Origin of the sequence: Actinomadura atramentaria DSM 43919, from assembly GCF_000381885.1 — a bacterium.
Classification (GTDB): Bacteria; Actinomycetota; Actinomycetes; order Streptosporangiales; family Streptosporangiaceae; genus Spirillospora; species Spirillospora atramentaria.
Genome location: NZ_KB907221.1, coordinates 114432 through 171210 on the forward strand (window position 1 = coordinate 114432; position 56779 = coordinate 171210).

A 56779-nucleotide genomic window follows, 5' to 3' on the forward strand; every position below is an offset into this window, starting at 1 on the left:
CGGATCGACACCGCGCCGGGCTGGCCGAAGCAGTGCCACGGCGACATCGGCCGCTACACGCCGGGCACCGCCGCGCCGGTGGTGCTCGTCGGCGGCCCGACCTGCGACGTCCTCCCGCAGTGGTCGCCCGACCGCCGCCGGATCGCGTTCACCCGGTCCCTCGGCCGCACGGTGGAGGCGTGGGTGGCGAACGCCGACGGGAGCGGCGCGCGCCTGGTCACCGACGCGCTCCCCGGGCTCGTCCGCGTCGCCTGGTCGCCGGACGGGAAGCGCATCGCCTACCCGGTGCGGACCGGCGGCGTACGGCAGTTCGAGGTCCGCGCGGTGGACGGCGGCGACCCGGCGCGGATCACCTCCGACGACGCCGACAAGGACGACCCGACCTGGTCCCGCCAGGGGCGGCTGGCGTTCTGGAGCAAGACGGGCGACGGCGTCCCGCGCGTCTACACGATGGACCCCGACTCACCCGGGAGCGCGTTCCAGCAGGTCACCCGCGACGACGTCCCGGCGGGCGACCCCGCCTGGTCGCCGGACGGGAAATCCCTCGCCTACACGCGCGGGAAGTCCCCGCACGGCCAGATCTGGGTGACGACCGCGAGCGGCGGGAACCCGCACCGCGTCACGACCGGCGACGTCAACGAGTCCGACCCGTGGTGGTCGCCGGACGGCCGCTGGCTCGTCTACGTGCGCGGCCCGTTCACCGACCCGGTCGTCCACGCCATCCGCCCGGACGGCACCGGCGACCGCGTCCTCACCCCGGCGGGGACGGTGATCGCGCACCCGAACTGGTGACCGTCACCCGGTGAGCGTGTCGAGGCGCCGCAGGATGACGCCCTCGCGCAGCGCCCACGGGCAGATCTCCAGTTCGCGGATCTCCAGCAGGTCCATCGCGGCGTCCGCGACGATCGCCCCGGCGGGGAGCTGCGGGACGCGCCGCTCGGAGACGCCGGGCAGCGCGGCCCGGTCGGCGGGGTCCAGCTCGGCGAGCTTGCCGGCCCACTCCACGAGGTCGTCGTGGCGCAGCACCCGCCGGACGAACGCGCCCTCCGACGACGGCGCGGCCCCGGCGATCCGGGCGAGCTGCTTGAACGTCTTGGACGTCGCGACCGCGTGGTCGGCGGGGCCGTACCGGGCGATCTCCCCGACGTGCCGGGCGATCTCGGCGCGGACGTGCTTGCGCAGCGCGCGGACCTCCTCGGGCGGCGGCGGGTCGGCGGAGAACCGGTCGCGGGTGAGGCGGTTGGCGCCGAGCGGCAGCGAGACGGCGACGTCAGGGTCCTCGTCCAGCCCGGACGCGATCTCCAGCGAGCCGCCGCCGATGTCGACGACGAGCAGCCGCCCCGACGACCAGCCGAACCAGCGGCGCACCGCGAGGAACGTCAGCTTGGCCTCGTCGGGCCCGGACAGGGCGGAGATGTCCACGCCGAACGAGGACCGGACGCGCTCCAGCACGTCCTCCCCGTTCACCGCGTCCCGAACGGCCGAGGTGGCGAACGCGACGAAGTCCTCGACGCCCTTGTCCTCGGCGATCTGCAGCGCCTCCCCGACGAACGACCGCAGCAGCTCCTCGCCCTGCGCCGACAGCCGGTCGCCGTCCTCCAGGTGCGCGGCGAGCCGCAGTTCGGCCTTGTGGGAGAACGCCGGGAGGGGCCGCGCGCCCCGGTGGGCGTCGACCACCAGGAGATGCACCGTGTTCGAGCCCACGTCCAGCACGCCGAGTCGCATGGGAGGACGCTACCGAACCGGTCTCGCCGTACGTTCCACGCCCGGGGTCTGCCCGGAGAACAGGACTGCAAAAGCGACGTTTGACCGAATTTCCAACGAACATCAGGTGACGTGGATCACTTCCCCGTTGGAGGAACGTACCAGCCGCGATCCGGCGATCCCGGCGCTTTGTCCGGACGAACCAACGGTGTGGCGGCCGTAACAAGCGCGAAAAAGACCTGGCATCCGGCGGCAACCTGCCGTCCCTACGTTCTGCGCAAGCCGGTCGCTCCCCTTCGGGATCAAAGCGTCCGCGACCGGCAGCGGAACGGAGATCGGAGACCCATGAGCCACCTCGACCGCCGCACGCTCCTCGTCCGCGGCCTGCAGGCCGGCGGGCTGATGCTGGCCGGGCCGCTGCTGGCGGCCTGCGGCGACGACGACCCGGCGGGCGGGTCGGGCCACGGCTCGCTCGGCCTCCGGCTGGCCTGGATCAGGAACGTCGAGTTCGCCGGGGAGTACCTGGCCGACAGCCGCGGCTACTTCAAGGCCGAGGGATTCGGCAAGGTGGACCTGATCACCGGCGGTCCGAACGCGACCCCGGCGGAGACCGACGTGGTGACGGGCAAGGCGTTCGCGGGGCTCAGCTCCCCCGACCGCGTCGGCGCGGCGATCATGCAGGGCGCGCCCCTCAAGATCGTCGCGACGCAGTACCAGAAGAACCCGTTCGCGATCACGTCGATGGCCGCCAAGCCCATCAGGACGCCGCAGGACCTCGTCGGCAAGAAGATCGGCGTCCAAGCCACCAACGAGGCGGTCTGGGAGGCGTTCCTCAAGGCCGTCAAGATCGACCCGAAGCAGGTCACGAAGGTCCCCGTCCAGTTCGACCCGCTGCCGCTGACGACCGGCACCGTGGACGGCTGGATGAGCTACGTGACCAACGAGCCGAACGTTCTCAAGCTCAAGGGCTTCAAGACGCACGTGATGATGCTGGCCGACCACGACTACCCGCTCGTCGGCGAGTCCTACCTGGTCACGACCGAGTCGATCAAGAAGGAACGGGCCAAGATCAAGGCGATGCTGCGCGCCGAGATCAAGGGCTGGAAGGACAGCATCAAGGACCCGGCGGCGGGCGCGAAACTCGCCGTCGAAACCTATGGCAAGGGGCTCGGGCTGGAGATCAAGGAGCAGACGCTCGAATCCCAGACCCAGAACGGGCTCATCCTCACCGACGAGACCAAGAAGAACGGCATCTTCACGATGTCGCGGCAGCTCGTGGACGCGAACATCGCGACGCTCAAGTACGCCGGGGTCAACGTCACGGCCGACCAGCTCTTCGACCTGTCGATCATCGACGAGATCTACAAGGAGGACCCGTCCCTTGTCTGACGTCACCTCCGTTCCCGCCCCCGCCGAAACCGGGACGGCCGAGCCCGGCGACGGCATCCGCCTCTCCGGACTGCGCAAGGAGTTCCGGCTCGGCCGCCGCACCGTCACCGCCGTGGACGGCGTGGACCTGCGCACGCCGCGCGGCTCGTTCCTGTCGGTGCTCGGACCGTCCGGCTGCGGCAAGTCGACGGTGCTGCGCGTCCTGGCCGGGCTGGAGTCCCCGACCGGCGGCGAGGCGCTGCTGCACGGCGAGTCGCCCGAGGTCGCGCGGCGCGGCCACCACATCGGCATCGCGTTCCAGGACTCGGCGCTGCTGCCGTGGCGGTCGGTGACCGCGAACGTGCGGCTGCCGCTGGAGGTCGCCGGGATCAGGCCGTCCGAAGGGCAGATCCAGGACCTGATCAAGCTGGTCGGGCTGGAGGGGTTCGAGAAGGCGCGGCCCGCGCAGCTCTCCGGCGGCATGCGGCAGCGCGTCGCCATCGCCCGCTCCCTGGTCGTGGAGCCGCGCGTACTGCTGCTGGACGAGCCGTTCGGCGCGCTGGACGACCTCACCCGCCAGCGCCTCAACCTCGAACTCCAGCGCGTCTGGACCGAGCGCGCCACGACGACGCTGATGGTCACGCACGGGATCGCCGAGGCGGTGTTCCTGTCGGACGTCGTCGCGGTGATGAGCGCGCGGCCCGGGCGCGTCCTGGCGATGGTCGAGATCGACCTGCCGCGCCCCCGGACGCCGGAGATGATGCGCACGCCCGAGTTCCACGCGCTGCAGGACCGGCTCTCGGAGATGCTGTTCGGCGACGGCGGGGACCGGTCGTGACCGCCGTCGCCGCCCGGCGCGCCACCGTGCCCGGCTGGGCCGGACCCGCGGCCGGGATCGTCGCCGTCCTCGCGGTCTGGGAGCTGCTGGCCGTCACCGTGTTCTCCGGCGGGCACGCCGTCCCGACACCGCAGGGGGTGGTGCGGACGCTCGCCGCCGACGGCTGGTCGTTCTACGGGCCGCACCTGCGCGGGACGGGGAGCGAGGCGCTGCGCGGGTTCCTGTGGGGCAACGCGCTGGCGATCGGGATGGCGCTGCTGGTCGTGCTCGTCCCGCCGCTGGAGCGGGTCGTCACGCAGCTCGCCGTCGCGAGCTACTGCCTGCCGATCATCGCGGTCGGGCCGATCCTGACGGTGGTGTTCGACGGCGACACCCCGATGGTCGCGCTGTCGGCGCTGTCGGTGGTGTTCACGACGCTGATCGGGGTGCTCGCGGGGCTGCGCGCCGCCGACCGGGCCAGCGTGGACCTCGTCCGCGCGTACGGCGGCGGGCGCTGGGCGGTGCTGCGCCGGGTGCGGCTGGCGGCGGCGCTGCCCGCCGCGTTCACCGCGCTGAAGATCGCCGCCCCGGCGGCGGTGCTCGGCGCGATCATCGGCGAGTTCATGGGCCGCGTCCCGGCGGGGCTCGGGCTGGCGATGATCGTCGCGCAGCAGCAGCTCAACGTGGAGCGGACGTGGGGCGTCGCGCTCGTCGCGGGCGCGCTCGCCGGCCTGTCGTACGCGGCCATCGCGCTCGTCGGGCGGCTCGTCGCGCCGTGGGCGCCGCGCGGGGAGGCGGGCCGATGACCGCCGCCGCGCTCGGCCCGGCCGCGCGGCGGCTCGGCGCGACGCTGCTGTCGCTGGCGCTGTCCCTCGCGCTGATCGCGATCGGGTGGACGGCGTTCCTCAAGGCGCTGGACGTCAACCCGCTCGTCGCCAAGAGCCCGGCGGACGTGTGGCGCTACCTGATGTCGGGCCCCGAGGCGGGCGCGCACCGCGACCTGGTCGGGGACGGCCTGCGCGTCACGCTGCGCGACGCGGGCGCGGGCCTGGTCGCCGGGCTCGCCGCCGCGGCCGTCGTCGCGGTCGCGTTCGTGCTGTGGCGGACGGCCGAGCGGTCGTTCATGCCGATCGCGATGGTCGTCCGGTCGGTGCCGCTGGTCGCGATGACGCCCGTCATCACGCTCATCTTCGGCCGGGACCTGCTCGCCACGACCGTCATCAGCGGGATCGTCGTTTTCTTCCCGGCGCTGGTGAACCTGGTGTTCGGGCTGCGGTCGTCGTCCGCGCAGGCCGCCGACCTGGTCCGCGCCTACGGCGGCGGGCCGTGGACGACGATGCGCAAGGTCATGGTCCCGAGCGCGCTGCCCGCGTTCTTCGCGTCCGCGCGGATCGCCGCGCCCGGCTCGCTGATCGGGGCGCTGCTCGCCGAATGGCTCGCCACCGGCAAGGGCCTCGGCTACGCGATGCTCACCTCCGGCAGCACCTTCAAGTACGACGAACTGTGGGCGAGCGTCGTCGCGGTGACACTGGCCTCACTCGCGGTCTACGCGCTGATCGGCGTACTGGAAGCGGTCGTCCTGGCCCGCTACGCCCCCCGCGACCACTGACCCGGCTACCGTGGTCGGGTGGTCGAGGGGGTCGAGAGTTGGCGGGTGCCGCGTGCGCACGTCGCGGGGAAGGCGGCGGGGGCGCTCGTGCTGGTCGTCGTCGCCGCGTTCGCCCGCGACGCGGCGGGCGTGCTGCTGGCGGGCGTCGCGGCGGCGGCGGTCGCGGGGATCGCGCTGCGGGACGTGCTGGTCCCGGTGCGGCTCGCCGCCGACGACGGCGGCGTGACGGTCGTCGCGGGCCTGGCCGGGCGACGGCGGCTGGCGTGGGGCGAGATCGAGGAGATCCGCGTGGACGAGCGGCGGCGCGGGCTCGTCCGCAGCCGCCTGCTGGAGATCCGCGCCGACGACGACCTGCACCTGCTGAGCGCGTTCGACCTCGGCTCGGACGTCGCGACCGCCGCCGACGCGCTGACGCGCCGGTGGCGGGCTCAGACCGGCAGCTCGTCGGACGCCGCCGGGTAGGACGGCTGCGCGCCGCGCGTCCGCACCGCCGCCGCGCCGACCCGCACCGCGTACCGGGCGGCGTCCGCGACCGTGTCGCCGCGCGCCAGCCGCAGGCACAGCGCGCCGGTGAACGCGTCGCCCGCGCCCGTGGTGTCGACGGCGGGGACGTGCGGCGCGGGCACGTGCGCGGTCGCGCCGCCCGTCGCGGCGTCGGCGACCAGCGCCCCGTCCGCGCCGAGCGTGACGACGGCGGCGCGCGGGCCGAGCGCGAGCAGCGCGGCCGGGTCGCGGGCGGCCTCGGCGGACCGGCCGGGCAGCAGGAACGCCGCCTCGTGCTCGTTGACGACCAGCACGTCGCACAGCCCGAGCAGCGGCGCGGGCGGCTCGGCGGCGGGCGACAGGTTCAGCACGGTCCGCGCCCCGCCCTCGTCGGCGGTGCGGGCGGCGGCCAGGACGACGTCGACCGGGATCTCCATCTGCAGCGACACGACCCGCGCGGCGGCGAGCAGCGCGGGGTCCACGTCTGCGGGGGTGAGCAGGGCGTTGGCGCCGGGCGCGACGACGATGCTGTTCTCCCCGTCCGGGGCGACGGTGATGAGCGCGACGCCGGTCGGCGCGGCCGTGGTCCGCAGCGCGGCGGCGTCGACGCCCGCGGCGGCGAGGGCGTCGCGCAGCAGCGCCGCGTGCCCGTCGTCGCCGACCCGGCCGAGCAGCGCGACGCGCCCGCCGAGCCGGGCCGCCGCGACGGCCTGGTTGGCGCCCTTGCCGCCGGGGTGGGCGGCCAGCTCGGAGCCGAGCACGGTCTCCCCCGGGCCGGGCCGCCGGGCGACCCGCACCACCAGGTCGGCGTTGGCGGAGCCGACCACCACGACGTCGTGCCCGCCCGTACCGTCCGTCACAAGCGCCTCCCTTGGGCCGGTTCCGGGGCGCATCGTCTCACCCGGGCGACAGCTCCGAAAGGTCGACGACGCCGGACAGGTCGGCGGACAGGTCGGCGGCCGACGCGTAGTAGCCGCGGCCGAGCAGCGCGCCGCCCGCCGTGGCCAGCAGCGCGTCGCGGGCGTCGGCCGGGACTCCGGCGAACGACGCCCACACCCGGTGCGCCCCCGTCAGCCGGACCTGGGCGACGGCGACGCCCCGGGGACCGGTCCAGCGCGCGGCGTCCATGATTCCGACCTTACGCTCGGTGACGGGACGGCCGCCGTCCGGGGCCGTCAGGGCGCGAGGCGGCGCGCCGTGGCGGACACGGCGAGGAACAGTTCCGTGCAGTCGTCCAGCAGCCGTTCGCGGGAGGACGAGTCCGGGTCCTGGAGCCACGCGGAGATCGTCTCGGCGACGCCGCCGACGAGGAACCGGGCGACCAGGTCGCGCTGCCGGGCGGTGACGGCCGCGCCGAAGCCGTCGCGGGACCGGTCCGCCACCAGGTCCGCGATGCGCCGCGCGGCGGTGAGGCGGCGGCGGGAGAGCGCCGGGCTGGCGAGCGGGACCGTCAGCACGACGCGGCCCTTGCGCGGGTCGTCCCCGACGAGGTCGATGACGCTGCCGAGGGCGGCGCGGACGCGGCCGCGCGGGTCGGCGGGCGCGGCGGCGAGGGCGGCCTGGCCGCGCTCGATCAGCTCGGCGACGACCGCGTCGAACACCGCGACGGTGAGCGCGTCGAGATCGGGGAAGCTCTCGTAGAAGTACCGGGGCGTGAGCCGGGCGGCCTCGCAGACCTTGCGGACGGACGCCGCCTGCGGCCCGCCGGTGCCGAGCAGGTCGAGCCCGGCCGCCACCAGGCGGGCGCGCCGGTCGGCGGCGCGGGCGGCGGCGTCCTGTCCGGCGTACGTGCGCGACGAGGCGGTGCCCATGACCCCATCTTGACACACGCGTTTCCTGATCCTTTAATTCTGATAACAGACGTTGGCAGATCGGCCGGAGTGAGGCACCCATGACGACGAGCGAGGTCGCGCCGCCCGCGACCGCCGGACCCGCCCCGCGGGCCGTGGCGGACACGCTGAGCTGGTTCGCGCTGAACGCCGCGACGGCGAACGTGATCATGCAGCTCGCCCTGCTGCCCGTCGGCCACGGCGTCGCGGAGAGCAAGGTGGAGAGCGGGCGCGCCGACCTGCATCCGGTCAAACGGCTGCGGACGACGCTGAGCTACGTCGCCGTCGCCTGGTGGGGCACCGAGGACGAGCGCCTGGCGATGCGCGCCGAGGTCAACCGCTCGCACCGGCACGTCCACTCCGCGCCCGGCGACCCGGTGAAGTACAACGCCTTCGACCGCGACCTGCAGCTCTGGGTCGCCGCGTGCCTGTACCGGGGCACCGTGGACGTGCTGACCGTCCTGCACGGCAGGCCCGACGACGCCTACCTCGACACCGTCTACGCGCACGCGTCGCGGCTCGCCACCACGCTCCAGGTGCCGCGGGACCGGTGGCCGCGCGACCGCGCCGCGTTCGCCGAGTACTGGGAGACGGCGGTCCGCCGGACGGAGATGGACGACGTCACCCGCCGCTACCTGCGCGACCTCATCGACCTGCGCGGGCTGCCGCGCCCGGTCCGCCGCACCGCCGCGCCCTTCCACCGGTTCGTGACGACCGGGTTCCTGCCGCCGCTGTTCCGCGAGCAGCTCGGCCTCACCTGGACCCGCCGCGACCAGCGGCGCTTCAACGCGTTCACCCGCGTCGCGGGCCTGGCCGACCGCGCCCTGCCGCGCGCCGCGCGCTGCTTCCCCTGGAACGTCTACCTGTGGGACGCGCGACGGCGCATCCGCGGTGGCCGCCCGATCGTCTGATTCACGCGTCTGATTCACGGGGCTTCCGGCCCGGTGTGACGTTCCGGTGACCGAGGGTAGTGGTCCCGGTTAGGGTGGAACCATGACGATCACGCGGAAGGCGCGCCCGTGGGCGCTCGCCGCGCTCGCGGCCCTCGCGCCCGCCTGCGGGGCGACGCCCGCGCGCGGCGACGGCGTCGTCCGGGCGGGGACGGAGTTCACGCTCGCGCCGGGCGAGAGCGTCCGGGTGCGGGGCGCGCCGCTCACGCTGACGTTCGTGCGCGTCGCGGGCGACAGCCGCTGCCCGCGCGAGGTGCAGTGCGTCTGGCAGGGCGACGCGACGGTCGTCCTGCGCGGCGCGGAGGGGAACCGCGCCACCGACCACGAGCTGCACACCGCCGCCGGACCTGCGGAGGCGGCGGTCGGCGGGCACCGGGTGCGGTTGACCGCGCTCGCGCCGGGCAGAACCACGCGCGGCGTCGCTCCCGGCGACTACCGGGCGCGGCTCCGGCTGGACTGATCGGAGACTGAGCCGACACCGACGGCGCGGCCTTCCGCGAAGCGCGACCGGACCGGCCCGTCCCCTGGAAGGATGCTCGGTGCCGGGGGACGGCGACCGCCGTGGAACGCTCCGGCGGCGCGCAACGGGGAGATGAGCAGCACATGGGCACGATCCTTTTCCTGGTCCGGCACGGCGAGACCGTCTGGCACGCCGAGAACCGCTACGCCGGGGTGAGCGACGTCGCGCTCACCGCCGCCGGGCGCGACCAGGCCGAGCGGCTCGGCGGCTGGGCGGCGGGGGCGAAGCTCGACGCCGTCGTCTGCTCGCCGGTGAGCCGCGCCCGGATCACCGCCGAGCCCGCGGCGCGCGCCGCCGGGCACCCGGCGGAGGCCGACCCCGACCTCGCGGAGATGGACTTCGGCGTCGCCGAGGGCCGGACGCTCGCCGAGCTGCCGCCCGCCGCCGTCGCCGCGTTCCGCGCCGACCCGGTCGCGGGCGCGTTCGAGGGCGCGGAGGACCCGCTGGCCGTCGCGGAGCGCGGGGCCCGCGCGCTGCGGCGCGCCGCCGCCGCGCACGACGGCGGCCGGGTCCTGGTCGTCGCGCACAGCACGATGCTGCGGCTCGCGCTGTGCCGCATGCTCGGCATCCCGGAAGCCCGCTACCGCACGGTGTTCCCGAAGCTGGAGAACTGCGCGCTCACCGAGATCCGCGTCGACGGCCAGGACACCGGGCTGCTGGCCTGCAACGTTCCGGCGTCCTGACCGTCGCCTGAGTCAGCGGCCCGTGCGGACCACCGTCGTCCGGTCCGACCCGACCGGGCCGATGGTGAGCAGCCCGCCGGTGACGTCGCTCCCGGTGGTGCGGCGCGCGTTCGCGTGGGGTCCGGCGACGCGGTAGGCGCGCGGATCGTCGGTTCCGGTCTCCACGACGACGCGGGCGGTCACGCCGGGCGGCACGTCCACGTCGAGGCGGTACGCGCGCGGGTTCCGGCGCTCCAGCGCGACCGACACCGGTCCCCGGATCGTCGGGACGCGGCCCGCCGCCCGCGTGAGGTCCCCGGGGCGCGGCCGGACCTCGATCCCCGCCGCGCCCGGCTCGGTGATCCGCACGCCGAGGACGTGCCGCGCGATCACGTTGGCGGGCGCGGAGCCCCACGCGTGCGAGAACGTCATGTTCGGCTTGAGGGACGGGTCCCACGCCTCCGCGACGATCGTCGCGCCGAGGTCGTCCATCATGTGCAGCCACGACGCCATGCCGCGCACGGTCATCAGGCCGATCGCGTCGGCCGCGCGGCCCGTCGCGAACAGGGCGTCGAGCAGGAACTGCGCGGCGTAGACGCTGACCCGCATGCCGCCCGCGGCGAGGGTCCGGCCGAGCGCGGCGACGACCGCGTCCGGGACCGTGCCCGGCCCGGCGACGCCGAGCGCGACCGGGTACGCGGTGGCGTGCTGCGCGGCGTGGTCGGTGCCCGCGCCGTCCGCGAACCGGCCCGCCGCCGCGTCGAGCAGCGTGGCGCGCATCGCGGCGGCGAGGGTGTCGGCGCGGGTCCGCCACGTCCGGGCGTCGTCGGTGCGGCCGAGGGCGGTCGCGATGTCGGCCATCGCGGCGAACGCGGCGTACTGGCAGGCGTTCACGACCGTGTTGACCTCGGTGAACACGTAGCCGTCGCGGTTGGACGCGGGCCAGTCCACGAGGTCCCCGAGGTCCTGGCTGGACGAGCCGGGCTTCTTGTGGACGAGCCCGTCGTCGCCGAGGTAGCGCGTCAGGTGCTTGCCCGCGAGCAGGTCGTAGTCGGCGGCGAGCCGGTCCGGGTCGCCGGTGTGCAGGTAGTCCCGCCACGCCGACATGACGTTCATCAGCCGGTACTCGGTCGGCCAGGTGTGGTTGCGCGTCAGGTAGGCGCCGGACGCGCGGGCCAGCGCGTACGACCGCTGCACCGCGTACTCCGACGCCTGGTTGACGAGCGCGTCGCCCTCGTACGGCCCGCGCTCGCGCGTCGGGGTGTCGATGTAGAGGTCGCCGCGCGTCGCCTCGATCGAGTAGCGGCTCAGCTCGTAGACGCGGTCGAGGTCGCGGCTGGAGGACGAGAACGACGCGTCGGAGTCGCGCCAGGCCGCGCGCCACGCGCGGCCGGTGGCGGCGCGGCGCAGGTCGAGCGAGTCGTCGCAGGTGAGCTGCGCGTAGCGGAACCCGCGGTAGCCCCAGTGCTCGACGGTCTGGCGGCCGTCGCGCAGCGTCCAGGTCTCGTCGTAGGTGACGCCCGCGCGCAGCGCGTACCGGACGGTGCCGTCCGGGTTCAGCTCCTCGCCGAGCCGGACGCCGACCGTCTGCCCGGCGCGGCCGGTGAGCGTCAGCCGCAGGCCGCCCGCGATCTCGCGGCCGAGGTCGACGATCCACACGCCGGGCGCGGTCCTGCGGACGGACGCGGGCCGGACGTCGTACAGGCCGACCGGTTCGACCAGCGCCGGTTCCAGCCCGGTGAGCGCGGGGCGGACGGCCGCGCGCTCCCAACCGGAGTCGTCGAACCCCGGATCGGTCCATCCGGCGGGCTCGTGCCGCAGGTCCCAGAACTCGCGCGGCCCGACGTAGAAGGAGGACCCGATCGTCCCCGCGCTCGGCAGGAGCCCCGCCTGGCGGCGCGCCCTCCAGTCCGCGCCGCTGCCGAACACGCCGGTCGTGCCGTCCGTGTGGGTGACGACGAGCTGGGCGACGAACCGCTTGTCCTGCGTCGTGTAGGCGAGGGCGGCGAGCGCGTTGCGGCGGCCCGGCCGCAGCAGCGCCGTGACGTCGAACGAGTGGTAGCGCGGCGCGCCCGAGCCGTGCCGCATCGACGCGAACCCGGCGACCTCGCCGTTCACCCAGATCTTCGCCGGGTACTGCCGGGTCGGGGCCGGGGACTGCGCCGCGACGTGCAGGACCGCGGCGGCGATCGGCTTGCGGGCGGGCGTGAACTCGGTGCGCAGCAGCGCCCAGTCGTCGTCGGCCGCGCCCGCCGACGACAGCGTGGACTGGCCCTTGGCGAGCGTCAGCGTCCCGCCGGAGACGGTCCCGGCCGAGAACGTGCCCCGGCCGTCGGTGAAGTCCTCCGCGACCACGGCCGCGCCGTCCGCCGCGACGAACCGCACGCTGTCCCACACGTTGGCCTCGGTGGAGCCGTTGCGCATCCCGACGGTGCCGGTGCGGTACGTGCCGTCCTCGGTGGCGTCCACGACCTCGCCGTCGATGGACGTCGTGAACGTCGAGCCCTTCATCTCGACCGCGACCTCGTACCAGCGGCCCGTCTCGATCGGCGCGGCGAGCCGCTTCTCCTCCAGCACCCGGTAGGAGCCGCCCGCCCCGACGTGCTTCTTCAGCACGCCCGGCGAGCCCGCGCGGAGCTGCCACAGGTAGTTGTCGCCGGTCGAGGCGGCGCGGAACCACAGGCTCGCCGCGACCGCCGTGATCTGCACGCGGACGGTCAGGACGCCGTCGCCGGGGGCCGCCGCGGCCGGGGCCCACACCGGGTCCGCCGTCCACTCCCCCACGCCCGTCGCGACCAGCGCGGGCTCGGACCAGCGGGACGCGCGGCGGCCGTCGAACGTCTGGACGCGCCACCAGTACGCGGTGCCGGGCGCGAGCGGCGGCCCGCCGTACGGCACGGCCGTGGACGCTGCGGACGCGGTGCGCCCGCTGTCCCACACGCGCGGGCCGCGCGCCAGCCGCCGCGGCGTCGTCGCGACCTGCACCCGGTGGTGCGTCTGCCGTGTGCCGGGGCCGAGGTCCGCGACCTGCCAGCTCAGCCGGGGCTTCGCCGCGACGCCGAGGCCGTCCGGCAGCAGCGAGGTCAGCAGCCCGGACGGCGCGCCGGACGCTCCCGGCGAAGCCGAAGCGGGCACGGCCGAGCCGAGGACCACCGCGCCCGCCGCCCCGGCGGCCGACGCGCCGAGGAACCGCCGCCTGCTCAGGTCACCGTCCTGCCGGGTCATCCCGTCACCGCCTCGAACGTCCAGTCGCCGGAGCCGATCTCGAACACGCCGCGCCCGTCCGCGACGCCCAGCCAGCGGGCGTCGCGGGGCGCGGCCGGGCGCGCGCGGCCGCCGAGCAGCGGCACCTCCACGCGCGCCGTCGCGGTGGGCGGCACCGTCACCGCCACCCGCAGCCGTTCGCGGTCGCGCCGCCAGGAGACGGCGGCGCGGCCTCGCGGCGTGGCGTAGTCGGCGCTCGCACCGGTGACGTCCCCGACGACGGCAGGGCGGACGAGCAGCGTCCGGTAGCCGATCGAGTCGTCGGTCTGCCCGAGTCCGGCGAGGCCCGCGTGGAACCACTCGTCGATCGCGCCGAGCATGAAGTGGTTCTGGGAGTTGCCGGAGGTCGGGCCGTCCCAGTTCTCGGTGAGCGACGTCGCGCCGTGCTCGACCTGGTAGCCGTAGCTGGGGTTGCCGGTCTGCGTGGCGACGGCGTGGATGACGTCGTCCCGGCCCGCCGCCGACAGGACGCGGAACACCGACGGCAGCGCGATCTCCCCGACCGTCAGGTGGTAGCCCTTCGCGGCGATGCTCCCGACGAGGTGCGCGAGGACCGCGTCGCGCTTGCCCTCCGGGACGATCCCCATGTCCAGGGCGAGGACGTCGCACGCCTGGCTGCCCGAACCGTAGGTGTCGCCCGTGGCGTACTTCGCGTTGAACGCGTCGCCGATGTCCTCGGCGAGCGCGGCGTAGGTCGCCGCGTCGCCGTCCTTGCCGAGCACCTTCGCGATCGAGGCGAGGGCGGTGACGGCGCGGTGGTAGCCGAACGTCGCGGTGACGCCCTTCGGCGTGCTGTCGTCGAAGGTGATCCAGTCCCCGAGGCCGTAGTCGAGCAGGTGCCCGTCCGCCTTCCCGGACAGGTAGTCCACGTAGCGGACCATGTTCGGGTAGTACGTGCGCAGCGTGGCGGTGTCGCCGTACGCGCGGTACATCTGCCAGGGCGCGAACACGATGACGTTCCCCCAGTTGGGGTCGTCGCGGAACCCGCCGGAGAACACGGTGAACTCCGGCGCGATGTCGGGGACGAGCCCGTTGTCGAGCTGCGCCTCGGCGATGTCGCGGACGATCTCGCCGTAGTACGCGGTGACGTCGTAGTTGCGGGCGACGGCCGGGAACACCAGGTTCGCCTGCTCCAGCCAGCCCAGCTTCTCGCGGTGCGGGCAGTCGGTGAGGACCGAGTACATGTTGCTTTGCACGGCCCGGTCGATGATCCGGTGGATGTCGTTGAGCAGTTTGTTGGAGTTGGTGAACGAGCCCGCCTCGGCGTTGTCGGCGCGCAGCACGATCCCGGTGACGGTGTCGCGGCCGGGCGCGGCGGGCAGGCCCTCGACCTGCACGTAGCGGAAGCCGTGGTAGCAGAACCGGGGGTGCCAGGTCTCGGTGCCCCGGCCCGCGAGGGTGTAGGAGTCCCAGATCGGGGAGCCGGTGGTGCCCTGGCTGACGGTGCCGTCCGCGTTGAGGAGTTCGCCGGGCCGCAGCGTGACGGTCGTCCCCGCCTCGCCGCGCACGCGCAGCCGCGCCCAGCCCGCGAAGTTCACGCCGAGGTCGACGACGTACACGCCCTTCCGCGGCTCGCTGATCTTCACGGCGCGCAGCGTGTCGACGGGGCGGATCGGCGGGGCCATGCGGGCGGTCAGCGCGGCGGTGGGCGGGTCGCGGCGGACGGCGGGCGCCCAGTCCGCCGGGGCGCGGCGCGCGTCGTGGTCCTCGCCGCCGTACCAACTGGAGAACGTCGTCGCGCCGAGCGCGGTCCGCCAGGACTCGTCGGTCGCGACGACCGCGCGCGACCCGTCCGTGTAGGTGATCTCGAGCTGGCCGAGGAACGCGGGCCGGCCGTCCGAGCGGGTGAGCTTCTGGTAGCGGCCCGGGGTGGACGGGACGTTCGCCATCCCGTTGCCGACCTCGGCGCGCAGCGTGTTCGCGCCGCGCCGGAGCAGGCCGGTGACGTCGTACGTCGAGTAGACGATCCGCTTCTTGAAGTTGCTGTAGGGCGGTTCCAGGACGGCGTCGGTGACGGGGCGCCCGTTGAGCGCGAGGTCCAGGACGCCGAGCGCCGTCGCGTACAGCCGCGCGGACCGCACCCGCTTGCCGACCGCGAACTCCTTCTCGAACACCGGCAGCGCCTCGGGCTGGGCGTGCAGCGGCGGGGGCGGCTGCTGGCCCTCGACGGTCGCAGCGGTGTCGAAGTCCGTGCCGTCCGAGGACGTCCGGACGGTGAAGTCCTCCGGGAAGTTCGGCGTCCGCCCGTCGGCGGTCATCGCGTCGGTGCGCGGGTACAGCAGGACGCGGTCGAACCGGCGCTCCTCGCCGAGGTCGATCCGGAGCCGGATCGGAGCGTCCAGATCCTGGTTCCGCCGCTCCATGCTGGTGTAGCCGAACGGCGCCGCGTCGCTGGTGAGGGAGCCGTCCGTCACGGCCTTCGGCTCCCACTGGCCCGCGACGGTGTAGCTCTCCGACGCCGTCACGGCCGCGCGCAGGGCGGCGTTCGTCCCGGACGCGCCGTCGCGGACCTCGACCTCCGCGAGCTGGAGGCGCGAGACGAGGTACGGCCAGCCCTCCTTGATCGGCAGGCCGAGGCGGGTGACGTCCAGCCGGACGTAGCGGGCGGTGCGCGGCGCGAACTCCACGGTGACGGGCGCGGGCACCGGGTCGGACCACGCGCGGTTCCCGATCCAGTGCGCCGTCCAGTCGGCGGCGGCGAGCAGGCCGGTCTCGAAGGACGCTGGAGCGCTCCACGCGGAGGCGCGGCCCCGGCCGTCCCAGACGCGGACCTGCCACGCCGCGCGCTCGCGGGAGCGCAGGGCGCGGCCCGCGTAGGCGACGGCGACGGCGTCGCCCGCGACCTTGCCGGAGTCCCACAGGTCGGGGCGGGACAGGCGGTTCGCGGCGGTCGCGACGCGGATCTGGTAGGCGGTCTGCGTCGCGCCGCGCGGCCCGGCGGCGTAGCGCCAGCTCAGCGTGGGCGTCGCGGCGTCGATGCCGAGCGGGGACGGCAGGTGCGCGGTCTCCAGGCCGGTCGGGCGGAGCGGCGCGGTCGGCGAGGCGGCGGCCGGGGCGGTGAACGCGCCGCCCGCGGTCACCGCCGCGGCGGCGAGGCCGCCCGCCTGGACGAAGCCGCGCCGGGAGAGGTTTCGGGGGGTCGGGGGGAGGATGGACATGGACGTCCTCTCGACGTGCGCCAGTGGGTGGGGGGTGGGGTGGCGTCGTCCGGATGAGGCTGCTTCGTCCCGGGCCGCACGGTTTTCCACGCGGCCCGGGACGGTCACGGCCGCACTTCGACCAGTTCGATCTCCAGGAGTTCGGCGACCGCGCGCAGATCGGCGGTCAGGTGGCCGGTGGCGAGCGCCCAGTGGTGGGAGATGCCGGTGGCGCTCCACGCGTCGACCCACTCGCCGGGGTCGCAGCCGAAGTCGACGCGGGACGTGGTGTTGCCGATCTTCAGCAGCGGCCCGTCCACGGTCTCGCCCTCGGCGGCGACGAACGCGAACCGGCCGTCGCGGCGCTGGATGATCCCGAACGCGGTGACGGGGCCGTGCCGGACGTCGAACTCGACGGACACGCCGTGCCCGCGCTTGCCGTGGTAGACGCCGAGGCCGCGCAGCAGCGGGCGGCGGGCGCTGATCGCCAGGTGCGCGGGCCCGTCGTGGCCCATCTCGACGTGGCCGCGCCGGAAGTCCAGCGCCTGCAGCTCGGTGAACGAGCCGCCCGCGCCGAGCCGGTCGGCGACGAGCATCGCCAGCGACGTGCGCAGCTCGTACTCGCCCGCCGCCGGAATCCCGCGCGCGGTGAGCAGCGAGGCGCCGAGGATCATCCCGGCGCCCAGCCGCTCGTGGACCTCCCCGTCGAGCCCGCGGTGGTAGTAGGCGAGGCTGTCGAGGGAGAAGTCGGCGGCGAGCCGGTCGAGGCCCGCCGCGACCCGGGCGGCCCAGCGCAGGTCGTCGGCCTGCACGGAGCCGTCCAGCTCGAAGGTGTCGCGGGCCGCCTCCTCCACGGCGGCGGCCTCGGCGTCGGTGACCTGCTCGACGCGGACGCGCAGGTCGTCGAACTCCAGCACCTCGACGTGGCCGCCGAAGTTCGCGGAGACCAGCGTGAGGTCGGTGGAGACGTCGAGCATCCCCGGGTAGAGGTGGCCCATCAGGCCGTGGCGGCCGTGCCGGAGCGCGCGGCGGACGCCCGCCGCGCGCACCCAGCGGCCGATCTTCGCCCAGGCCCGCTCGTCCTCCAAGTACCCCGACACCGAACGGAACGGGATGCCGCAGCGCGCGAACGCGTTGGCCATCTCGGGCAGCGGGCACGCGCCGCAGTAGGCGAGCCACTGACCGGTGTCGAAGGTCTCGTGGTCCATCGACTCGGTCGGCTGGAGGTTGATCAGCAGGACGGGCGCGTCGGCCCGCTGCGCGATCGGGACCAGCATCGTCGCGGTCATGTACGTCGTGAGGAACCCGACGATGATGTCGCAGCCCGCCGCGCGCAGCTTCTCGGCGGCGACGGCCCCCTCCTCGGCGTCGGAGACGAACCCGGCGTCGACCACCTCCGCGCCGAGCCCCCGCATCCGCTCCGCCACGCGTTCGGCGGAGCGCTGGAGCTGCGGCAGCAGCCCGGGGAACTGCGGCCAGTACGTGCCGAGCCCGCCGGCCACGAGGCCGACGCGCACCGGGGACGCGGCGGTGCTGGTCATGGTCGCCTCCCTCTCACCGCAGGAACGCGGCGGCGACGCCGGCGTCCACGGGGATGTGCAGTCCTGTCGTGTGGGTCAGGTCCCCGCCGGTGAGGGCGAAGACGGCGGCGGCGACGTGCTCGGGCAGCACCTCGCGCTTGAGCAGCGTCCGCTGGGCGTAGAACTCGCCGAGCTTCTCCTCCTCGACGCCGTAGACGGCGGCGCGCTGCGCGCCCCAGCCGCCCGCGAAGATGCCCGAGCCGCGCACGACCCCGTCCGGGTTGACGCCGTTGACGCGGATGCCGTGCGCGCCCAGCTCGGCGGCCAGCAGCCGGACCTGGTGCGCCTGGTCGGCCTTCGTCGCGCCGTAGGCGACGTTGTTCGGCCCGGCGAACACCGCGTTCTTGGACGAGATGTAGACGATGTCGCCGCCCATCACCTGCTCGACCATGACGCGCGCGGTCTCCCGCGACACCAGGAACGACCCGCGCGCCATGACGTCGTGCTGGAGGTCCCAGTCGGCGGCGGTGGTCTCCAGCAGCGGCCTGGAGATCGACAGCCCGGCGTTGTTGACGACGAGGTCGACCCCGCCGAACGCCAGGACGGCCGCGCGGACGGCGGCGGCGATCTCGTCCTCCGAGGTCACGTCGGCGGCGACGGCGACGGCCGCGTCCGCCGACCGCAGCGCGCCCGCGCCGATCCCGGCGGCGACCTTCTCCGCCGCCCCGAGGTCGCGGTCCGCGACGACGACGCACGCGCCCTCGGCCGCGAGCCGCCGCGCGGTCGCCGCGCCGATGCCCGACCCGCCGCCGGTGACCAGCGCGACCCGCGCCGCGAGCGGCTTGGGCGCGGGCATCCGCCGCAGCTTGGCCTCTTCCAGCTCCCAGTACTCGATGCGGAACTTCTCCGTCTCGGGGATCGGGGCATAGGTCGACAGGGCCTCCGCGCCGCGCATCACGTTGATCGCGTTGAGGTAGAACTCGCCCGCGACGCGCGCGGTCTGCTTGTTCGCGCCGAAGCTGAACATGCCGACGCCGGGGACCAGCACGATCGCGGGGTCCGCGCCGCGCATCGCCGGGGAGTCGGGCGTGGCGTTGCGGGTGTAGTAGGCGGCGTAGTCCGCGCGGTACGCGGCGTGGAGTTCCTTGAGCCGCGCGCGGACGTCGTCGAGCGGCGCGTCCGGCGGCAGGTCCAGGACCATCGGCGCGACCTTGGTGCGCAGGAAGTGGTCCGGGCAGGACGTGCCGAGCGCGGCGAGCCGGGGGTGCTCGGCGCGGGACACGAAGTCCAGGACGGCCGGGTCGTCGGTGTAGTGCCCGACCTGCGGCCGGTCCGTCGAGGCCAGGCCGCGGATCAGCGGGAACAGCGCCGCCGCGCGGGCGCGCCGCTCGTCCTCGGGCAGCGTCTCGTACACGACCGGGCCGAACGGGTCGGGGCGGCCGTGCTCGGCGATGTACGCCTCGGCGGTGCGGATGATCTCCAGGGAGCGGGCCTGGCACTCCTCGCTCGTCGCGCCCCAGGCGGTGATGCCGTGGCCGCCGAGGACGACGCCGATCGCGTCGGGGTCCGCGGCCTTGATCGCGGCGATGTCAAGGCCGAGCTGGAAGCCGGGCCGCCGCCACGGCACCCACGCGACGCGGCCGCCGAAGATCCGGCGGGTCAGCTCCTCGCCGTCGGCGGCGGTCGCGAGGGCGATGCCCGAGTCCGGGTGCAGGTGGTCGACGTGCGCGGCGTCCACGAGACCGTGCATCGCGGTGTCGATGGACGGGGCCGCGCCGCCCCCGCCGTGCAGGCAGTAGTCGAACGCGGCGACCATCTCGTCCTCGCGCTCGACGCCCGGGTACACGTCCACGAGCGCGCGCAGCCGGTCGAGGCGCAGCACGGCCAGGCCGCGCTCGGTGAGCGTCCCGAGGTCGCCGCCGGACCCCTTCACCCACATCAGCTCGACGTCGCGGGCGGTCACGGGGTCGGTGACCGTGCCCTTCGCGGACGCGTTGCCGCCCGCGTAGTTGGTGTTGCGCGGGTCCGCGCCCAGGGTGTGCGCGCGGTCCAGCAGCCGGTCCACCTCCGGTGGGGTGGCGGTCATGGGGTCCTCTCCTTCGGGTGCCGTGCTCGTGGGGCTCATGCGGGGCGGGTCACGCGCCCCAGCCGGCGGCCTGCCCGCCCTGCCGCTCGGCGACGACGCGCTCCAGGTAGCCGGACGCGCGGTACGCCGCGATCGGGTCGGGCGCCAGGCCCATCTCGGCGCGCAGCTCGGCCAGCAGCGGCCGGACGTCGGTGTTGTAGGCGTCCATGAACACCGCGTTCGCGCCGAGCACGTCACCGGACCGCTGGGCCGCGCGCAGCGCGTCCGCGTCCACCAGCAGCGCCTTGGCGGTGGCCTCCTGGACGTTCATCACCGAGCGGATCTGCCCCTGGATCTTCGGCTCGATGTTGTGGCACTGGTCGAGCATGAAAGCGATCCCGGACTCCGGGTCCAGCCCGCCCCCGCGGACGACCTCGTACATGATCCGGAAGAGCTGGAACGGGTCCGCCGCGCCGACCATCAGGTCGTCGTCGGCGTAGAAGCGGGAGTTGAAGTCGAACGCGCCGAGCTTCCCCTCGCGCAGCAGGAACGCCACGATGTACTCGATGTTCGTGCCGGGCGCGTGGTGGCCGGTGTCGACGCAGACCTGCGCCTTCGGGCCGAGCTTGAGGCAGTGCGCGTACGACGCGCCCCAGTCCGGGATGTCGGTCATGTAGAAGGCGGGTTCGAACAGCTTGTACTCCAGCACCATGCGCTGGTCGTCGCCCAGCCGCTCGTAGACGGCGGCGAGCGCCTCGGCGAGGCGGTCCTGGCGTTCGCGGACGTCGTCCTGGCCGGGGTAGTTCGTGCCGTCGGAGAACCACAGCTTCAGGTCGCGGGAGCCCGTCGCGTCCATGATGTCGACGCAGTCCAGCAGGTGCCGGAGCGCCTTCTCGCGGACGGCCGCGTCGGGGTTGGTGACGCTGCCGAGCATGTAGTCGTCGTCCTGGAACACGTTGGTGTTGATCGCGCCGACCGCGACGCCGCGCTCCCGGGCGTACCGGGCGAGGGCGGCGTAGTCGTCGACGGCGTCCCACGGGATGTGCAGCGCGACGGTCGGCGCGACGCCGGTGAACGCGTGGACCTGCGCCGCGTCGTCGATCTTCTCCCGCGGCGTGCGCGGGACGCCCCGCTGGGCGAAGACCTTGAACCGGGTGCCGGAGTTGCCGTACGCCCAGGACGGGGTCTCGATGTGCTGGCGGCGCAGGATGTCCTTCACCGCGCGGATGTCGGTCACGGGGTCTCCGATCCTCTAGTCCAGATGAAAGATCTCGGTGAGCGGGCGCATCCCCTCGTCGGGTCCGCGGCCGTCGAGATCCTCGAAGAACGGCGCCATCTCGGCCTGCCAGCGGGCGTTGACGCCGGTGCGGGCCATCGCCTCGCGCGCCGCGCCCCAGTCCGGGGTCTCCAGGTAGCCGACGAGCAGGCCGTCGTCCCGCAGGAAGATCGAGTAGTTGTGCCAGCCCGTGTCGCGGAGGGCGGCGAGCATGTCCGGCCAGACGGCCGCGTGGCGCTCGCGGTACTCCGCCGCGCGGTCCGGGCGCACCTTGAGCAGGAAACAGACGCGTTGCATGGGAGCCTTCCGGGGCGGCCCGGCGCGCGCGGCGCGCGCCGGGCCGCGGGCGGTCAGAAGTGGTACTGGTCGATGTTCTCGGCGTCGAAGACCGTCGGCGGGCCGAGGATGACCTCGCCGTTCTGGCCGATCTCGCGCTCACCGAGCTTCCCGGCGGTGAACTTCTCCCCCGGCGCGCCGGTGATCTGGCCGGACGCCAGCGACGCGGCCGCGAACGACGCGAGGTAGCCGAGGTTCTTCGGGTCCCACAGCGCGAAGTTCTTCACGGTGCCGTCCTTGACGAACTGGCGCATCTGGTTCGGGGTGCCGAGGCCGGTCAGCGCGACCTTGCCCTTGTACTTGGACCCGGAGATGTACCGGGCGGCGGCCGCGATGCCGACGGTGGTCGGCGAGATGATGCCCTTGAGGTTCGGGTACGCCTGCAGCAGGCCCTGGGTCTGCTGGAACGACTTCTGGTCGTCGTCGTCGCCGTAGGCGATCTTGACGAGCTTCAGGCCGGAGTACTCGGGCTTCTTCAGCTCGTCCTGCATCACCTTGATCCAGGCGTTCTGGTTGGTGGCGTTCGCGGTCGCGGACAGGATCGCGATGTCGCCCTTGCCGCCGAGCTGGTCGGACAGCAGCTTGACCTGGCTCTTGCCGATCTCCTCGGTGCTGGCCTGGTTGATGAACAGGTCGCGGCAGCCGGGCGCGGTGTCGGAGTCGTAGGCGACGATCTTGATGCCCTTGCTGCGGGCCTGCTTGAGCGGGCCGCAGACGGCGTTCTCGTCGTTGGCGGCGATGAGGATCGCGTCGTGCCGCTGCTGGACGAGCGTGTTGATGTAGGAGACCTGCGAGGACGCGGACGCGTCGGACGGGCCGACCTCCTTGGCCGTCCCGGCGAACTCCCCGGCCGCCGCGATGCCCGCGTCGTCCACGATCTTCTCGTAGGGGTTGTTCACCTGCTTGGGCAGGAACGCGATCTTCAGCCCCTTCTTCAGCGGGGCGTTCGGGTTCGCCGACGCGGTGCCGACTGCCTTGCCGCCGTCGTCGGACGCGGAGTCCTTGGTCGTCCCGCCGCACGCGGCGGCGCTGATCAGCAGGGCCCCGGCGGTCGCGAGGGCGGCCAGCCCGCGTGGCGCGGTCAGGCGCGAGCGAACGGTCATCGTGGTTGCCTTTCGGAGGGGTGGGATGGGGGTGGGGAAGAGCGGGGTTCTCACACGGGAGCCGGGCGGCCCCGCCGCCGGTCGCGCGCCGTCCGGGCGACGGCGATGAGCCGGGGCGTCAGCACCGAGACGATCAGCAGGACGCCGGTGACGATCGACTGGACCTCGGTGGAGACGTCGTCGAGCATGAGCAGGTTGCGCAGCAGCCCGATGAGCAGGACGGCCGCGACGACGCCGCCGAGCGTGCCCTTGCCGCCGTCGAAGTCGACGCCGCCGAGCAGCACCGCCGCGATGACCGTCAGCTCCAGGCCGAGCCCGTTGTCGGCGCGGGCGCTGCCGTAGCGCAGCGTGTAGACGATCCCGGCGAACCCGGCGACGAGCCCCGACACCGCGAACAGCACGAGCTTGATCCGCTTGACGCGGACGCCCGCGAAGTACGCGGCCTCCTCCTGCGCGCCGATCGCGAACAGGGACCGTCCGACGCCGGTGGCGTGCAGGACGACCGCCGTGACGACGGCCAGCACCGCGAACAGCGCGATCGGGTACGGGATGAACGTGCCGGGGATCGACGAGGTCGCCAGGTCGGTGTACCGCTCGGGGAACTCCGCGACGGCCTCGGTGCCGAGGACGACGTAGGCGAGCCCCCGGTACAGCGTCATCGTGCCGATCGTGACGGCCAGCGACGGCAGCCCCAGCTTCGTCACCAGCAGCCCGTTGACCAGGCCGCAGACGAGCCCGACGACCAGCACGACCGGGACGATCGACTCGATCGCCCAGCCGTTGTTCCAGAACTCGCCGGTCAGCGCGCTGCACAGGCCGAGGATCGAGGCGACCGACAGGTCCACCTGCCCGCACACGACCAGCAGCGTCATCGGCAGGGCGATCAGCGCGGTCTCGCTGAGGTCGCCGAGCGCGAACGACAGGTTGCCGCTGTCGGCGAAGTCGGGCGACAGGCCCGCGCCGCCCGCGAACACGATCACCAGCAGGGCGGTGACGGCGGTCTCCCAGCGGAGCAGCGCACCCGCGCCCCGGATGTCAACGCGCGCCATCGCGGACCCCTTCCTTTCCGGGCGCGGGCGGGGCGGGCGGCGCGGCGTCCGCGCTCGACCGGTTCCGCATCCGCAGCGCCCGGGTGACGCGGACGGCCAGCAGCCGGTCCACGCTGATCGCCAGCAGCAGGAGCAGGCCGGTGATGGCGTCCTGCCAGAACGAGTTGACCTTGAGGACGACCAGCACGCTGCCGATCGTGGTGAGCAGCAGCGCGCCGAGCGCCGCGCCCCAGACCGTCCCGACGCCGCCGGTGATGGCGACGCCGCCGACGACGACGGCGCTGACGACCTTCAGCTCCCAGCCGTGCGCGGCGTCGGCGACGACCGTCCCGAACCGGGCGAGCCACAGCACCCCGGCGAGCCCGGCGAGCGCGCCGCTGACGAGGTAGGCGGTGAGCACCCGGCGGGCGATCCGCACGCCCGCGAGCCGCGCCGCCTCCGGGTTGGACCCGACCGCGTAGAACTCGCGGCCCGACGAGTAGGACCGCAGGTAGTACCCGATGAGCAGCATCACCACGACGGTGATGATCGGCAGGTACGGGACGCCGAGCACGCTGTCGTTGCCGAGCGCGAGCATCGAGGACGGCAGGTCCGACGCGCTGATCTGGCGGCCGTGGGCGATCGAGTGGTCGAGGCCCTGGATGACGTAGAGCGTCCCGAGCGTGACGACGAGCGCGGGCACTCTGCACAGGCTGACCAGCAGCCCGTTGACGAGTCCGCACGCCGCGCCGATGAGCATCCCGAGCAGCACGACCAGGACGACGTTGTGGTCCCCGCCGGACGCGAAGTCGCCGGTCACGAACGCGACGAGCCCGACGACGGAGCCCACCGACAGGTCGATGTTGCGCGTGACGACGACCATCGCCTGCCCGACGGCGAGCAGCGCGAGGACGGAGGCGTTGAGGAAGATGTCCTTGACGCCCTGCTCGGACAGGAAGCGCGGGTTGGCGATCGTCGTCGCGAGGACGAGCACGACGAGCGCGCCGAAGATGCTCAGCTCGCGGGCGCGCAGGACGAGGTCCACCAGGCGGCGGCCGGAGTCCCCGCCGCGGGCGGGGCCGGACTTCTTGACGGCGACTGCGGTCACGGGGCTCACGCCGCCCTCTCCGCCGGACGGCCCGTCGCGGCGGCCATCACGGTCTCCTCGGTGGCGTCGGCGCGCGCGATGTCGGCGGTCAGCCGGCCCTCGTGCATCACCAGGACGCGGTCGGCCATGCCGAGCACCTCCGGCAGGTCGGAGGAGATCATCAGGACGGCGAGGTCCCGCGCGGCCAGCTCCGACAGGAGCCGGTGGACCTCGGCCTTGGTGCCGACGTCGATGCCGCGCGTGGGCTCGTCCACGATGAGGACGGCCGGCTCGGTGGCGAGCCACTTGGCCAGCACGACCTTCTGCTGGTTGCCGCCGGACAGGACGCCGACCGCGTCGCTGAGGCGGGCGTACTTGAGCTGGAGCCGGACGGCCCAGTCGGCGGCGCGGTCGCGTTCGACGCGCCGCGACAGCAGCGGCCCGCGCCTGGACGCGCGCCGCAGCGACCTGAGCTGGGTCAGCCCCATGTTGCGTTCGATGGACATGTCCATGACGAGCCCCTGCTGGCGGCGGTCCTCGGGGACGAGCGCGATCCCGGCCGCCATCGCGGCGGTCGGGCTGCCGGGCGGGAGCGTCCGCCCGTCGACCTCGACGGTCCCGGCGTCCCAGCGGTCCACGCCGAACACCGCGCGGGCGACCTCGCTGCGGCCCGCGCCGACCAGCCCGGCCAGCGCGACGATCTCGCCGCGCCGCACCTCGAACGACACGTCGGTGAACGCGCCCTCGCGGGTGAGGCGGGAGACCTTCAGCGCGACCTCGCCGGGCGTGACGTCCTGCTTGGGATAGAGCGCGTCCAGGTCGCGGCCGACCATGCGGCGGACGAGGTCGTCGTCGGTGAGCCCGGCGACGTCCTCGGTGGCGACGAGCGCGCCGTCCCGCAGGGTCGTGACCCGCCGGCACAGCGCGAAGATCTCCTCCAGCCGGTGCGAGATGAACAGCACCGCGCGGCCCTGCTCGCACAGGGTGCGGGTCACGGTGAAGAGGCGGGCGACCTCCTGCCCGGTGAGGGCGGCGGTCGGCTCGTCCATGATCAGCACGCGCGCGTCGCGGGAGATGGCCTTGGCGATCTCGACGACCTGCTGGTCGGCGATCGACAGGCCGCGCGCGGGGCGGCGCGGGTCCAGGTCGACGCCGAGCCGGGTGAACAGTTCGGCCGTCGCGGCGTGCATCGCGCGCCGGTCGATGCGGCCGAGGCCGGTGCGCGGCTGGCGGCCCATGAAGATGTTCTCCGCGACCGACAGGTCGGGGAACAGGGTCGGCTCCTGGTAGATGACGGCGACGCCCGCGCGCTGCGCGTCGGCGGGGCCCGCGAAGACGACGGGCTCGCCGTCCACCCGGACCTCGCCGGAGTCGGGCCGGTGGACGCCTGCGAACGTTTTTACGATCGTGGACTTCCCGGCCCCGTTCTCGCCCGCCAGGGCGTGCGCCTCGCCGGGGTGCAGCTCCAGGGTCACGTCCTGGAGCGCCCGCACGGCGCCGAACGCCTTGCTCACGTTGACCAGTGCCAATGTCGGGGGTGCCGACTTCGGCGGCGCGCTCATGGCCACCCTCCTCGCCGGGGTTGTCGGTGTCGGGCAGGTAAAAAACGTTTTAAGTCGATGTTGCGCTGGACGCTAGATGTGACCCGGCCCACTCGTCAACCCCCCATCCGTCGCCGAGTCACCCCAGAACCGCCGATAACTCCCATGCCAGTGGGGTTGCGGGATTTTTCCGGACCGGCCGCCCCGCTCGCGACGGCCGCCCGCGGACGCCGACAGAACCCGTCGAATCCACCCGAACGGGGTTGACACGTTTTAATCGCTCGGTCAGAGTGAGCGCCGCAACACCAGACCGGCACCATCGCGCCGCAAAGCCGCCGCCGAGCGCGCCGGCCCGCCGCGGCCCCGCCCCGACGCGCGGCGGCCGGCACTCGACGAACGACCCCGGGGGGACGACCGTGCGCACCGACGAGACCGGCGGCGATCCGGCGGCACGGCCCCGTGCCGGGACCGGCGCGCGGACGGTCGGCATCAAGCAGGTCGCCGAACGCGCCGGGGTCTCCCCCGGCACGGTCTCCAACGTGCTGAACCGCCCCGAACGGGTCGCCGCCGCCACCCGCGAGCGCGTCGAGCGCGCCATCCGCGACCTCGGCTTCGTCCGCAACGGCTCGGCCTCGACGCTGCGCGCCGGGCACAGCAGCACCCTCGGCCTGCTCGTCCTGGACCTGGCGAACCCGTTCTTCACCGACGTCGCGCGCGGCGTGGAGGAGACGGCGGGCGAGCGCGGCTACGCGGTGATCCTCGCGACGTCCGCCGACTCCGCCGAGCGGCAGGCCCGCAACATCCGCGTCCTGGCCGAGCAGCGGGTGCGCGGCGTGCTGCTGACGCCCGTCGGGGACGAGGCCGAGCGCGCCGACATGCTGCGCGAGCGCGGCGTCCCCGTCGTCCTGCTCGACCACCCGACGCCGCGCGCCAGCCAGTGCTCGGTGTCGGTGGACGACGTCGCGGGCGGCGAGCTGGCGGTGCGGCGGCTCCTCGACGGCGGCGCCCGCGACGTCGCGTACGTGACCGGCCCGGCGAGCCTGCGGCAGTGCGCGGACCGGCGGCGCGGCGCGCTGCGGGCGCTGCGCGCGGCCGGCCTCGGCAGGGACGCGCTGCGCGAGCTGACGATGCCCGCGATGAACCCGCGCGCCGGGCACGAGGCCGGGCAGCGGCTCCTGGCGGACGACCGCCCGCTGCCGGACGCGGTGTTCTGCGCCAACGACCTGCTCGCGCTCGGCGTGATGCGCGCCCTGCTCGCGGCCGGGGTGAAGATCCCGCAGGACGTCGCGCTGATCGGGTACGACGACATCGAGTTCTCGGCGGCGGCGGCCGTGCCGCTGTGCTCGGTGCGCCAGCCGACGTACCAGCTCGGCCGGATCGCGACCGAGCTGCTGCTGGAGGAGTGCGACGACCCGTCCGGCCACGCGCACCAGCAGGTGATGTTCCAGCCGGAGCTGGTCGTCCGGGAGTCGAGCGGGGGGAGCGCATGAGGATCGCGCTGTTCGTCACGTGCGTGAACGACACGCTGTTCCCGGACACCGGGCGCGCGGTCGTGCGGCTGCTGCGCCGCCTCGGGCACGACGTGGAGTTCCCCGAGGCGCAGACGTGTTGCGGGCAGATGCACTTCAACACCGGGTACCGCGACCAGGCGCTGCCGATCGCGGAGGGATTCGCGCGCGCGTTCGCGGGTTACGACGCGGTCGTCGCGCCGTCGGCGTCGTGCGCGGCGATGGTGCGGGACTGGCATCCGAAGCTGGCGGCCGAGCGGGGCGGGCCGCGCCCGGCCGCCGCCGTCGCGGACGTCGCGCCGCGCGTGTTCGAGCTGTCGGAGCTGCTGGTGGACGTCCTCGGCGTCACCGACGTCGGCGCGTACTATCCGCACCGCGTCACCTACCACCCGACGTGCCACTCGCTGCGGATGCTGCGCGTCGGTGACCGGCCGCTGCGGCTGCTGCGGGCGGTGCGCGGCCTGGATCTGGTGGAGCTGCCGGACGCGGCCGAGTGCTGCGGGTTCGGCGGCACGTTCGCGCTGAAGAACGCGGACGTGTCGGCGGCGATGGCCGCCGACAAGGTCGCCAACGTGCGCGGCACCGGCGCGGGGACGCTGTGCGCGGCCGACAACTCGTGCCTGATGCACCTCGGCGGGACGCTCACCCGCACCGGCTCGGACGTGCGGACCGTCCACCTCGCCGAGATCCTCGCCTCGACGGAGGAGGACCCCGCATGACCGTGCCGCCGCCCGCGCCGAGCGCGATGCCGACCTACCTCGGGATGCCGAGGTTCCCCGACGCCGCCGCCCGCGCCGTCGCGGACGAGGGGCTGCGCCGCAACCTCGCGCACGCGACCACGACGATCCGGGGGCGGCGCGCGGGGGCCGTCGCCGAACTGGACGACTGGTCGGCGCTGCGCGAGTCCGGGAAGCAGATCAAGGACCACGTCCTGGCCAACCTCGGGCACTACCTGCGGCTGCTGGAGGAACGCGTCACGGCGGCGGGCGGGACCGTCCACTGGGCGCGCGACGCCGCCGAGGCCAACCGGATCGTCACCGACCTCGTCCGCGCGACCGGCGAGACCGAGGTCGTGAAGGTCAAGTCGATGGCCACGCAGGAGATCGGCCTGAACGAGGCGCTGGCCGAGGCGGACATCACCGCGCACGAGACCGACCTGGCCGAGCTGATCGTGCAGCTCGGCGACGACCGGCCGTCGCACATCCTCGTCCCGGCGATCCACCGCAACCGCGCCGACATCCGCGAGCTGTTCGCGCGGACGATGCCGGACGCGCCGCCCGGCCTGACCGACGACCCCGCCGACCTCGCGGAGGCGGCCCGCCGCCACCTGCGCGCGCGGTTCCTGGCGGCGAAGGTCGCGGTGTCGGGGGCGAACTTCGCCGTCGCGGACACCGGGACGCTCGTCGTGCTGGAGTCCGAGGGCAACGGCCGGATGTGCCTCACCCTCCCCGAGACGCTGATCTCGGTGATGGGGATCGAGAAGGTCGTCCCGTCCTGGCGGGACCTCGAAGTGTTCCTGCAACTGCTCCCCCGGTCCTCGACGGCGGAGCGCATGAACCCCTACACGTCGTCGTGGACGGGGGTGACGCCGGGCGACGGCCCGTCGGCGTTCCACCTCGTCCTGCTCGACAACGGGCGCACCGCCACGCTCGCCGACGACGTCGGCAAGCAGGCGCTGCGCTGCATCCGCTGCTCCGCGTGCCTGAACGTGTGCCCCGTCTACCAGCGGGCGGGCGGGCACGCCTACGGATCGCCCTATCCGGGGCCGATCGGCGCGATCCTCTCCCCGCAGATCCGGGGCGTCGGGTCGCCGGTGGACGCCTCGCTCCCGTTCGCGTCGTCGCTGTGCGGCGCGTGCTACGACGTCTGCCCGGTGGCCATCGACATCCCGGAGGTCCTGGTCCACCTGCGGGCCAGGGCCGTCGAGGAGGGGCCGCGCCACCCGCTGGAGCGGGCCGCGATGGCGGCGGCCGGCTGGACGCTCCGCTCCCCCGCCCGGCTGGCGCTGGCGCAGCGCGCCGCGTCCGCCGGGCGGGGCGCCGCGCGCCGGTTCCGGCGGCTGCCGGGGCCGTTGCACGCCTGGACCGACACCCGTGACCTGCCCGTCCCGCCCCGCGAGTCGTTCCGCGCCTGGTGGCGCCGGACGGGGGGCGGCCGCACCGAGGAGGAAGCGTGACCGCGCGCGACGCCGTGCTCGGCCGCATCGACGCGATCGTGCCGCCGCGCGCGGCCGCCGACATCGCCGCCGACTACGCCCGCATCGACCGCGAGTACCTGCGCCGCCATCATGACGACGGTGTCCTGGACCTGTTCGCCGAGCGCGTCGCGGACTACCGCGCCGACGTCCGCCGGGTAGGCCCGGACGAGCTCGCGGCTGCGGTCGCGGAGATCCTGGCCGCGCGGCCGGGCGTCCACGGCGTGCCGTCCGGGCTGCCCGCCGCGTGGACGGCGCTGGCGCCGGCGGAGTCGCTGGCCGCCGACCCGGCCGTCGCGGACCTCGACGGCCTCGCGGGCGCGGTCACCGGCTGCGCGGTCGGCATCGCCGAGACCGGCACGATCGTCCTGGACCACGGCCCCGACCAAGGACTCCGCGCGCTGTCGCTGGTGCCCGACCACCACCTGATCGTCGTCGCCGCCGACCGGGTCGCCGCCGACGTGCCCGAGGCGCTGGAGCGGCTGGACCCGGCGCGGCCGCTGACGTTCGTGTCGGGCCCGTCCGCGACGAGCGACATCGAGCTGTCCCGCGTCGAGGGCGTCCACGGCCCGCGCACGCTGAAGGTGCTGGTGGTCGCGTGAGCGGGACGCTGTTCGCCGCGGTGGACCTGGGCGCGTCCAGCGGGCGCGTCATGGCGGCCGAGGTCGGCCCGGACGCGCTGGCGCTGACGGAGGTCCGGCGGTTCCCCAACCGGCCGGTCCGTGTCGGGACGACCGCGGATGGAACGCTCCACTGGGACGTCCTCGGCCTCTACGGCAACATCCTCGACGGCCTGCGCGACGCCCCCGCCGGGATCGCCTCCATCGGGATCGACTCCTGGGCCGTGGACTACGGGCTGCTCGACGGGCGCGGCGCGCTGCTCGGCAACCCCGTCCACTACCGCGACGCCCGCACCGACGGGATCATGGACGCCGTCCGCGCCGACCTCGGCGACGACCTGCTGTACGGCGTCTCCGGGCTGCAGTTCCTGCCGTTCAACACGATCTACCAGCTCGTCGCGGACCGCGCCGCGCTCGACCGCGCGGAGACGCTGCTGCTCATCCCCGACCTCGTCGCGTACTGGCTGACGGGCGCGGTCGGCGCGGAGCGCACCAACGCCTCGACCACGGGCCTGCTCGACGTCCGCACCGGCGCGTGGTCGGCGGACCTGCTCGACCGGCTCGGCCTGCCGCCGGCACCGCTGCCGCCGCTGCGCGAACCCGGCGCGCGACTGGGGACGCTGCGGCCCGGCGTCGCCGCCGAGACGGGACTGCCCGAGCGCGTCCCGGTGACGGCCGTCGCGTCGCACGACACCGCGTCCGCCGTCGCGGCCGTCCCGGCGTCCGGCGACGACTTCGCCTACATCTCCTGCGGCACCTGGTCGCTGGTCGGCGTGGAACTGCCCGGGCCGGTGCTGACCGACGCGAGCCGCGCCGCGAACTTCACCAACGAGGGCGGCGTGGACGGGACCGTCCGCTACCTGCGCAACGTCATGGGCCTGTGGGTGCTCCAGGAATGCCTGCGCGCGTGGGGCTCCCCTGATCTGCCCGCGCTGCTCGCCGCCGCCGAGGAAGCGCCGGGCCTGCGGTCGCTGGTCGACGTGGACGACCCCGAGTTCCTGCCGCCGGGCGACATGCCCGCCCGGATCGCCGCGCACTGCCGCCGCCGGGGCGAGCCCGAGCCGCGCGACCGCGCCGAGACCGTCCGCTGCGTGCTGGACAGCCTCGCGCTCGCGCACGCCGCCGCGCTGCGGACCGCCGCCGGGCTGTCGGGGCGGACGGTGCGGACCGTCCACCTGGTCGGCGGCGGCAGCCGCAACGCGCTGCTGTGCGGCCTGACCGCCGACGCGTGCGGGCTGCCGGTCGCCGCCGGACCCGTCGAAACGACGGCGCTCGGGAACGCGCTCGTCCAGGCGCGGGCGCACGGCGTCCTGCCCGGCCTGGCCGAGGCGCGGGACCTCGTCGCGCGGACGCAGCCGCCGCGCCGCCACGAGCCGCGCGGCGACGGCGGCGCGTGGGAGCGCGCGGCGGCGCGGGCGGGGCTGCCCGCCCCGCGCTGACCGCGTCCGCACCCGGACGGGGTACCTGGACGATACGGACATGCCCCCTGTCCCGTCAGCCCGCGGATCGGTAAGGTGATCGGCGGTCCGGGCACTGTCCGGACGCAACCGCAGCACGGCAGCGCCACGGCGTGTCGGTCGCCTGTCACCGTGGGAGAGTGGACGTGAAGGGCCTGACGGACCCCTCTCCGGGGGAGCTGCCCGGTCACCTCCCGCTGGTCGGCCGCGAGGACGCGCTGCGCGACCTGCGCGCCGCGCTGGACGCCGCCGCGGGCGGCGCGTCCCGGTTCGTGGCGCTGGCCGGGGAGCCCGGCGCGGGCAAGACCCGGCTGCTCGGGGAGCTGGCGGAGCTGGGCGCGGCGCGCGGGATGCCGGTGCTGTCGGGCCGGTCCGCCGAGTTCGAGCAGGAGATGCCGTTCGGCGCGGTCGTGGACGCGCTCGACGACCACCTGGAGGAGCACGCCCCGTCGCTGTCGCCCGCCGCGACCGGCCTGCTCGCCGGGGTGTTCCCGGCGCTGGCCGCCGGACCGGGCGGCGCGCCCGGCGAACCGGCCGCGCCCGCGACGCCCGTCGGCCGCTACCACCTGCACCGCGCGGTGCGGCACCTGCTGGAGCAGCTCGCGGCCGGGCCGGGGCTGGTGCTGATCCTGGACGACGTCCACTGGGCGGACGACGCGACCGTCGAACTGCTCGACCACCTCGTCCGGCACCCGCCGCGCGCCCGCGTGCTCGTCGCGCTGGCGTACCGGCCCGCGCAGGCGTCGCCGCGCCTGGCGGGGCTGGTGCAGGCGACGGTCGGCGGCCCGGTCGGGCACCCGATCTCGGTGGGGCCGCTGTCGCAGGACGAGGTCGTGCGGCTGCTGGGCGCGTGGGTGCCCGAGCCGCGCTGCGCCGAGCTGTACCGGCTGAGCGGCGGGAACCCCTTCTACCTGGAGGCGCTGGCGCGCAGCCGCGAGCCGCTGGCGGTCGAGTCGCGCGAGGGCGACCTGCCGCCCGCGGTGGACGCCGCGCTGCGGCTGGAGCTGAGCGGCCTGCCGCCGGACGCGCTGCTGGTCGCGCAGGGCGCGGCGGTGGCGGCCGACGAGTTCTCCGCGCAGCTCGCGGCGGCGGCCGCCGACGTCCCCGAGGACGCGGCGCTGGCCGCGCTGGACGAGCTGGCCGCCCGCGACCTGGTCCGCGCCGGGGCGGGCGGGTTCCGGTTCCGCCACCCGCTGGTGCGGCACGCGGTGTACGCGTCGGCGGCGGCGGGCTGGCGGCTGGGCGCGCACCGCCGGATCGCGGCGCATCTGGCGGCGGTGGGCGCGCCCGCCGCGCAGCGCGCGCGGCACGTGGAGCGCGCGGGCCGGATCGGCGACGCGGACGCGGTCGCGACGCTGGTCGCGGCGTCCCGCGCGTTCACCGCGCAGGCCCCGGCGACGGCGGCGCGGTGGCTGACGGCGGCGCTGCGGCTGATGCCCGAGGACCCCGCCGCCGACGTGCCGGGCCTCCCGTCCCGCCTGGACCTGCTGCTGGAGCTGGCGACGGTCGAGTCGGTCGCCGGGCAGCTCACCGCGGGCCGCGAGACGGCGCGGACGCTGCTGCGGCTGCTGCCGCCCGACGCCCACGACCAGCGCGCCCGCGCGGCGCGGTTCTGCGCGCTGATGGAGCGGCTGCTCGGCCGCCCGCACGAGGCGCGGGCGCTGCTGCTGGACGAGCTGCGGCGGCTGCCCGACCCGCGCTCGCCCGTCGCGGTCCCGCTGCGGCTGCGGCTCGTCGCCGAGAGCCTGTTCCGCGGCGACTTCAAGGCGGGCCTGGCGGTCCTGGACGCGATGGCCGAGACGTCGGCGGACGGCTGGAGCCCCGGCACGAAGCTCGCGATCAGCGTCCTGCGGCCGATGGCGTCGCACATCGCGGGCCGCACCGCCGAGGCGGTCGCCGCCGTGGAGGAAGTGGACGCCCTCGTCGCCGAGGCCCCCGACGACCGGCTCGCCGAATGGCTCGACTCGATCGCCTGGCTGTGCTGGGCCGAGCAGATGATGGGCCGGTTCGAGACGGCCCGGCGGCACTTCGAGCGCGCGGTGGCGGTGGCGCGTTCCACGGGCCAGACCTACATCCTCAGCAGCCTGCTGTCGGGGCTCGCGCAGACCTACACCGTCCTCGGCCTGCTGCCGGACGCGATCGGCGCGGCCGAGGAGGCGGCCGAGAACGCGCGGCTGCTCGGCGCGGCGCAGCAGCTCACGATGGCGCTCGTCCAGCAGTCGCTGACGGCGGGCCTGTCGGGGTCGCCGCGCCACGCGCTGGAGCTGGCGGAGGAGGCCGAGGCGATCTCGGCGCGCAGCGGCGAGTGGCAGGGCGCGAGCGCCCGGCACGCGCGGGCGCGGGCCCTGCTGGAGCTCGGCCGCACCGACGAGGGCACGCGGGCGGCGCTGGAGGCGTGCGGCGGGTTCCGGCCGCCCGCCCTGCTGGACCCGAGCACGATGCTCGGCTGCTGCGAGATGCTCGCGGGCGTCGCCGCGCAGCGCGAGCGGGCCGACGAGGCCGCCGAGTGGGCCGAGCGCGCCGAGCAGTCGGCGCACCCCGATCTGCCGCACCACCAGGCGATGCTCGCGCTCGCGCGGGCGCACGGGCTGCTCGGCCGCGACCCGGCCGGGTCCGCCGACCGGGCGCGCCGCGCGGCGGAGCTGTTCGCGGCGTGCGGCGCGCGGCTGGACGCGGCCCGCGCCCGGCTCGCGGCGGGGACGGCGGCGGCGCGGGCGGGCGACGCGGCGGCGGCCCGCGCGGAGCTGCGGACGGCGGCGGCCGAGTTCGCGGCGTGCGCGGTCCCGGCGCTCGCGGAGCGGGCCGAGCGGGCGCTGCGCGGGCTGGACGGCCGCGAGTCCGGCGGGACGCGGCGCGGCGGGCGCGGCCCGCACGGGCTGTCGCCGCGCGAGTCGGAGGTCGCGGCGCTCGTCGCGGACGGGCACACCAACCAGCAGGTGGCCGAGAAGCTGTTCATCAGCGTGCGGACCGTCGAGACGCACCTGTCCAACATCTTCGGAAAGCTCGGCGTCACGTCGCGCGTGACGCTGGTCCGCGCCCTCACCGAACGCCCCGAAACCGAATAAACCGCAACGAATCGGCCAGCGCGCGCGTCTCACGTGCGGAGCCGGCTACGCGGAACCACGCAACGCGCCCGCACCCGCGCACGGGGCGGACTACGTAGGCCGCCCGTAGCGGCCCGCACGGACAAGTCAGGGTTTCCCACGATGGTGCGCCGATCCGCCCGGACGGCATCGTTGGTCCCGCAATCGCGGAGGTGAGAGATGAGACGTCGGATCGCGCGCTACACCCACGAAGGGGTGCGGGACGCGGAGATCTCCGTCCACCCGTTCTCGACCGAGGACGGGCTCGGCCTGACGCTCACCCGCTTCCGCCGGGGCGACTGCGACGACGTCGTGCTCCTGCTGCACGGGCTGCCCGCCTCCAGCGACATGTTCATCATGCCCGAGCACGAGAACCTGGTGAACTTCCTGCTCGACAACGGCCACACCGACGTGTGGGCGCTGGACTTCCGGATGAGCAACCGGCTCCCGTACAACGGCGAGGCCAACTCCTACAGCCTCGACGACATCGCGCTGTACGACCACCCGGCCGCGCTCGCCGAGCTGCGCCGCCACATCGGGGACCGGCGGCTCCACGTGATCGGCCAGTGCCTCGGCTCGGTGTCGTTCTTCATGAGCATGGCCGCGGGCCTGGTGGACGGGATCACGAGCGTCACGTCCAACAGCGTGTCGCTGGCGACGCGCGTCCCGGCCTGGTCGAAGCTCAAGCTGCGGTTCGGCCCGCCGGTGATCGAGTACGGGTTCGGCACCTCGGTGCTGAACGCCTACGGCGACGCCGCGAAGTTCCTGACCCGCGACTGGGCGATCTCGCGGCTGGTGTCGTTGGCGCACCACGAGTGCGACAGCCGCGACTGCCACATGGTCAGCTTCATGTGGGGCACCGGGCGGCCCGCGATGTTCTACGACCACGACAGCCTCGCCCCCGAGACGCACGAGCGCTGGGCCGACCTGTTCCCGGTGACGAGCCTCGGCTACTACCGGCACATCCGCAGGATGGTCGCGGCGGGCCACGCCGTGAAGAACCGGCCGAGCGACCCGGCGTACGCCAAGCTGCCGCAGGACTACCTGGAAGCGGCGGGCGACCGGCTGCCCCCGTGCCTGTTCCTCACCGGCGACCACAACCGGGTGTTCACCGACTCCAACATCGTCACGCACCGCGTGCTGGACGCGCGCTCGCCGGGGCGGCACACGCTGCGCGTCCTCCCGAACTACTCGCACGTCGACCCGATCGTCGGCCGCCGCGCCGACCGCGACGTGTTCCCGTTCGTCCTGGAGCACCTGCGCGCGCACGGCCGGGAACGGCAGGCCGTCTGATGGAACCGGTCATGGAGCACGTGGACGCCGTGGTGATCGGCTCCGGGTTCGGCGGCTCGGTCGCCGCGTACCGGCTCGCCGAGGCCGGCCGGTCGGTGGTGCTGCTGGAGCGCGGCCGCCCCTACCCGCCCGGCAGCTTCCCCCGCTCCCCCGCCCAGATGGGCCGGGCGTTCTGGGACCCCGACGAGCGCCTGTACGGCATGTACGACGTGTGGCGGTTCAAGGGCTGCGACTCGGTCGTGTCCAGCGGCCTCGGCGGCGGCTCCCTGATCTACGCCAACGTCCTGCTGCGCAAGGACGAGCGGTGGTTCGTCCACGAGCAGCCGCTGCCCGGCGGCGGATACGAGTCGTGGCCGGTGACGCGCGCCGACCTCGACCCGCACTACGACGCCGTCGAGCGGATGATCGCCCCCACGCCCTACCCGTTCGACCGGCCCGGCTACGCCGACACCCCGAAGACGCACGCCATGCAGGACGCGGCGGCCGAACTCGGGCTGGACTTCGCGCTGCCGCCGCTGGCGGTGCGCTTCGCGGACCGGCCGGGCGGCGCGCCGGGGCGCGGCCTGCCGCTGGCCGACGAGCCGTACGCGAACCTGCACGGCGTCCCGCGCCGGAGCTGCACGCTGTGCGGCGAGTGCGACATCGGCTGCAACGAGGGCGCCAAGAACAGCCTCGACCACACCTACCTGTCGGCGGCCCGCCACCACGGCGCGGACCTGCGGACGCTGCACGAGGTCAAGGGCGTGCGCCCGCGGCCGGGCGGCGGCTACGCGGTGGACTACGTCCGCCACGACCCGGCGGACCCGGCGGCGCGGCCGGTGCCCGGCGCGATCTCCTGCGACCGGCTCGTCCTGGCCGCCGGGACGTACGGCACGACGTTCCTGCTGCTGCGCTCGCGGGCGGCGCTGCCCGGCCTCGGCGCGGCGCTCGGCACCCGGTTCAGCGGCAACGGCGACCTGCTGACGTTCCTGCTGCGCGCCACCGACCGCGACCGCGTCCGCCCGCTGGACGCCAGCCACGGCCCGGTGATCACCAGCGCGATCCGGCTGCCCGACGAGCTGGACGAGTCCCCGAGCGGGCCGCCCGGCGCGCGCGGCGCCTACATCCAGGACGGCGGCTACCCCGGCTTCGTCGACTGGATGGTCCAGCCGTTCGACGTGCCGGGCGAGATCGAGCGCGCGGCCCGGTTCCTGTGGGACCGGTTCACCGACTTCTTCTCCAAGGCGCCCGACACGAACCTGTCCGCCGAGCTGGCGGAACTCGTCGGGAACGGCGCGCTGTCGGTCAGCTCGCTGCCGCTGCTCGGCATGGGCCGCGACACCGCGGACGGCGTGCTGCGCCTGTCGGGCGGGCGGCTCGTCGCGGACTGGACGGCCAAGTCCAGCGAGGCGCACTTCGAGCGGCTGCGCCGCACGATGCGCCGCATCTCCGACGTGCTCGGCGCGGACTACGCCGACAATCCGATGTGGTTCCGCAAGCGCGTCATCACCGCGCACCCGCTGGGCGGCGCGCCGATGGGCGCGCACCCGGGCGCGGGCGTGTGCGACGCGCACGGCGAGGTGTTCGGGCATCCGGGCCTCTACATCGCCGACGGGTCGGCGATGCCGGGCCCGGTCGGGCCGAACCCCTCGCTCACCATCGCCGCGTTCGCGGACCGGCTGAGCACGCGGCTGCTGGAGCAGGCGGCCGCGACCACCGGCCCGGTGACGGGCCGCCAGACCAGCGCCGACCGTGGGGACGGGACGACGCGGGGCGCCACGCCGCAGGCCGCGGGGGCCGGGCCGGTCGACACGACCGACCCGCACGGCGGGGCGCCGGGGAACGGGACGGACGCGGTGCCGGCCGGCGCCGCGTCCGGGGCGGCGGCGGGCGGCGGGGGCCGCACGTCGCTGTCGTTCACCGAGGACATGACCGGGCACATCGCGTTCGGGGAGCGCGATCCGGCGGCGGGCCGCAAGTCCGCCGACCGGGTGCCCGCCGCGTTCCGGCTGACGATCACGGCGGCCGACGTCGACCGGTTCGTCGCCGAACCCGGCCACACCGCGCGCGCGGAGGGCTGGGTGAAGATCGGCGAGGGCACCCGCCGCCCGGTGGGCGACGGCGTGTTCAACCTCTTCGTGCCGGGCGACGCGCCGGACCGCCGCGAGATGCGGTACCGGCTGCACTTCACCGGCGACGACGGGCGGCCGCTGACGCTGGTCGGGCGCAAGAACGTCCGCCCCGGGCCGCCGACGCGGATCTGGTCGGACACCTCGACGCTCTACACCCGCGTCCTGGCGGGCCACGTCGAGGACGACGACGCCGACGGCGTGCCCGACGGGACGGCCGCCGACGCGGTGCTCGCCGCCGGGGTCCTGACCATCCGACCGTCCGACTTCGCGCGCCAGCTCACCACGTTCCGGACGGTCGGTCCGGGCGGGGTGCGGGCGCTCGTCGGGTTCGGCCGCTTCTTCGCGGGCGAACTGTGGGAGGTGTACGGCCCCGACCTCGCCTGAACAGGGGCCCCATGAACGCGTGGAGCGAGAGAACTGCGGGGTGCTCTCGCTCCACGCTCCTTCCGGGGGCGGGAGCACGTCCGGGTGCTCCCGCCCCCGCACGCTTTCCCCGCCGCGTAGGCGGCCGGTCAGCGGCCGGTGAGCGCCGCGAGGCCGGGGACGCGCGCGGGCGGGACGGGCGGGCCCGGCGGCGCGTCGGCCCCGGGCCGCTCGAACGGCCCGGTCATCACGTGGCCGTGGAACACCGCGCCCTTGGCCGTCACGCGGATCTTGCGGAACGCCGCGGGCGGCAGCGCGCAGAACCCGGTGCGGATGACGTCGTCGAACAGCGAGTCCGACACCACGTACGCGACGTCGCGCGCGGCGTCGTCGTCGAGCGTGCGGCGCAGCCCCGCCGAGTCCAGCAGGCGCTGCACGACGATCGGCGCGTTCCCCGCCGGGCCGAACGGCCCCGCCGGCGTCATCGTGCCGTGGTGCAGGGCGAGCCGGACGCGCAGCCGGGGGGCGCCGCCGCGCTCGGCGTTCAGCGCGGCCACCGCGCCCGCGAACGCGATCACGAAATCGCCCGCGACGGACTCCGGCGAGACGCCCTCGGGCAGCGTCGCCAGCTCGCCGTCGCCGCCGGCCTGCTTCTCCCAGGACGCGCGGTCGAGGCCGGTCCCGGTCGCCGCGCTCTCCAGCGCCGCGCCGAGCTGGCGCTGCGCGTGGGTCTGCTCGCTGACGCTCCGCTTGCTGAACCCCTGGATGTCCACGGCCATCAGCAACCGGTAGAGCAGTGAATCGTCGTCGAGCGGTCGCATGTCCCTCACTCCCGTTCGCCTCTCCGTCTCGGGGCAAGGCGGGCCGTGTGCCCTCATTCGCCCCACCGCCGGAACGAGTGTTGCCCGTGACGGAACGCCGGTCCCGGGAGGCTCCCGTCTCCTCTCCGTCCTCCTCGTGCGCGGGGGTCGGACGCGGCGCGGCATCGTTCCGCCCCCTAGGTAAGCAGAATCTCGCGAACAAGTAAGCGGCTTTTCCGGCGCGTCACCGCGCCGTCACGGCGGGCCGCGCGTCCGTGACCGGGCGCGACACCGCCTAACCTGGGGGTGTGAGCGCGACCCGATCTTCCTCGCCCCGGCTGACGCTGCCCGCCCTGCGCGACGTCTACGCCGCCTACGCCCGCGAGGCCGAGCGCCTGCCCGCGCTGCCCGGCGTCCTCCAGGCGGAGGTCGCGGTGTCCGAGCGGCTCGGCGCGCTGGAGGCCGCCGCGCCGCACGCGGCGGGCCGCCGCGCGGCGCTGGGCGACCTGATCACCGTGCTGCGCGCGGCCGGGACGTCCGGGGCGCGGGTGTTCCTGCTCGCGCTCGCCGCGATCGGCCCCGTCGAGGGCCGCAGGGCCGCCGGGAAGGCGGCCGCGTCGCTGCCGGACGTCCCCGTCCCCGACTGGGCGGCGGACCTCGGCCGCGTCACGCCCGGCACGGTCTGGCTGATCCAGGAGGGGCCGCTGGACGGCGACCGCCTGGTCTGCGAGTTCCGGTACGCGGGCGGCGGCGCGCCGCACGCGCTGGCGGTCCGGCTCGGGTACGGCGACGCGCCCGCCGAGATCGTCGTCGTCGGGGACGTGCCCGCGCTGATGAACGCGGCGCGGCAGGCCGTGCAGGCGGAACTGTGCGTCGTCCAGCCGTATTCGGCGGCCGAGGTGGGCCGCCGCCTCCGCGCCGTCCTGGACGGGGACGGGCCGTTCCCCGCCGACTGCTATCCGGCGCTCGCCGTCGCGCGGCACCGCGCCGCCGCGCTGCCGGACGCCTGACCGGCGTCAGCTCCGCCGCTTCGCGCGGGCCGTCGGCGGCTCGCTCGCCGGGTCCTCCGGCCAGGGGTGGCGCGGGTACCGGCCGCGCAGGTCGGCGCGGACCGCCCGGTAGCCCTCCCGCCAGAACGCGCCGAGGTCGGCGGTGACGGCGGCGGGCCGCCCCGCCGGGGACAGCAGGGGGACCACCAGCGGCGTCCGGCCGCCCGCGAGCGCGGGCGCGGCGTCCCAGCCGAACAGCTCCTGGAGTTTGACGGCCAGGACGGGCCGGTCGCCGGAGTAGTCCACCCTGATCCGTGACCCGGACGGGACCTGGACGCGCTCGGGCGCCCACTCGTCCAGCCGCGCCGCGCACTCCCACGGCAGCAGGCCGCGCAGCGCCGCCGCGACGTCGACGCGGCGCAGGTCGGCGCGGCGGCGCGCGCCCGCCGCCGTCGCCCACGCGGCGGCGTGCCCGGCGAGCGCGGCGTCGCCGACGTCGGGCCACGGGTCGCCGCACGCGTCCCGCAGGAACGCCAGGCGCTCGCGGAGCGCGCGGGCGGCGGGCGTCCAGTCGAGCAGGGCCGCGCCCTCGGCGGCGAGGCCGTCCGCGAGCGCGGCGGCGACCCGGTCGGCGGGCGGGTCGGGCAGCGGGCGCGCGGCGCGCTCGATCGCGCCGAGGCGGTCGACGCGGCGCGCGACGACGTCGCCGTCCCGCCAGACGACCTCGTCCTCGGTCGCCAGCAGCGGCGCGGCGGCGCGCTCGGCGGTCGCCGCGTCGATCGCGACGGCCAGCCGGACGCGCGCCGAGGCCGCCCCGGCGGGCCGGTCCGCGACGGCGACGGCGAGCCAGTCCGGCCGGGCCGCCGCCAGCGCCGAGCCGGGGGCGAACGCCGCGCCGGTGCCGGACGCCATCAGGTACGCGCCGCCGTCGCGGCGGCGCGCGACGCGCTCGGGGAACGCCAGCGCGACGACGAGACCGGCGGCGGCGTCCGCCGAGAGCGCCGGGCCGCTCGACGCTGAGCCGGTCGACGCTGAGCCGGTCGACGCTGAGCCGGTCGACCCCGGGCCGGGCGGCGGGACGCGGGGCAGGGACCGCTCCAGCCGCCGCGCCTCGTCCCGCCAGCGCGCGGCGTGCGCGTCCTTCCCCGAGCCCGCGCGCAGCCGCCGCCAGACGGCGGTGAGGTCGTCGCCCGCGCCGGGCGGCGGCGGCTCGGCCAGCAGCGCGACGATCTCGGCGGCGGTGCGCGTCCCGACCAGCGGCGCGCCGTCCAGCGCGGCCCGCGCCAGCCGGGGGTGGACGCCGAGCCGCGCCAGCGCGCGGCCCCGGTCGGCGGCGCGCCCGTCCGGGCCGGTCGCGCCGAGGGCGGCGAGGGTGGCGCGGGCGGCGGCCAGCGCGGCGGGCGGCGGCGGGTCGGGCAGCGCGAGCCCGGCGGCGTCCGGGTCGCCCCAGCACGCGGCCTGGAGCGCGAACGCGGTGAGGTCGGCGACGGCGATCTCCGGGCTGGGCCGGGCGGGCAGCCGGGCGTGCTCGGCCTCGGTCCAGCACCGGTACACCGCGCCGGGCGCCTCGCGTCCGGCGCGGCCCGCGCGCTGTTCGGCCGCCGCCCGCGACGCGCGGACGGTCGTCAGCGCCCCGAGCCCGCGCGCGTGGTCGGTGCGGGGCTCGCGGGCGAGTCCGGCGTCCACCACGACGCGGACGCCGGGCACGGTCAGGCTCGACTCCGCGACCGAGGTGGCCAGCACGACGCGCCGCCGCTCCCCCGCCGCCAGCACGGCGTCCTGCACGGCGGCGGGCGCGCCGCCGTGGACGCCCAGGACGTCGGCGGGGACGCCGGAGAGCAGCCCGGCGACGCGCGCGATCTCGCCCGCGCCGGGCAGGAAGCACAGCACGTCGCCGTCGCGTTCGGCGAGCGCCCGGCGGACGGTCGCGGCGACGTGCGCGAGCAGCGCCGGATCGACGCGCGTCCCGTGCGGCGGCGCGACGGGCCGCTCCGGCGGCGCCCACACCACCTCCACCGGGTGCGCGGCGGCGGGCGTCGCCACGACCGGCGCGGGCGCGCCGCCGGACCCGAGCAGCCGCGCCCACGGGTCGGCGTCGGCGGTGGCGGACGCGGCGACGAGCCGCAGGTCCGGGCGCAGCGCGGCGCGCACGTCGAGCAGGAACGCCAGCGCGGCGTCGGCGTCCAGGTGCCGCTCGTGGCACTCGTCCAGGATGACCGTGCCGACGCCGGGCAGCTCGGGGTCGTCCTGGAGCGCGCGCAGCAGCACCCCGGTCGTGACGACCCGCACGTGCGTGCCGGGCCGGTGCTCGCCCCGGACGGTGACGCCGACCCGCCCGCCGGGCCGCTCGCCCAGCAGCCACGCCATCCGCCGGGCGGCGGCGCGGGCCGCGAGGCGGCGCGGTTCCAGGACGACCACCGCGCCGGGGGCGGGCGGCGGGCCGTCGCCGGTCAGCCCGGCGAGCGCGAGCGGCGCGTAGGTGGTCTTCCCGGTGCCGGGCGGCGCGACGAGGACCGCCGCGCCCGGCCCCGCCAGCGCGGCCCGCAGCTCGGGGACCACCGCGCGGACGGGTAGCTGGTCGGGCTGCACCTCCCCAGTCTGCCGTCCGCGCCGCCCGCCCGCCGCGGGCCGACTGTGACAAATACCACGCGCGAAAGGCGGCGAGAGGGTTGCGGTGATAATTGCACCGCGCCTTTCGATTTACCCCGTCGATCATCCGCCGCAGAACCTGCACATCCGGGCCGACCAGGCGAGAGAACTTCCACCTGGCCCATCCTCATGCGGATATGCCCGCGATGACCGGTTGCTTTTTCGTCTGAGTTGCCTCACCATCCGAGAGAGAGGCAATGTCGCGGGCATTGCCATAATCGTCGCCGTCGGTCAGGTGAGCGAGAGGTCGGACGATGTTCGGAAGCTCCATCTATCTCAGGGACAGGCCCGCCTTCACCGGAGGCACCCCGCAGGCCGTGTACGCGGAGCTCTGGCAGCGCGGCCGAAAGCGCCGCGTCCGCAGGCGCGTAATTCGCAGCGCGCTGACGCTCGTGTTGTGCTGGGTCCTCGTGAACCCCCTTTTCGGCGTCGTCGCGGCCGCCGCGTTCGCGATTTTCGACTTCACGACCCACTGGTACGGCTATCGCACCTCCAGCGTGTGGCGGCGCGGGCTGCGCGGCGACCAGAACATGACGCGGCTGCTGCGGTACACGCTGGAGCGGCGCGGCCACCGCGTCCTGCACGGCCGGGTGGTCCCCGGGCACGGCACCGCCGACCAGCTCCTCGTCGGGCCCGGCGGCGTGTGGCTCGTCCAGAACGACGCCTGGCACCCCGATACCGAGATCGCCTCGTTCGGCGGCAAGGTCTTCATCGACGGCCGCACTCCGTCGAAGCTGGTCGGCGGGCTGCACGGGGCCGCGTCCGAGACCGCCCGGCTGCTGTCGGAGCGCACCGGGACCGACATCGCCGTCACGCCGGTGCTGGCCGTCCACGGCGGCCGCGTCAAGGGCGCGCCGCTGGTCGCGGACGACATCGTGTTCGCGCCGCCGCTGAAACTGGTGCGGTGGATCGCCAAGCACCCCACCGCCGAGTTCTCGCCCGAGCGGATCGAGGAGATCGTCCGCGCGGGCGTCCACGTCCTGCCGATCGGAGGCCGCACGATGACCTCCACCTGAGCCGCCCGGCCGCCCGGACCGCGCGTCCGGGCCACGGTCTCCGGGAGTTCCCGGTCCGTCCCGAGCGGGCGCCCCCGGAAATCCGACCCCGCCGCCGCAGCGCCGCCTCAGCCGTCCCCGTCCGGCCGGACCACCCGGCCCCTGTCCGACCGGGCGGTGCGCCACAGCCAGTAGAGGCCGGCGATCGGCAGCACCAGCGGCACGAACCCGTAGCCGCGGCCGTAGCCCGACCACACGGTCGCGTCCGGGAAGGCGGCGGGGTCGGCCAGGCTCAGCGAACCGACGACCAGCACCCCGGCCAGCTCCACCGAGCAGGCCGCCACCGCGATCCGCCGCGTCACCCGGCCGCCGACCGCCAGCGCGACCGTCGCGAGGACGTACACCACCGCCGCGACCGCCGACAGCAGGTACGCCAGCCGCGCCTCGTCGAACTTCGTCGCGATCTGCACCGCCGCCCGCGCGCCCGCCGCCAGCGCGAACACCGCGTACACCGCGACCAGCAGCCGCCCCGGACCGCCGCCGGTCCGCTCCCGCTCAGCCACCCGTGCCGTCCCAGATCTGCCGCATCCGCACCACCATCACCGCGACCGCGAGCCCGGCCACCACGATCACGCCCGGACCCCAGCGGGTGCGCTCCATCAGGCCCCAGCCCGCGCCCGCCAGCGGCAGGATCGGCGCGGCCACCAGATACCCGATGAACGTCGCCGGGCTGTGCGGACCGCCGTCGCCCGCCAGCTTCACGAATCCCACCACCGCCTGCGCGACGAGCAGGACCTCCAGCACGCCGAGCCCGGCGAGATCGCCCCAGCCCATCGGCCGGTCGCGCAGCGCGGTGACGGCGCTGAACGCGGCGGCGAGCAGCGCCGCGACGATCACCACCGCGGAAAGGACGTTCGACATAGGACCCGAAGACTACTACCGGCTGTAGAGGACGCCGGACCGGCCCGGCATGGCAGCATGTGGGGCGTGAACGCGCTGGAGTGGCTCATCCTCGCCCGCCACGGCGAGAGCACCGGGAACGTCGCCCACCGCGCCGCCGAGGCCGCGGGCGCCGAGGAGAGCGGCGTCGCCGAACGCGACGCCGACATCCCCCTGTCGGCCGCGGGCCGCGCCCAGGCGGCCCGGCTCGGCGAGCGGCTCGCCGCGCTGCCCGCCGGCGAGCGGCCCGACATCGCGTTCGTGTCCCCGTACCTGCGCGCCCGCGACACCCTGCGGATCGCCCTCGACGAGGCCGGCTGGCCGCTGGACGTCCGCGTGGACGAGCGCCTGCGCGACCGCGACCAGGGCGCCTTCGAGGGGCTCACCCCGCTCGGCGTCCGCCGCCGGTACCCCGAGGAGGCCGCGCGGCTGCGGCGGCTCGGCAAGTTCTACTACCGCGCGCCCGGCGGCGAGTGCTGGGCCGACCTGATCCTGCGGCTGCGCAGCTTCTACCGCGACCTGTCGCTGGACCTGCCGGACGCGCGCGTCCTCGTCGTCGCCCACGACGCGATCATCGTGACCAGCCGCTACGTCGTCGAGGGACTCACCGAGGCCGACGTCCTGGACATCGAGCGGACGCCCGTCGAGAACGCCTCGATCAGCCGCTGGCACCGCGCGGACGGCCGGCTGCGCCCGGTCTGCTACAACGACTGCGCGCACCTGGACGGGCTCGGCCAGCCCGTCACCTGACCCCGCGCGGCCCCGCGAACCGGCCCGCGAGCGCCGCGACCGCCGCGCCGCGCGGGTCGCCCGGCGGCAGCAGCGCCGCCAGCCGCGCCAGGACCTCCGCGTCGCCGACGCCCGCCCGGCGCGCGTACGTCCACAGCGCCTCGGCCGTGCCGCGCCGCAGCAGCAGCCCGCGCAGCCGGACCGCCAGCTCGTCGCGCTCCTCCCGGACGGCGGGCGCGTCGGAGGCGGGCAGCAGCTCCCCCGCGTACAGGCGGGCCGCGCCGGTGAGGTCCCCGGCGTCCAGCAGCCGCCGCACCGCCAGGACGTCGGCGTCGACCGCGCACTCCAGCCGGTACGGCCGCGCGCCCAGCAGCCCGCCGAGCAGGCCGCGCAGCCGGTGGACCTCCACGCGGACCGTCACCGCGCTGCCCGCCTCCCCGTACAGGCACTGCGCGAGGCGGTCGCCGCTCAGGCCGCGCGGGTGCAGGGCCAGCAGCGCCAGGATCTCGGCGTGCCGCTGCGACAGCGGGATGCGCCGCCCGTCCAGTCGCGCCGTGGGGCGCTCGGTGCCGAGCAGCGCCAGCGACAGCAGCGGCCGGTCCGCGCGGGGGCCGCGCGCGGCCGGGCGCAGCAGGAACACCTCCCCGACCGGTTCGGCGAGCGCGCGGCTCCCGTCCGGCAGCTCCACCCACGCGCCGGGCGCGGGCGCGGCGATGCGGCGGCCGCGCCAGCGGTCGCTCCCGGCCGGTTCGGCCGCCAGGACGCGGCCGGTCGGCGTCACCAGCAGGCCGGGCTCGCCGCGCAGCGCGCGCAGGTGGCGGCCGTAGACGTCGCGCAGCCGCGCGTCCCTGGCCCGCATCTCGGCGGCCAGCCCGGTCTCGGCGAGCCGCGCCACGGCGGCGACGAGCCGCACCGCCGCCGGGTCGAGCCGCCCGGCGGTGTCGCTGAGGTCCAGGCAGCCGACGACCGCGCCGCTGTCGGGGTCGGTGACCGGCGCGGCCGCGCACGACCAGCGGTGCAGGACGCGCACGGCGTGCTCCTCGGCGAACACGTACTCGGGGCCGCCGGACGCCAGCGCGGTGCCGATGCCGTTCGTCCCGATCGACGGCTCCGACCAGCCGAAGCCCTCCGCCAGGCCCACCGCCTCGCCGTCGCGGCGCAGCGCGGGCGGGCCCTCGGCCCACAGCACCGTCCCGTCGCCGTCGGTGACGACCATGAGCTGGCCCGTCTCCCCCGCCGACCCGCGCAGCAGCTCGCGCGCCATCGCCAGGTGCGCGGCGAGCGGGTGCCCGGCGCGCGCCGCCGCGACCTGCGCGCGGCTGAGGACGGGCGGCGCGTGCTCGGCCGCCGCGTCCACGCCGCTGCGCCGCGACCGGCGCCACGACGCGGCGATGGCCGGGCGCACGCCGGTCCCGCGCGGCGCGCCGGGCGGGTCCGCGTGCCCGTGTTCGGCGAACTCGTGCTGGGCGGACTCGTGCCCGGCGGACCCGGCCGCGCCCCCGACTCGCCGCATGTTCCCCCCAGGTGCGCCGGACGTCCGTCCCGTCCGAGCATCGGGCGCGGTCCCGCGGCGCGCAACCGGTTCCGCACAACCGATCTACCTGCTCTTTGCCACCGGCCGTGAGGACGCGAACGCAACGTGCGTGCAACGTCCGCGCGCCTACCGTGCGTGTGCAGCCGCTTCGCGCGTCCCGGGAGGGGAGACGTCCGAAGCGGCGGCATCGCTTAGGGGAGGGCGACCATGTTGTGCCTGAGCTGTAACCGGGTGCGCCCGGCGCTGAGCCGCGACGACTACACGGCCGAACGGGCGCGGCTCATCACGCTGCACGGGCTGTGCGTCTGCAAGCCGCCGCCGCGACCCGGTGACACGCGCCGTTCATGACCTGTTTCCTCACCATTCGCCTAGAGTTGAGGAGGGCATCTCCCACGTCACGATCTCGCTGCGAAGGAGCGTCATGGCCGTGTTCTCGGGACTGGTCCGCAGGGTCGCCGACGAGGCCGGGCGCCGCGTGCGCGACGGCCTCGGCCTGCTCGACCGGCTGACCCGAGAACACGGCCCCGGCGCGGACGCGCTGCGGCTCACCGCCGCCCACGGCGACCGGCTCGACCGGCTCGAATCCGCGCTCGGGCGGCAGGACGCCGGGCTGCGGGCGCTCCGCGCCGACCTCGACGCGCTCGTCGCGGACGTCAACCAGCGGCTGCTGCCGCGCATCGACGAGCGCATGGACGACGCCGAGCGCGACGTCGCCGCGCTCGCCACCGGGCTGATCCGCGCCGGGAAGGACCGCGCGGGCCACCAGTCCGCGCTGGACGGGCTCGACCGGCGCGTCGGGGACGTGCGCGGGCGCGTCGCGGCGCTCGAACAGCGCGCCGGGCTGTGGCGCGAGGTGCAGGCCACCGTCGCGCGGCTCGGCGACGACCTCGACCGGCTGCGGACGCGCCTGGAGGCGACCGCCGACGCCGGGCAGGGGGCGGGCACCGCCGGGGAGGCCGGACACCCCCCGTCACCGGCGGCGACCCTTCCGAGCCGCGCCCAGAACGGCGCGACGGCCGGCGCCGAACCCGGACGCGCACCGGCACACCCCAAGAACGGCGCGACGGCGGGCGCCGAGACCGGACGCGCCCCGTCACCTGCGGCAACGCTCCCGGGGCACCCCCAGAACGGCGCGACCGCAGGCGCCGAGACCGGACGCGCGCCGTCGCCTGCGGCAGCGCTCCCGGGACAGGCGCAGAACGGCGCGACGGCGGGCGCCGAACCCGGACGTGCGCCGGGGCACGCGCCCGCCGTGGCCGCGTCGGGCGGCGAGCCCGTCCGGCGTCCCGTCGCGGGGCCCGTCCCCGCGCCGCGCGCCGCCGAGCCCGCGGGCGGCTGACCCGCCGCGCCGGGCGGCGCGCGGGCCGTGATAGGGCTGACGTCCGTGACCGACCCGACCGCCGTCCACCAGGGCTTCGCCAGCGACAACCACGCGGGCGTCCACCCCGACGTCCTCGCCGCGCTCACCGCCGCCGCGCCCGGCCGCGCCGCCGCCTACGGGGCCGACCCGTGGACGGAACGGCTCGGCGCGGTCGTGCGGCGGCACTTCGGCGACACCGCCCGTGCCTACCCGGTGTTCAACGGCACCGGTGCGAACGTCGTCGGCCTCCAGGCGATGGCCGATCCGTGGAGCGCGGCGATCTGCACCGCGACCTCGCACGTCCACGTGGACGAGTGCGGGGCCGCCGAACGCGTCGCCGGGCTGAAGCTCCTCCCCGTCGCCGCGCCGGACGGCAAGCTCACCCCCGAGCTGGTCGACCCGCTCGTGACCGGGTTCGGCGACCCGCACCACGCGCAGCCGCGCGTCATCACGATCACGCAGGCCACCGAACTCGGCACCGTCTACACGCCCGCCGAGGTCGCCGCGCTCGCCGAGTACGCGCACGGGCGCGGGCTGCTGCTGCACATGGACGGCGCGCGGCTCGCCAACGCGGCCGCGTCCCTCGGCGTCCCGGCCCGCGCGTTCACCGCCGACGCGGGCGTGGACGTCCTGTCGCTCGGCGGCACCAAGAACGGCGCGATGCTCGGTGAGGCCGTCGTCGTGCTGGACCCGGGCGCGGTGCGCGGCATCGAGTACGTCCGCAAGATGGACCTGCAGCTCGCCTCCAAGATGCGGTTCGTGTCGGCGCAGCTCGTCGCGCTGTTCGACGGCGACCTGTGGCTGCGCAACGCCCGGCACGCGAACGCGATGGCGCGCCGCCTGGCGGACGCGGTCCGGTCCGTCCCCGGCGTGCGGATCACGCGGCCCGTGCAGGCCAACGGCGTCTTCGCGGTGCTGCCGCCGGACGCCGCGCGGCGGCTCCGCGAGCGGTACGCGTTCCATCCGTGGGACGCGGCGACGGGCGAGGTCCGCTGGATGTGCGCGTTCGACACGACGCCCGACGAGGTGGACGCGTTCGCCGCGGCCGTCAGGGCGGCCGCCGCCGGCTAGCAGACGTCGATGAAGATCGAGCACGGGTCCAGGGACAGCGTGTTCAGGCCCTGCCCGAGCAGCGTGCCGCTCGGGCCCGGCGTGTTGATCATCGACGCGAGGCCGTGGAAGAAGCCGTCGAGCACGTCGATGAGGCGGCCGATGCGCGGGGCCTGCGCGGCGAGCACGCCGACCGCGGGCGCGGCCGAGTCGATGATCGAGCCGAGGTGTCCGCCCTGGCGGTCCAGCGTCCCGGCGGTCGTCGCCGCGAACCGCGCGGCCTCGTCCAGCAGCGCCGACACCCGGTCGGGGCGGCCGTGGACGACGGGGGCGAGCCGGTCCAGGTCGCCGACCGCGCCGGTGATGCGCGCGCCGCGCTCCCCCAGCGTCGCGCCGACGTCCGCGAGGTCCCCGACGATCGCGGCCAGGTCGTCGCGGCGGCGGTCCGTCGCGGCCACGACCGCCGCGCCGTGGTCGAGGGCGCGGCGCAGCGCCGGGCCCTCGCCGGACAGCCCGGCGGACAGCGCGTGCAGGACCGCCGCGACGTCGTCGGGGTCGATCGCGCGGGTCAGTTCGTACGCCGGGTCCGCGATGTCGGCCGGTTCGAGCGGCGGACCGGCCGCCGCGACCGTCGCGCCCTCCGGCAGCGCCGGGCCGGAGCCGAGGTCCAGGACGAGGTCCTTCGGGCCGAACACCGACACCGGCTCGATCGACGCGCGGGCCGACGCCGGGACCGCGACCGTCGCGCGGAACCGCACGGCGACGCGGCCGTCCGGCAGGAGCCGCACGCTCTCGACGCGGCCGACCGCGACGCCGCGCACCTTGACGTCGGAGCGGCCCGCGTCCAGGCCCTGACCGGCGCGGTCGAACACGGCGCGGTAGCGGCGCCCGTCGTGGTGCGGGCGGGCGAGCCAGCCGAGCAGCGCGGCGACCAGGACGAGCGTCGTGACGCCGACGAGCGCCGGGGTGCGCGAGGTGTGCATGGGGTCTCCCGCGGGGTGGGGCCGCCATTGCATCCGATCCCGCGCCGGGCGGGCTACGAAGACGGGGCAGGAAAGTGAGCGCCGTCACACCGTGCCAGGTGACAAGACTGGAAATGAGACAGATATTGACTCGCGTCTCAAACGGGTTACGCTCGGAAGGGAACCGTCGCCCGGAGGTTTCGATGCCCCCTCCGTCCCGCCCCCTCGGCCCAGACAGCCTGCTGCGGAGGTACGCGGCCGACGTGCGGTCCCTCCTCCCCGGCGCGGCCGCCGGGCTGCTCCAGCTCATGCACCCCGCCATCGGCGCGGGCGTCGGCGAGCACTCGGCGTTCTTCGACGCGCCGTTCGACCGGATCCACCGGTCCGTCCCGCAGATCTGGGCGACGATCCTCGCCCCCGACGGCGCCGACCGCGCCCGCGCCGTCCGCGACCTGCACCGCTCGATCGGCGGCGCGGACGAGCTGGGGCGGCGCTACCACGCACTCACGCCCGAGACGTTCTGGTGGGCGCACGCGACGTTCACCTGGGAGATCTTCAAGGCCGCCGAGCTGTTCCACCCCGCGACGCTGCGCGCCGAGGAACTGGAGGCGCTGTACGCCGAGACCGTCACCTGGTACTCGCGGTACGGCGTCAGCATGCGGCCCGTGCCGCCGGACTACGCGGCGTTCCAGTCGAAGTTCTGGCACGTCTGCGCCGAGGAACTCGAACTGACCCCGGCGGCCGCCCGCGCCCTCGACATCGCCCGGCACGGTTCCGACACGCTGACGCTGCTGCCCGTCGGCGGACCGCGCGCCGACCGGGCGGGCCGCCTCGTCGCCGAACGGCCGCTGCGCCTCGTCACGTTCGGCTGCCTGCCGCCGATCGTCCGGCTGCGCTTCGCGATCCCCTGGGGGCCGCTCGACGAGACGGCCTTCCGCGCCCTCGCCCTCGCGAACCGGCAGGGCTACCGGATGGTGCCGAGCGGCCTCAACCGCTGGGCGCTGCAACGCATGCTGCGCTACATCGGAGCGCACACGCGCGAGGGGCGCTACCGCCCGGCGGCGTGAGGGGGTGGCGCTTGTAGGGGGCGACCCCCTACGCCCCCCCGCGGCCCCTGTGGCCCGGCTGGTTGTTTGGTTAATCGGCTGGCGCCTTTACGTTGTAGATCATTTCGTCCGTTCCAGGAAGACGCGGGTGGCGTTGCCGCTGAGGAACGCCTGCTTCTGCTCGTCCGGCAGGTCCAGGGCGTCGAGGCCGCGCAGGGCCCGTTCCGGGGCGATCATCGGGTAGTTCGTTCCGAACATCACCTTGTGGCGCGGGTCGTTCAGGTAGCGGACGAGTTCGGGCGGGTAGCGGCGCACCGTGTACGCCGAGGTGTCGATGTAGACGTTCGGGTGCTTGCGGCAGACCGCGACCATCTCCTCCGTCCACGGGTAGCCGATGTGGCCGCCCACGATGACGAGTTCCGGGAAGTCCAGCGCGACCTGGTCGAGGTACGGGATCGGGCGGCCCGTCTCGCTCGGCCTGAGCGGCCCGGTGTGCCCGACCTGCGTGCAGAACGGGACGCCCAGCTCCACGCACTCGGCGTACAGCGGGTAGTACAGGCGGTCCGTCGGCGGCCGCTCCCACAGCCACGGGACGACCCGCAGGCCGCGGAACCCCAGGTCGCGGACGCACCGGCGCAGCTCGCGGACGGCCTCCATCGGACGGCGCAGGTCCACCGAGGCGATCCCCGCGAACCGGTCGGGCGCGACCGCGACGAAGTCCGCGACCTCGTCGTTGCTCACCAGGTCGCCCTCGGGGCCGTACCACGCGCTCATCAGCGCGACGTCCACGCCGCCCGCGTCCATCGCCCGCAGCGTGTCCTCGACCGGGGAGTCCTCCGGGGGCTGCCGCCCGATCCAGCGCCACAGGGACGCCAGCATCTCGTGCCGCAGGAACCTCGGCGTCCCGTGCTGCATCCACGCGTCAACGATCATCGTTCTTCCCTCCCAGGGCACGCCAGGCGGCGGCCCCCAGCTCGGCGATGCGCCGGTCGTCGGGCGCGGGAACCGCGCCCGCGAGCCACAGCCGGGACAGCTCCTGCGCCGGCCCGAGCCACACGACGAACACCAGCCCGGGATCGAGCCGCGCCAGCTCCCCGTCCCGCACGCGCTCCCGCCACCACGCGAAGACGTCGCGGAAGAACGCCCGGCCGTGGTCCCCCGCGGGCGCGCGCTCGGTGAACAGGAACCGCGCCCGCTCGGGATGCTCCCGGCACCACCGGACATGGAACGCGACGAGCCCCTCGACGGCCGCCCGCACGCCGTCGAAGCCGTGCAGCTCGGCCAGGAACTCGCGCTGGTAGACGCCCAGGCACTCGACGAACAGCGCATCGACGACCTGCTGCCGCCCCGAGAAGTGGTGGTAGAACGCCCCCGGACTGACGCCCGCGGCCTCGCGCAACCGCCCGAGCGGCGTCCCCGCGACACCGTCCCGGGCGAACAGCTCCAGCGCGGCCCTGAGAATCCCGTCCCGACTCACAGAATTTTATTCTGTTGGCCCGACGAACCAGATACAACCCCCTCCCCCGGAAAGATCACCGACGACGCCGCTCGCGCGGCGGGTCACGGCTCCTCCGGGGACCGCCTTCGCCTGGAGCGCTCAGGCTGTGGCGGAGCCGGGGCGCTAGGGTCGTCGGCCAGGCCGGCGAGCAGGGTGAAGAGCAGGTCGCGCAGGTGGGCGGATTCGGCCCGGGTCAGCGGGTCGAACAGGTGGCGGCGGACGGCCTCGACGTGTCCGGGCGCGGCGGCGGCCAGGACGGCGAAGCCCTCGTCGGTCAGTTCCGCGAGCGTGGTGCGGCGGTCCTCGGGGTGCTTGGCGCGGCGGACCCACCCGCGCTCCTCCAGCCGCTTCACCGCGTGCGACAGGCGGCTCGGCGACGAGCACACCGTGCGGGCCAGTTCGGACATCGCGAGCGTCCGCCCGGGCGACTCCGAGAGCATCGCGAGGATCATGTAGTAGGCGTGCGGCATGCCCGCGTCCTGCTGGAGCTGCCGGTCCAGGGCCTCGTTGAGCAGGCGCGACGTCCACAGGAAGGCGCGCCAGGTGCGCTGCTCGTCGTCGTCCAGCCAGCGTGCGCCGTCCATCGCGCGGGCCGCCCTCCCCCATTGATTGAATGTTCAAATTCTATCGCCTACCCTAATAGTTGAACGCTCAACTTTGGAGGCGACATGGCTCCGATGCCGGTCCTGTACCTGAGCCACGGCGCGCCGCCGCTGGCCGACGACGCCGTCTGGACGCGCGAACTGGCGGCCTGGTCGGCGGAGCTGCCCCGCCCGTCCTCGATCCTGGTCGTCTCCGCCCACTGGGAGGACGCGCCGACCACCGTGAGCGCGACCCGCGCGGTGCCGCTGGTCTACGACTTCTGGGGCTTCCCCGAGCACTACTACCGCGTGCGCTACGACGCGCCGGGCGCGCCCGGCCTCGCCGACGAGGTCGCCGCGCTGGTGCCCGGCCTGCGACGCGACGAGACGCGCGGGCTCGACCACGGCGCGTACGTCCCGCTCGTCGAGATGTTCCCCGCCGCGGACGTCCCGGTCCTGCAACTGTCGATGCCGACGCTGGACCCCGAGCGCCTGTTCGCGCTCGGCCGCTCGCTCGCGCCGCTGCGCGACCAGGGCGTCCTCATCGTGGGCAGCGGCTTCACCACCCACAACCTGCGCGGCCTGGACCCGGACCCGGCCGCGCCGCCGCCCGCGTGGTCGGCGGAGTTCGACGCGTGGACCGAGCGGGCCGTCACGGGCGGCGACGTCGATGCCGTCCTGGATTTCCGCCGCAAGGCCCCCGCCGCCCACCTGGCCCACCCCCGCACAGAACATTTCGCCCCTCTCTTCGTCACCCTGGGCGCGACCGCCGACGCCTCCGCCACGCCCCGCACCACCGTCGACGGCTTCTGGCACGGCCTGGCCAAACGCTCCTTCCAGTTCGACTGACGACCCCACCCCTCCCCCAGTTCGGGTCCAGCGGGCGGTCAGCGGGGACGGCGGCGGAGGTGGGCCAGCCGGGCGGCCACGCGGTCGAGGGCGGCGGCCGGGGGATTCCAGCCGCGGCGCAGGAGCGCCGTGACCACCGCCTCCACATAGGGGGCCGGGGCGTACCGGACCTCTCGCGTCACCGTGATGAACTCCCATCCCTCCTCCTCGCGCAGCCAGCGGCGGCGGCGCTCGTCGTGGGCGCGGGACCGCGCGCCGGTGTGATGGCGTTCGCCGTCGTACTCGACGCCGACGCGGAACCTCTCGTAGCCGAGATCGACGTAGCAGTACCGCTCGTCCGGCCCGGCGACGGGGATCTGCGTCGCCGGGACGGGCAGGCCCGCGTCGACGAGCAGCACGCGCGTCCGGCTCTCCCCCGGCGACTGCGCCCCCGCGTCGCCCGCGCGCAGGACGGCGCGCAGCCGGTCGCTGCGGCGGTAGCCGTCCAGCGGGCGCGCCAGGTCGCGCAGTCCGGCGACGGTCGCGCCGCGCCGCAGGAACTGGTCGAGCGCGGCGACCGCGTCGGCGCGGGGCAGCCAGCGCGCGCAGTCCAGCGCCGTCCGCGCGGGGGTCGTCAGCCGGACGCCGCCGCGTTCGGCGACGTGCCCGGCCGGGAGCGGCACGCGCTCGGGGTCGTTCCAGGGCGGCGCGGGCGGACCGGCCCGCGCGCCGCCGATCACCTCCAGCGGAGGTTCGCGCGGGTCGGCGCCGGGCGGCAGCACGTCCAGGCCCCAGATCCACGCGGCGGTGCGGCGCGCGACCGTGGCATCGGCGTCTCCGGCGCGCTCCAGCGAACGCCGCACCGTCTCGGCGCGCTCGCGGACCGCGTCACGGGGTTCGGCGGCCGTCTCGGGGAAGAGCTCTCCGTCGTCCATGCCCCGACCATGAACGGTCCAGAAGCACTCCGCGAAAATCCGCATCGGCCTGTGGAAAACTCGACCGGCTTCCCTACGTCGCCGCCATGTCCGACCTGCACGAACGCGCCGTCGCCGCCGAACCGCCCGCCGACCTCGCACCGGACGAAGCAGCGGAACCGGCCCGCGTCGGCTGGAACACCGCCCGGCCCGCTTCCACGAGGAAGCCGACGCAGCACCCGTCGCCGCCGGAGAACTCCCCGCCTGACGCGGCATCAGCCGAACCCGCGACCGACCATGCCGGTCGCGGGCGCGTTCAGGCGTCTCCGGGCGCGGGTTCGGCGCAGGCATGGTGCGTCCAGGCCGCGATCCGGGCGACGAGTTCCGGCGTCGCGGCGATCTCGGCGTGGCCGAAGCCGGGCTCGATCCACAGTTCACGGGGTTCGCGGGCCGCGGCGAAGAGCTGGCGGGGATGGTCGAGCGGGAAGAACGGATCGGCGTCGCCGTGGACGATCAGCAGCGGCGCGGGCGAGACGCGTCCGGCGACCTCGTGCGGCGCCTCCGGCATCGGGTCCCAGCCGTTCGCGGCGATGCGCGTGCCGCGCGCGAGCCGGACCGCGAGCCGCCCCGCGCGGCGCTCGATGACCCAGTGGACGCGCCGCATCGGCGCCGTCCCCCGGTAGTACCAGCGGGCGGGCGCGCTGACGGCCGCGACCGCGTCCGCGCCGCCCGTCAGCGCCGCGTACCGGACGGCGACCGCCCCGCCGAGCGAGAAGCCGACGACGGCGACCCGCCGGTAGCCGCGCCGCCGCGCCGCCTCGACCGCCGCCTCGACGTCCAGGACCTCCCGGTCCCCCACGGTGGAGTGCCCGCCGGAGCGCCCGTGGCCGCGCAGGTCGAGCGCGACGACGCCGCCGCGCCGCCGCAGGACGTCGGCGATGCGGCGCAGCGCGGGCTGCCGCCAGGAGCAGGTGAAC

50 protein-coding genes (2 of these 50 only partly in view) are annotated in these 56779 nt (G+C 75.4%); 25 read left to right on the forward strand and 25 right to left on the reverse strand.

Annotated features, from left to right (window positions below; genetic code table 11):
• Positions 1 to 792: the end of a protein kinase domain-containing protein gene (locus G339_RS0126940; RefSeq protein WP_019634176.1), read on the forward strand. The gene continues 1161 nt to the left of window position 1, outside the view; 792 of the gene's 1953 nt are visible here — the last part of the coding sequence; its start codon lies off the left edge, out of view; its stop codon occupies positions 790 to 792.
• A 3-nt stretch (positions 793 to 795) separates the two neighbouring features.
• On the opposite strand, the gene G339_RS0126945 is transcribed toward G339_RS0126940, so the two are convergent.
• The gene (locus G339_RS0126945) at positions 796 to 1725 is read right to left on the reverse strand and encodes a Ppx/GppA family phosphatase (protein ID WP_019634177.1); all 930 of its coding nucleotides are present in this window, start codon (positions 1723 to 1725) and stop codon (positions 796 to 798) included.
• Positions 1726 to 2049: 324 nt separating this feature from the next.
• Here G339_RS0126945 and G339_RS0126950 point away from each other — a divergent pair, with 324 nt between their 5' ends.
• From G339_RS0126950 to G339_RS35430, 5 genes are read left to right on the forward strand one after another with little or no spacing between them, the layout of a single operon-like run.
• The gene (locus tag G339_RS0126950) at positions 2050 to 3093 is read left to right on the forward strand and encodes an ABC transporter substrate-binding protein (RefSeq protein WP_019634178.1); all 1044 of its coding nucleotides are present in this window, start codon (positions 2050 to 2052) and stop codon (positions 3091 to 3093) included.
• Positions 3086 to 3910 (forward strand): ABC transporter ATP-binding protein, encoded by an 825-nt coding sequence (locus tag G339_RS0126955; RefSeq protein WP_019634179.1) that lies wholly within the window; start codon positions 3086 to 3088, stop codon positions 3908 to 3910. Before G339_RS0126950 ends, G339_RS0126955 begins: the two co-directional genes overlap by 8 nt.
• A complete protein-coding gene (locus G339_RS0126960; protein ID WP_019634180.1) occupies positions 3907 to 4695 on the forward strand; it encodes an ABC transporter permease in 789 nt (262 codons plus the stop codon). Before G339_RS0126955 ends, G339_RS0126960 begins: the two co-directional genes overlap by 4 nt.
• On the forward strand, positions 4692 to 5498 hold the full coding sequence (locus G339_RS0126965; protein WP_169514788.1) for an ABC transporter permease: 807 nt from the start codon (positions 4692 to 4694) through the stop codon (positions 5496 to 5498). The genes G339_RS0126960 and G339_RS0126965 overlap by 4 nt, the downstream gene beginning before the upstream one ends.
• 18 nt (positions 5499 to 5516) lie before the next feature.
• Entirely contained in the window at positions 5517 to 5960 is a 444-nt protein-coding gene (locus G339_RS35430) for a PH domain-containing protein (RefSeq protein ID WP_033324437.1), read from the forward strand.
• On the opposite strand, the gene G339_RS0126975 is transcribed toward G339_RS35430, so the two are convergent.
• The 3 genes from G339_RS0126975 to G339_RS0126985 are packed head-to-tail and all read right to left on the reverse strand — an operon-like array spanning position 5927 to position 7792.
• Positions 5927 to 6841: a ribokinase gene (locus G339_RS0126975; protein ID WP_019634183.1), complete on the reverse strand. Its 915-nt coding sequence runs from the start codon at positions 6839 to 6841 to the stop codon at positions 5927 to 5929. The two genes, G339_RS35430 and G339_RS0126975, sit on opposite strands and share 34 nt — an antisense overlap.
• A 37-nt stretch (positions 6842 to 6878) precedes the next feature.
• Positions 6879 to 7109 (reverse strand): hypothetical protein, encoded by a 231-nt coding sequence (locus G339_RS0126980; RefSeq protein ID WP_019634184.1) that lies wholly within the window; start codon positions 7107 to 7109, stop codon positions 6879 to 6881.
• Between the two features lie 47 nt (positions 7110 to 7156).
• Positions 7157 to 7792, reverse strand: coding sequence for a TetR/AcrR family transcriptional regulator (locus tag G339_RS0126985; protein ID WP_019634185.1), 636 nt, complete (start codon positions 7790 to 7792; stop codon positions 7157 to 7159).
• A gap of 80 nt (positions 7793 to 7872) precedes the next feature.
• Between G339_RS0126985 and G339_RS0126990 the strand changes: the two genes are divergently transcribed.
• The 3 genes from G339_RS0126990 to G339_RS0127000 all read left to right on the forward strand — a co-directional run bounded on the left by G339_RS0126990 (position 7873) and on the right by G339_RS0127000 (position 9963).
• Positions 7873 to 8721, forward strand: coding sequence for an oxygenase MpaB family protein (locus tag G339_RS0126990; protein ID WP_019634186.1), 849 nt, complete (start codon positions 7873 to 7875; stop codon positions 8719 to 8721).
• Between the two features lie 82 nt (positions 8722 to 8803).
• The gene (locus G339_RS35435; protein WP_019634187.1) at positions 8804 to 9220 is read left to right on the forward strand and encodes a hypothetical protein; all 417 of its coding nucleotides are present in this window, start codon (positions 8804 to 8806) and stop codon (positions 9218 to 9220) included.
• Positions 9221 to 9363: 143 nt separating this feature from the next.
• On the forward strand, positions 9364 to 9963 hold the full coding sequence (locus tag G339_RS0127000; RefSeq protein ID WP_019634188.1) for a histidine phosphatase family protein: 600 nt from the start codon (positions 9364 to 9366) through the stop codon (positions 9961 to 9963).
• A gap of 12 nt (positions 9964 to 9975) precedes the next feature.
• On the opposite strand, the gene G339_RS0127005 is transcribed toward G339_RS0127000, so the two are convergent.
• From G339_RS0127005 to G339_RS0127050, 10 genes are all read right to left on the reverse strand, one after another.
• On the reverse strand, positions 9976 to 13167 hold the full coding sequence (locus tag G339_RS0127005) for a family 78 glycoside hydrolase catalytic domain (RefSeq protein ID WP_019634189.1): 3192 nt from the start codon (positions 13165 to 13167) through the stop codon (positions 9976 to 9978).
• Positions 13164 to 16364 carry a family 78 glycoside hydrolase catalytic domain gene (locus G339_RS35440; protein ID WP_019634190.1) on the reverse strand — a complete coding sequence of 1067 codons (3201 nt, stop codon included), beginning with the start codon at positions 16362 to 16364 and terminating at the stop codon, positions 13164 to 13166. The genes G339_RS0127005 and G339_RS35440 overlap by 4 nt, the downstream gene beginning before the upstream one ends.
• 104 nt (positions 16365 to 16468) lie before the next feature.
• A complete protein-coding gene (locus G339_RS0127015) occupies positions 16469 to 17884 on the reverse strand; it encodes an L-fucose/L-arabinose isomerase family protein (RefSeq protein ID WP_019634191.1) in 1416 nt (471 codons plus the stop codon).
• A 13-nt stretch (positions 17885 to 17897) separates the two neighbouring features.
• Positions 17898 to 19949, reverse strand: coding sequence for a bifunctional rhamnulose-1-phosphate aldolase/short-chain dehydrogenase (locus G339_RS0127020; protein ID WP_019634192.1), 2052 nt, complete (start codon positions 19947 to 19949; stop codon positions 17898 to 17900).
• A gap of 49 nt (positions 19950 to 19998) precedes the next feature.
• A complete protein-coding gene (gene rhaI / locus G339_RS0127025; RefSeq protein WP_019634193.1) occupies positions 19999 to 21165 on the reverse strand; it encodes an L-rhamnose isomerase in 1167 nt (388 codons plus the stop codon).
• A 15-nt stretch (positions 21166 to 21180) separates the two neighbouring features.
• On the reverse strand, positions 21181 to 21501 hold the full coding sequence (locus G339_RS0127030; protein WP_019634194.1) for an L-rhamnose mutarotase: 321 nt from the start codon (positions 21499 to 21501) through the stop codon (positions 21181 to 21183).
• 53 nt (positions 21502 to 21554) lie between these two features.
• Entirely contained in the window at positions 21555 to 22643 is a 1089-nt protein-coding gene (rhaS, locus tag G339_RS0127035; RefSeq protein WP_019634195.1) for a rhamnose ABC transporter substrate-binding protein, read from the reverse strand.
• Positions 22644 to 22693: 50 nt separating this feature from the next.
• On the reverse strand, positions 22694 to 23692 hold the full coding sequence (locus G339_RS35445; protein ID WP_019634196.1) for an ABC transporter permease: 999 nt from the start codon (positions 23690 to 23692) through the stop codon (positions 22694 to 22696).
• Positions 23679 to 24788, reverse strand: a complete 1110-nt coding sequence (locus tag G339_RS0127045; RefSeq protein ID WP_019634197.1) for an ABC transporter permease — start codon at positions 24786 to 24788, stop codon at positions 23679 to 23681. Before G339_RS0127045 ends, G339_RS35445 begins: the two co-directional genes overlap by 14 nt.
• The gene (locus tag G339_RS0127050; RefSeq protein WP_026341809.1) at positions 24785 to 26320 is read right to left on the reverse strand and encodes a sugar ABC transporter ATP-binding protein; all 1536 of its coding nucleotides are present in this window, start codon (positions 26318 to 26320) and stop codon (positions 24785 to 24787) included. Before G339_RS0127050 ends, G339_RS0127045 begins: the two co-directional genes overlap by 4 nt.
• 395 nt (positions 26321 to 26715) lie before the next feature.
• Here G339_RS0127050 and G339_RS0127055 point away from each other — a divergent pair, with 395 nt between their 5' ends.
• The 8 genes from G339_RS0127055 (at position 26716) to G339_RS0127090 (ending at position 38949) form a co-directional block, all read left to right on the forward strand.
• On the forward strand, positions 26716 to 27789 hold the full coding sequence (locus tag G339_RS0127055) for a substrate-binding domain-containing protein (RefSeq protein ID WP_019634199.1): 1074 nt from the start codon (positions 26716 to 26718) through the stop codon (positions 27787 to 27789).
• The gene (locus tag G339_RS0127060) at positions 27786 to 28526 is read left to right on the forward strand and encodes a (Fe-S)-binding protein (RefSeq protein ID WP_019634200.1); all 741 of its coding nucleotides are present in this window, start codon (positions 27786 to 27788) and stop codon (positions 28524 to 28526) included. The genes G339_RS0127055 and G339_RS0127060 overlap by 4 nt, the downstream gene beginning before the upstream one ends.
• Positions 28523 to 29983, forward strand: a complete 1461-nt coding sequence (locus G339_RS0127065; protein ID WP_019634201.1) for a lactate utilization protein B — start codon at positions 28523 to 28525, stop codon at positions 29981 to 29983. Before G339_RS0127060 ends, G339_RS0127065 begins: the two co-directional genes overlap by 4 nt.
• A complete protein-coding gene (locus tag G339_RS0127070) occupies positions 29980 to 30603 on the forward strand; it encodes a LutC/YkgG family protein (protein ID WP_019634202.1) in 624 nt (207 codons plus the stop codon). The genes G339_RS0127065 and G339_RS0127070 overlap by 4 nt, the downstream gene beginning before the upstream one ends.
• Positions 30600 to 32060 (forward strand): rhamnulokinase, encoded by a 1461-nt coding sequence (locus G339_RS0127075; RefSeq protein ID WP_019634203.1) that lies wholly within the window; start codon positions 30600 to 30602, stop codon positions 32058 to 32060. Before G339_RS0127070 ends, G339_RS0127075 begins: the two co-directional genes overlap by 4 nt.
• A gap of 164 nt (positions 32061 to 32224) precedes the next feature.
• Positions 32225 to 35143: a helix-turn-helix transcriptional regulator gene (locus G339_RS0127080; RefSeq protein ID WP_019634204.1), complete on the forward strand. Its 2919-nt coding sequence runs from the start codon at positions 32225 to 32227 to the stop codon at positions 35141 to 35143.
• A 198-nt stretch (positions 35144 to 35341) separates the two neighbouring features.
• The gene (locus G339_RS0127085; protein ID WP_026341812.1) at positions 35342 to 36454 is read left to right on the forward strand and encodes an alpha/beta fold hydrolase; all 1113 of its coding nucleotides are present in this window, start codon (positions 35342 to 35344) and stop codon (positions 36452 to 36454) included.
• Between the two features lie 11 nt (positions 36455 to 36465).
• Entirely contained in the window at positions 36466 to 38949 is a 2484-nt protein-coding gene (locus G339_RS0127090) for a GMC oxidoreductase (protein WP_157408027.1), read from the forward strand.
• A gap of 128 nt (positions 38950 to 39077) precedes the next feature.
• Here G339_RS0127090 and G339_RS0127095 read toward each other — a convergent pair whose 3' ends face one another.
• Positions 39078 to 39749 carry a hypothetical protein gene (locus G339_RS0127095; RefSeq protein WP_019634207.1) on the reverse strand — a complete coding sequence of 224 codons (672 nt, stop codon included), beginning with the start codon at positions 39747 to 39749 and terminating at the stop codon, positions 39078 to 39080.
• 287 nt (positions 39750 to 40036) lie between these two features.
• On the opposite strand from G339_RS0127095, the gene G339_RS0127100 reads away from it, so the two are divergent.
• Positions 40037 to 40738, forward strand: a complete 702-nt coding sequence (locus G339_RS0127100; RefSeq protein WP_019634208.1) for a hypothetical protein — start codon at positions 40037 to 40039, stop codon at positions 40736 to 40738.
• A 6-nt stretch (positions 40739 to 40744) separates the two neighbouring features.
• Here the strand turns inward: G339_RS0127100 and hrpB are convergent, their stop codons facing one another.
• Positions 40745 to 43306 (reverse strand): ATP-dependent helicase HrpB, encoded by a 2562-nt coding sequence (gene hrpB, locus G339_RS0127105; RefSeq protein ID WP_026341813.1) that lies wholly within the window; start codon positions 43304 to 43306, stop codon positions 40745 to 40747.
• A 470-nt stretch (positions 43307 to 43776) separates the two neighbouring features.
• On the opposite strand from hrpB, the gene G339_RS0127110 reads away from it, so the two are divergent.
• Positions 43777 to 44382 carry an NERD domain-containing protein gene (locus G339_RS0127110; protein WP_240489912.1) on the forward strand — a complete coding sequence of 202 codons (606 nt, stop codon included), beginning with the start codon at positions 43777 to 43779 and terminating at the stop codon, positions 44380 to 44382.
• Positions 44383 to 44489: 107 nt separating this feature from the next.
• On the opposite strand, the gene G339_RS0127115 is transcribed toward G339_RS0127110, so the two are convergent.
• Both G339_RS0127115 and G339_RS0127120 read right to left on the reverse strand, forming a co-directional pair.
• Positions 44490 to 44924 (reverse strand): hypothetical protein, encoded by a 435-nt coding sequence (locus G339_RS0127115; protein WP_019634211.1) that lies wholly within the window; start codon positions 44922 to 44924, stop codon positions 44490 to 44492.
• Positions 44917 to 45282, reverse strand: a complete 366-nt coding sequence (locus tag G339_RS0127120) for a hypothetical protein (protein WP_026341814.1) — start codon at positions 45280 to 45282, stop codon at positions 44917 to 44919. The genes G339_RS0127115 and G339_RS0127120 overlap by 8 nt, the downstream gene beginning before the upstream one ends.
• Before the next feature lie 57 nt (positions 45283 to 45339).
• On the opposite strand from G339_RS0127120, the gene G339_RS0127125 reads away from it, so the two are divergent.
• Positions 45340 to 46050, forward strand: a complete 711-nt coding sequence (locus G339_RS0127125) for a histidine phosphatase family protein (protein WP_019634213.1) — start codon at positions 45340 to 45342, stop codon at positions 46048 to 46050.
• On the opposite strand, the gene G339_RS0127130 is transcribed toward G339_RS0127125, so the two are convergent.
• Positions 46043 to 47542 carry a helix-turn-helix domain-containing protein gene (locus G339_RS0127130; RefSeq protein WP_019634214.1) on the reverse strand — a complete coding sequence of 500 codons (1500 nt, stop codon included), beginning with the start codon at positions 47540 to 47542 and terminating at the stop codon, positions 46043 to 46045. The genes G339_RS0127125 and G339_RS0127130 overlap by 8 nt on opposite strands.
• Positions 47543 to 47770: 228 nt before the next feature.
• Between G339_RS0127130 and G339_RS39575 the strand changes: the two genes are divergently transcribed.
• The 3 genes from G339_RS39575 (at position 47771) to G339_RS0127145 (ending at position 49994) form a co-directional block, all read left to right on the forward strand.
• Positions 47771 to 47911, forward strand: coding sequence for a hypothetical protein (locus G339_RS39575; protein ID WP_169514789.1), 141 nt, complete (start codon positions 47771 to 47773; stop codon positions 47909 to 47911).
• 73 nt (positions 47912 to 47984) lie between these two features.
• Positions 47985 to 48902 carry a hypothetical protein gene (locus tag G339_RS0127140; protein ID WP_019634216.1) on the forward strand — a complete coding sequence of 306 codons (918 nt, stop codon included), beginning with the start codon at positions 47985 to 47987 and terminating at the stop codon, positions 48900 to 48902.
• 45 nt (positions 48903 to 48947) lie between these two features.
• Positions 48948 to 49994 (forward strand): threonine aldolase family protein, encoded by a 1047-nt coding sequence (locus G339_RS0127145; protein ID WP_019634217.1) that lies wholly within the window; start codon positions 48948 to 48950, stop codon positions 49992 to 49994.
• Here G339_RS0127145 and G339_RS0127150 read toward each other — a convergent pair.
• Complete coding sequence (locus G339_RS0127150; RefSeq protein WP_019634218.1) at positions 49991 to 50956, reverse strand: MlaD family protein; 966 nt, start codon at positions 50954 to 50956, stop codon at positions 49991 to 49993. The two genes, G339_RS0127145 and G339_RS0127150, sit on opposite strands and share 4 nt — an antisense overlap.
• Positions 50957 to 51138: 182 nt before the next feature.
• Between G339_RS0127150 and G339_RS35450 the strand changes: the two genes are divergently transcribed.
• Entirely contained in the window at positions 51139 to 52002 is an 864-nt protein-coding gene (locus tag G339_RS35450) for an oxygenase MpaB family protein (protein WP_033324443.1), read from the forward strand.
• A gap of 99 nt (positions 52003 to 52101) precedes the next feature.
• Here the strand turns inward: G339_RS35450 and G339_RS0127160 are convergent, their stop codons facing one another.
• The 3 genes from G339_RS0127160 to G339_RS0127170 form a co-directional block, all read right to left on the reverse strand.
• A complete protein-coding gene (locus tag G339_RS0127160; protein ID WP_026341815.1) occupies positions 52102 to 52914 on the reverse strand; it encodes an amidohydrolase family protein in 813 nt (270 codons plus the stop codon).
• On the reverse strand, positions 52904 to 53458 hold the full coding sequence (locus tag G339_RS0127165) for a TetR/AcrR family transcriptional regulator (protein ID WP_019634221.1): 555 nt from the start codon (positions 53456 to 53458) through the stop codon (positions 52904 to 52906). Before G339_RS0127165 ends, G339_RS0127160 begins: the two co-directional genes overlap by 11 nt.
• Before the next feature lie 83 nt (positions 53459 to 53541).
• Positions 53542 to 54063: a MarR family winged helix-turn-helix transcriptional regulator gene (locus G339_RS0127170; RefSeq protein WP_019634222.1), complete on the reverse strand. Its 522-nt coding sequence runs from the start codon at positions 54061 to 54063 to the stop codon at positions 53542 to 53544.
• A gap of 84 nt (positions 54064 to 54147) precedes the next feature.
• Here G339_RS0127170 and G339_RS0127175 point away from each other — a divergent pair, with 84 nt between their 5' ends.
• On the forward strand, positions 54148 to 54909 hold the full coding sequence (locus tag G339_RS0127175; RefSeq protein WP_026341816.1) for a dioxygenase family protein: 762 nt from the start codon (positions 54148 to 54150) through the stop codon (positions 54907 to 54909).
• Positions 54910 to 54947: 38 nt separating this feature from the next.
• Here G339_RS0127175 and G339_RS35455 read toward each other — a convergent pair whose 3' ends face one another.
• Positions 54948 to 55823 carry a hypothetical protein gene (locus G339_RS35455; protein WP_019634224.1) on the reverse strand — a complete coding sequence of 292 codons (876 nt, stop codon included), beginning with the start codon at positions 55821 to 55823 and terminating at the stop codon, positions 54948 to 54950.
• 295 nt (positions 55824 to 56118) lie between these two features.
• Positions 56119 to 56779 carry the 3' portion of an alpha/beta hydrolase gene (locus G339_RS0127185; RefSeq protein WP_019634225.1) on the reverse strand. It continues 104 nt past the right edge of the window, so the window shows 661 of its 765 coding nt (coding positions 105-765); its start codon lies off the right edge, out of view; its stop codon occupies positions 56119 to 56121.

Bases quoted from the DNA above. Each gene is read 5' to 3' on its own strand.
- G339_RS0126945 (WP_019634177.1), bottom strand. From the start codon at position 1,725: ATGCGACTCGGCGTGCTGGACGTGGGCTCGAACACGGTGCATCTCCTG.
- G339_RS0126950 (WP_019634178.1), top strand. From the start codon at position 2,050: ATGAGCCACCTCGACCGCCGCACGCTCCTCGTCCGCGGCCTGCAGGCC.
- G339_RS0126965 (WP_169514788.1), top strand. From the start codon at position 4,692: ATGACCGCCGCCGCGCTCGGCCCGGCCGCGCGGCGGCTCGGCGCGACG.
- G339_RS0126980 (WP_019634184.1), bottom strand. From the start codon at position 7,109: ATGGACGCCGCGCGCTGGACCGGTCCCCGGGGCGTCGCCGTCGCCCAG.
- G339_RS0126985 (WP_019634185.1), bottom strand. From the start codon at position 7,792: ATGGGCACCGCCTCGTCGCGCACGTACGCCGGACAGGACGCCGCCGCC.
- G339_RS0126990 (WP_019634186.1), top strand. From the start codon at position 7,873: ATGACGACGAGCGAGGTCGCGCCGCCCGCGACCGCCGGACCCGCCCCG.
- G339_RS35435 (WP_019634187.1), top strand. From the start codon at position 8,804: ATGACGATCACGCGGAAGGCGCGCCCGTGGGCGCTCGCCGCGCTCGCG.
- G339_RS0127000 (WP_019634188.1), top strand. From the start codon at position 9,364: ATGGGCACGATCCTTTTCCTGGTCCGGCACGGCGAGACCGTCTGGCAC.
- G339_RS0127005 (WP_019634189.1), bottom strand. From the start codon at position 13,167: ATGACCCGGCAGGACGGTGACCTGAGCAGGCGGCGGTTCCTCGGCGCG.
- G339_RS35440 (WP_019634190.1), bottom strand. From the start codon at position 16,364: ATGTCCATCCTCCCCCCGACCCCCCGAAACCTCTCCCGGCGCGGCTTC.
- G339_RS0127015 (WP_019634191.1), bottom strand. From the start codon at position 17,884: ATGACCAGCACCGCCGCGTCCCCGGTGCGCGTCGGCCTCGTGGCCGGC.
- G339_RS0127020 (WP_019634192.1), bottom strand. From the start codon at position 19,949: ATGACCGCCACCCCACCGGAGGTGGACCGGCTGCTGGACCGCGCGCAC.
- G339_RS0127030 (WP_019634194.1), bottom strand. From the start codon at position 21,501: ATGCAACGCGTCTGTTTCCTGCTCAAGGTGCGCCCGGACCGCGCGGCG.
- rhaS (WP_019634195.1), bottom strand. From the start codon at position 22,643: ATGACCGTTCGCTCGCGCCTGACCGCGCCACGCGGGCTGGCCGCCCTC.
- G339_RS35445 (WP_019634196.1), bottom strand. From the start codon at position 23,692: ATGGCGCGCGTTGACATCCGGGGCGCGGGTGCGCTGCTCCGCTGGGAG.
- G339_RS0127050 (WP_026341809.1), bottom strand. From the start codon at position 26,320: ATGAGCGCGCCGCCGAAGTCGGCACCCCCGACATTGGCACTGGTCAAC.
- G339_RS0127060 (WP_019634200.1), top strand. From the start codon at position 27,786: ATGAGGATCGCGCTGTTCGTCACGTGCGTGAACGACACGCTGTTCCCG.
- G339_RS0127065 (WP_019634201.1), top strand. From the start codon at position 28,523: ATGACCGTGCCGCCGCCCGCGCCGAGCGCGATGCCGACCTACCTCGGG.
- G339_RS0127085 (WP_026341812.1), top strand. From the start codon at position 35,342: ATGAGACGTCGGATCGCGCGCTACACCCACGAAGGGGTGCGGGACGCG.
- G339_RS0127090 (WP_157408027.1), top strand. From the start codon at position 36,466: ATGGAGCACGTGGACGCCGTGGTGATCGGCTCCGGGTTCGGCGGCTCG.
- G339_RS0127095 (WP_019634207.1), bottom strand. From the start codon at position 39,749: ATGCGACCGCTCGACGACGATTCACTGCTCTACCGGTTGCTGATGGCC.
- G339_RS0127120 (WP_026341814.1), bottom strand. From the start codon at position 45,282: ATGTCGAACGTCCTTTCCGCGGTGGTGATCGTCGCGGCGCTGCTCGCC.
- G339_RS0127125 (WP_019634213.1), top strand. From the start codon at position 45,340: ATGTGGGGCGTGAACGCGCTGGAGTGGCTCATCCTCGCCCGCCACGGC.
- G339_RS0127130 (WP_019634214.1), bottom strand. From the start codon at position 47,542: ATGCGGCGAGTCGGGGGCGCGGCCGGGTCCGCCGGGCACGAGTCCGCC.
- G339_RS39575 (WP_169514789.1), top strand. From the start codon at position 47,771: ATGTTGTGCCTGAGCTGTAACCGGGTGCGCCCGGCGCTGAGCCGCGAC.
- G339_RS0127140 (WP_019634216.1), top strand. From the start codon at position 47,985: ATGGCCGTGTTCTCGGGACTGGTCCGCAGGGTCGCCGACGAGGCCGGG.
- G339_RS0127150 (WP_019634218.1), bottom strand. From the start codon at position 50,956: ATGCACACCTCGCGCACCCCGGCGCTCGTCGGCGTCACGACGCTCGTC.
- G339_RS35450 (WP_033324443.1), top strand. From the start codon at position 51,139: ATGCCCCCTCCGTCCCGCCCCCTCGGCCCAGACAGCCTGCTGCGGAGG.
- G339_RS0127160 (WP_026341815.1), bottom strand. From the start codon at position 52,914: ATGATCGTTGACGCGTGGATGCAGCACGGGACGCCGAGGTTCCTGCGG.
- G339_RS0127170 (WP_019634222.1), bottom strand. From the start codon at position 54,063: ATGGACGGCGCACGCTGGCTGGACGACGACGAGCAGCGCACCTGGCGC.
- G339_RS0127175 (WP_026341816.1), top strand. From the start codon at position 54,148: ATGGCTCCGATGCCGGTCCTGTACCTGAGCCACGGCGCGCCGCCGCTG.
- G339_RS35455 (WP_019634224.1), bottom strand. From the start codon at position 55,823: ATGGACGACGGAGAGCTCTTCCCCGAGACGGCCGCCGAACCCCGTGAC.